This is a genomic window from Nereida sp. (genome assembly GCF_965655635.1).
Lineage (GTDB): Bacteria > Pseudomonadota > Alphaproteobacteria > Rhodobacterales > Rhodobacteraceae > Nereida.
Map to the genome: position 1 here is coordinate 1 of NZ_CBFHHE010000013.1, position 55307 is coordinate 55307.

At 54.2% G+C, this 55307-nt stretch carries 56 protein-coding genes and 1 tRNA gene (1 of these 57 running past the window's edge); 25 read left to right on the plus strand and 32 right to left on the minus strand.

The genetic code is table 11. The features are described from left to right. Together ACTF5M_RS05970 and ACTF5M_RS05975 are read left to right on the plus strand one after the other, a co-directional pair. A partial coding sequence (locus tag ACTF5M_RS05970) for a fatty acid desaturase (RefSeq protein ID WP_438960150.1) occupies positions 1-593 on the plus strand: 593 nt, incomplete at its 5' end. A gap of 99 nt (positions 594-692) precedes the next feature. Continuing rightward, positions 693-1565 (plus strand): homocysteine S-methyltransferase family protein, encoded by an 873-nt coding sequence (locus ACTF5M_RS05975; protein ID WP_438960151.1) that lies wholly within the window; start codon positions 693-695, stop codon positions 1563-1565. A gap of 48 nt (positions 1566-1613) precedes the next feature. Here the strand turns inward: ACTF5M_RS05975 and ACTF5M_RS05980 are convergent, their stop codons facing one another. The 3 genes from ACTF5M_RS05980 to ACTF5M_RS05990 all read right to left on the minus strand — a co-directional run bounded on the left by ACTF5M_RS05980 (position 1614) and on the right by ACTF5M_RS05990 (position 2640). Next, entirely contained in the window at positions 1614-1955 is a 342-nt protein-coding gene (locus ACTF5M_RS05980) for a RidA family protein (protein ID WP_341245800.1), read from the minus strand. A gap of 209 nt (positions 1956-2164) precedes the next feature. Then, positions 2165-2240, minus strand: a tRNA-Ala gene (locus ACTF5M_RS05985). A 67-nt stretch (positions 2241-2307) separates the two neighbouring features. Continuing rightward, positions 2308-2640 (minus strand): TIGR02300 family protein, encoded by a 333-nt coding sequence (locus tag ACTF5M_RS05990; protein WP_438960152.1) that lies wholly within the window; start codon positions 2638-2640, stop codon positions 2308-2310. Between the two features lie 154 nt (positions 2641-2794). Here ACTF5M_RS05990 and ACTF5M_RS05995 point away from each other — a divergent pair, with 154 nt between their 5' ends. Together ACTF5M_RS05995 and ACTF5M_RS06000 are read left to right on the plus strand one after the other, a co-directional pair. Beyond that, positions 2795-3484 (plus strand): M48 family metallopeptidase, encoded by a 690-nt coding sequence (locus ACTF5M_RS05995; RefSeq protein ID WP_438960153.1) that lies wholly within the window; start codon positions 2795-2797, stop codon positions 3482-3484. A 35-nt stretch (positions 3485-3519) separates the two neighbouring features. Next, positions 3520-4170, plus strand: coding sequence for a GntR family transcriptional regulator (locus ACTF5M_RS06000; RefSeq protein WP_048599229.1), 651 nt, complete (start codon positions 3520-3522; stop codon positions 4168-4170). A 66-nt stretch (positions 4171-4236) separates the two neighbouring features. Here the strand turns inward: ACTF5M_RS06000 and lpdA are convergent, their stop codons facing one another. The 7 genes from lpdA to mdh form a co-directional block, all read right to left on the minus strand. After that, entirely contained in the window at positions 4237-5625 is a 1389-nt protein-coding gene (gene lpdA / locus ACTF5M_RS06005; protein ID WP_438960154.1) for a dihydrolipoyl dehydrogenase, read from the minus strand. Positions 5626-5641: 16 nt separating this feature from the next. Further along, on the minus strand, positions 5642-6031 hold the full coding sequence (locus ACTF5M_RS06010; protein ID WP_048599231.1) for an MAPEG family protein: 390 nt from the start codon (positions 6029-6031) through the stop codon (positions 5642-5644). 76 nt (positions 6032-6107) lie between these two features. Then, positions 6108-7613 carry a 2-oxoglutarate dehydrogenase complex dihydrolipoyllysine-residue succinyltransferase gene (gene odhB, locus ACTF5M_RS06015; RefSeq protein WP_438960204.1) on the minus strand — a complete coding sequence of 502 codons (1506 nt, stop codon included), beginning with the start codon at positions 7611-7613 and terminating at the stop codon, positions 6108-6110. Next, positions 7610-10576, minus strand: coding sequence for a 2-oxoglutarate dehydrogenase E1 component (locus ACTF5M_RS06020; protein ID WP_438960155.1), 2967 nt, complete (start codon positions 10574-10576; stop codon positions 7610-7612). Before ACTF5M_RS06020 ends, odhB begins: the two co-directional genes overlap by 4 nt. A gap of 78 nt (positions 10577-10654) precedes the next feature. Further along, a complete protein-coding gene (gene sucD / locus ACTF5M_RS06025) occupies positions 10655-11536 on the minus strand; it encodes a succinate--CoA ligase subunit alpha (protein ID WP_048599234.1) in 882 nt (293 codons plus the stop codon). A 73-nt stretch (positions 11537-11609) separates the two neighbouring features. After that, complete coding sequence (gene sucC, locus ACTF5M_RS06030) at positions 11610-12803, minus strand: ADP-forming succinate--CoA ligase subunit beta (protein ID WP_438960156.1); 1194 nt, start codon at positions 12801-12803, stop codon at positions 11610-11612. Positions 12804-13041: 238 nt separating this feature from the next. Next, on the minus strand, positions 13042-14004 hold the full coding sequence (gene mdh / locus ACTF5M_RS06035; protein ID WP_334066393.1) for a malate dehydrogenase: 963 nt from the start codon (positions 14002-14004) through the stop codon (positions 13042-13044). Between the two features lie 166 nt (positions 14005-14170). Here mdh and ACTF5M_RS06040 point away from each other — a divergent pair, with 166 nt between their 5' ends. Next, on the plus strand, positions 14171-14923 hold the full coding sequence (locus tag ACTF5M_RS06040; RefSeq protein WP_438960157.1) for a sulfite exporter TauE/SafE family protein: 753 nt from the start codon (positions 14171-14173) through the stop codon (positions 14921-14923). Here ACTF5M_RS06040 and ACTF5M_RS06045 read toward each other — a convergent pair. Beyond that, a complete protein-coding gene (locus ACTF5M_RS06045) occupies positions 14920-15126 on the minus strand; it encodes a hypothetical protein (protein WP_438960158.1) in 207 nt (68 codons plus the stop codon). The genes ACTF5M_RS06040 and ACTF5M_RS06045 overlap by 4 nt on opposite strands. Positions 15127-15364: 238 nt before the next feature. Between ACTF5M_RS06045 and ACTF5M_RS06050 the strand changes: the two genes are divergently transcribed. The 9 genes from ACTF5M_RS06050 (at position 15365) to ACTF5M_RS06090 (ending at position 21997) form a co-directional block, all read left to right on the plus strand. Next, a complete protein-coding gene (locus ACTF5M_RS06050; protein WP_438960159.1) occupies positions 15365-16204 on the plus strand; it encodes an HpcH/HpaI aldolase/citrate lyase family protein in 840 nt (279 codons plus the stop codon). Between the two features lie 3 nt (positions 16205-16207). Continuing rightward, the gene (locus ACTF5M_RS06055; protein ID WP_438960160.1) at positions 16208-16762 is read left to right on the plus strand and encodes an NnrU family protein; all 555 of its coding nucleotides are present in this window, start codon (positions 16208-16210) and stop codon (positions 16760-16762) included. A gap of 15 nt (positions 16763-16777) precedes the next feature. Beyond that, positions 16778-16981 (plus strand): DUF1737 domain-containing protein, encoded by a 204-nt coding sequence (locus ACTF5M_RS06060; RefSeq protein WP_438960161.1) that lies wholly within the window; start codon positions 16778-16780, stop codon positions 16979-16981. 18 nt (positions 16982-16999) lie between these two features. Continuing rightward, positions 17000-18034 (plus strand): MaoC family dehydratase, encoded by a 1035-nt coding sequence (locus ACTF5M_RS06065; protein ID WP_438960162.1) that lies wholly within the window; start codon positions 17000-17002, stop codon positions 18032-18034. A gap of 207 nt (positions 18035-18241) precedes the next feature. Continuing rightward, the gene (sdhC, locus tag ACTF5M_RS06070) at positions 18242-18625 is read left to right on the plus strand and encodes a succinate dehydrogenase, cytochrome b556 subunit (protein ID WP_048599243.1); all 384 of its coding nucleotides are present in this window, start codon (positions 18242-18244) and stop codon (positions 18623-18625) included. A gap of 15 nt (positions 18626-18640) precedes the next feature. After that, complete coding sequence (gene sdhD, locus ACTF5M_RS06075) at positions 18641-19012, plus strand: succinate dehydrogenase, hydrophobic membrane anchor protein (protein ID WP_438960163.1); 372 nt, start codon at positions 18641-18643, stop codon at positions 19010-19012. Positions 19013-19027: 15 nt separating this feature from the next. Further along, positions 19028-20833 (plus strand): succinate dehydrogenase flavoprotein subunit, encoded by a 1806-nt coding sequence (gene sdhA / locus ACTF5M_RS06080; protein WP_438960164.1) that lies wholly within the window; start codon positions 19028-19030, stop codon positions 20831-20833. 43 nt (positions 20834-20876) lie between these two features. Beyond that, a complete protein-coding gene (locus ACTF5M_RS06085) occupies positions 20877-21206 on the plus strand; it encodes a hypothetical protein (RefSeq protein ID WP_438960165.1) in 330 nt (109 codons plus the stop codon). Between the two features lie 11 nt (positions 21207-21217). Further along, the gene (locus tag ACTF5M_RS06090; RefSeq protein ID WP_048599247.1) at positions 21218-21997 is read left to right on the plus strand and encodes a succinate dehydrogenase iron-sulfur subunit; all 780 of its coding nucleotides are present in this window, start codon (positions 21218-21220) and stop codon (positions 21995-21997) included. An 81-nt stretch (positions 21998-22078) separates the two neighbouring features. Here ACTF5M_RS06090 and deoD read toward each other — a convergent pair whose 3' ends face one another. Both deoD and ACTF5M_RS06100 read right to left on the minus strand, forming a co-directional pair. Beyond that, entirely contained in the window at positions 22079-22786 is a 708-nt protein-coding gene (gene deoD, locus ACTF5M_RS06095; RefSeq protein ID WP_438960166.1) for a purine-nucleoside phosphorylase, read from the minus strand. 77 nt (positions 22787-22863) lie between these two features. Beyond that, complete coding sequence (locus ACTF5M_RS06100) at positions 22864-24963, minus strand: methylmalonyl-CoA mutase family protein (RefSeq protein WP_438960167.1); 2100 nt, start codon at positions 24961-24963, stop codon at positions 22864-22866. A 26-nt stretch (positions 24964-24989) separates the two neighbouring features. Here ACTF5M_RS06100 and ACTF5M_RS06105 point away from each other — a divergent pair, with 26 nt between their 5' ends. The 6 genes from ACTF5M_RS06105 to ACTF5M_RS06130 all read left to right on the plus strand — a co-directional run bounded on the left by ACTF5M_RS06105 (position 24990) and on the right by ACTF5M_RS06130 (position 31942). Beyond that, a complete protein-coding gene (locus tag ACTF5M_RS06105) occupies positions 24990-26387 on the plus strand; it encodes a 1-acyl-sn-glycerol-3-phosphate acyltransferase (RefSeq protein WP_438960168.1) in 1398 nt (465 codons plus the stop codon). 114 nt (positions 26388-26501) lie between these two features. Further along, positions 26502-27788: a crotonyl-CoA carboxylase/reductase gene (gene ccrA / locus ACTF5M_RS06110; RefSeq protein WP_438960169.1), complete on the plus strand. Its 1287-nt coding sequence runs from the start codon at positions 26502-26504 to the stop codon at positions 27786-27788. A 350-nt stretch (positions 27789-28138) separates the two neighbouring features. Beyond that, on the plus strand, positions 28139-28705 hold the full coding sequence (locus tag ACTF5M_RS06115; protein WP_438960170.1) for an autoinducer binding domain-containing protein: 567 nt from the start codon (positions 28139-28141) through the stop codon (positions 28703-28705). A gap of 288 nt (positions 28706-28993) precedes the next feature. Continuing rightward, positions 28994-29515 (plus strand): acyl-homoserine-lactone synthase, encoded by a 522-nt coding sequence (locus tag ACTF5M_RS06120; RefSeq protein ID WP_438960171.1) that lies wholly within the window; start codon positions 28994-28996, stop codon positions 29513-29515. Between the two features lie 163 nt (positions 29516-29678). Further along, entirely contained in the window at positions 29679-31220 is a 1542-nt protein-coding gene (locus ACTF5M_RS06125; RefSeq protein WP_438960172.1) for an ATP-dependent DNA helicase, read from the plus strand. Further along, a complete protein-coding gene (locus ACTF5M_RS06130) occupies positions 31217-31942 on the plus strand; it encodes an SDR family oxidoreductase (protein WP_438960173.1) in 726 nt (241 codons plus the stop codon). The genes ACTF5M_RS06125 and ACTF5M_RS06130 overlap by 4 nt, the downstream gene beginning before the upstream one ends. Before the next feature lie 20 nt (positions 31943-31962). Here ACTF5M_RS06130 and ACTF5M_RS06135 read toward each other — a convergent pair whose 3' ends face one another. The 12 genes from ACTF5M_RS06135 to trpS all read right to left on the minus strand — a co-directional run bounded on the left by ACTF5M_RS06135 (position 31963) and on the right by trpS (position 42115). Continuing rightward, positions 31963-32718 (minus strand): TIGR02186 family protein, encoded by a 756-nt coding sequence (locus tag ACTF5M_RS06135; protein WP_438960174.1) that lies wholly within the window; start codon positions 32716-32718, stop codon positions 31963-31965. Then, positions 32719-33639: a sulfite exporter TauE/SafE family protein gene (locus ACTF5M_RS06140; RefSeq protein ID WP_438960175.1), complete on the minus strand. Its 921-nt coding sequence runs from the start codon at positions 33637-33639 to the stop codon at positions 32719-32721. Positions 33640-33708: 69 nt separating this feature from the next. Beyond that, a complete protein-coding gene (locus tag ACTF5M_RS06145) occupies positions 33709-34686 on the minus strand; it encodes an ABC transporter permease (protein WP_438960176.1) in 978 nt (325 codons plus the stop codon). Beyond that, entirely contained in the window at positions 34686-35783 is a 1098-nt protein-coding gene (locus ACTF5M_RS06150; RefSeq protein ID WP_438960177.1) for an ABC transporter permease, read from the minus strand. The genes ACTF5M_RS06145 and ACTF5M_RS06150 overlap by 1 nt, the downstream gene beginning before the upstream one ends. A 3-nt stretch (positions 35784-35786) precedes the next feature. Next, the gene (locus ACTF5M_RS06155; protein WP_438960178.1) at positions 35787-37358 is read right to left on the minus strand and encodes an ABC transporter ATP-binding protein; all 1572 of its coding nucleotides are present in this window, start codon (positions 37356-37358) and stop codon (positions 35787-35789) included. Positions 37359-37437: 79 nt separating this feature from the next. Continuing rightward, positions 37438-38433: a BMP family lipoprotein gene (locus ACTF5M_RS06160; protein ID WP_438960179.1), complete on the minus strand. Its 996-nt coding sequence runs from the start codon at positions 38431-38433 to the stop codon at positions 37438-37440. A gap of 200 nt (positions 38434-38633) precedes the next feature. Next, a complete protein-coding gene (locus ACTF5M_RS06165; protein WP_438960180.1) occupies positions 38634-39083 on the minus strand; it encodes a GNAT family N-acetyltransferase in 450 nt (149 codons plus the stop codon). 3 nt (positions 39084-39086) lie between these two features. Next, positions 39087-39671, minus strand: a complete 585-nt coding sequence (tsaB, locus tag ACTF5M_RS06170) for a tRNA (adenosine(37)-N6)-threonylcarbamoyltransferase complex dimerization subunit type 1 TsaB (protein ID WP_438960181.1) — start codon at positions 39669-39671, stop codon at positions 39087-39089. Continuing rightward, positions 39668-40228, minus strand: a complete 561-nt coding sequence (locus ACTF5M_RS06175) for a NifU family protein (RefSeq protein ID WP_048599260.1) — start codon at positions 40226-40228, stop codon at positions 39668-39670. Before ACTF5M_RS06175 ends, tsaB begins: the two co-directional genes overlap by 4 nt. A 78-nt stretch (positions 40229-40306) precedes the next feature. Continuing rightward, on the minus strand, positions 40307-40762 hold the full coding sequence (locus tag ACTF5M_RS06180) for a universal stress protein (RefSeq protein ID WP_438960182.1): 456 nt from the start codon (positions 40760-40762) through the stop codon (positions 40307-40309). Between the two features lie 77 nt (positions 40763-40839). Further along, positions 40840-41046, minus strand: coding sequence for a TIGR03643 family protein (locus ACTF5M_RS06185; RefSeq protein ID WP_438960183.1), 207 nt, complete (start codon positions 41044-41046; stop codon positions 40840-40842). A 49-nt stretch (positions 41047-41095) separates the two neighbouring features. Continuing rightward, positions 41096-42115: a tryptophan--tRNA ligase gene (trpS, locus tag ACTF5M_RS06190; RefSeq protein ID WP_438960184.1), complete on the minus strand. Its 1020-nt coding sequence runs from the start codon at positions 42113-42115 to the stop codon at positions 41096-41098. 75 nt (positions 42116-42190) lie between these two features. Between trpS and ACTF5M_RS06195 the strand changes: the two genes are divergently transcribed. Further along, on the plus strand, positions 42191-42868 hold the full coding sequence (locus tag ACTF5M_RS06195) for a rhomboid family intramembrane serine protease (protein WP_438960185.1): 678 nt from the start codon (positions 42191-42193) through the stop codon (positions 42866-42868). A gap of 1 nt (position 42869) precedes the next feature. Here the strand turns inward: ACTF5M_RS06195 and murJ are convergent, their stop codons facing one another. Genes murJ through ACTF5M_RS06210 form a run of 3 tightly spaced genes read right to left on the minus strand, consistent with a single transcriptional unit; the run spans position 42870 to position 48368 of the window. Next, positions 42870-44408 carry a murein biosynthesis integral membrane protein MurJ gene (gene murJ, locus ACTF5M_RS06200; protein WP_438960186.1) on the minus strand — a complete coding sequence of 513 codons (1539 nt, stop codon included), beginning with the start codon at positions 44406-44408 and terminating at the stop codon, positions 42870-42872. Then, on the minus strand, positions 44405-47218 hold the full coding sequence (locus tag ACTF5M_RS06205; RefSeq protein ID WP_438960187.1) for a [protein-PII] uridylyltransferase: 2814 nt from the start codon (positions 47216-47218) through the stop codon (positions 44405-44407). The genes murJ and ACTF5M_RS06205 overlap by 4 nt, the downstream gene beginning before the upstream one ends. Further along, on the minus strand, positions 47178-48368 hold the full coding sequence (locus ACTF5M_RS06210) for a penicillin-binding protein activator (RefSeq protein WP_438960188.1): 1191 nt from the start codon (positions 48366-48368) through the stop codon (positions 47178-47180). The genes ACTF5M_RS06205 and ACTF5M_RS06210 overlap by 41 nt, the downstream gene beginning before the upstream one ends. Positions 48369-48450: 82 nt before the next feature. Here ACTF5M_RS06210 and rsmI point away from each other — a divergent pair, with 82 nt between their 5' ends. The 3 genes from rsmI to gshB all read left to right on the plus strand — a co-directional run bounded on the left by rsmI (position 48451) and on the right by gshB (position 50797). Further along, on the plus strand, positions 48451-49326 hold the full coding sequence (gene rsmI, locus ACTF5M_RS06215) for a 16S rRNA (cytidine(1402)-2'-O)-methyltransferase (protein ID WP_438960189.1): 876 nt from the start codon (positions 48451-48453) through the stop codon (positions 49324-49326). A 48-nt stretch (positions 49327-49374) separates the two neighbouring features. Beyond that, a complete protein-coding gene (locus tag ACTF5M_RS06220; RefSeq protein ID WP_438960190.1) occupies positions 49375-49779 on the plus strand; it encodes a YraN family protein in 405 nt (134 codons plus the stop codon). Between the two features lie 76 nt (positions 49780-49855). Beyond that, positions 49856-50797, plus strand: coding sequence for a glutathione synthase (gene gshB, locus ACTF5M_RS06225; RefSeq protein ID WP_438960191.1), 942 nt, complete (start codon positions 49856-49858; stop codon positions 50795-50797). Positions 50798-50810: 13 nt separating this feature from the next. Here gshB and ACTF5M_RS06230 read toward each other — a convergent pair whose 3' ends face one another. The 4 genes from ACTF5M_RS06230 to cobU form a co-directional block, all read right to left on the minus strand. Beyond that, entirely contained in the window at positions 50811-52319 is a 1509-nt protein-coding gene (locus tag ACTF5M_RS06230) for a YifB family Mg chelatase-like AAA ATPase (protein WP_438960192.1), read from the minus strand. Between the two features lie 81 nt (positions 52320-52400). Next, entirely contained in the window at positions 52401-53285 is an 885-nt protein-coding gene (locus ACTF5M_RS06235; protein WP_438960193.1) for a glutathione S-transferase, read from the minus strand. 78 nt (positions 53286-53363) lie between these two features. After that, positions 53364-53909 carry a histidine phosphatase family protein gene (locus tag ACTF5M_RS06240; RefSeq protein WP_438960194.1) on the minus strand — a complete coding sequence of 182 codons (546 nt, stop codon included), beginning with the start codon at positions 53907-53909 and terminating at the stop codon, positions 53364-53366. Further along, complete coding sequence (gene cobU / locus ACTF5M_RS06245) at positions 53906-54508, minus strand: bifunctional adenosylcobinamide kinase/adenosylcobinamide-phosphate guanylyltransferase (RefSeq protein WP_438960205.1); 603 nt, start codon at positions 54506-54508, stop codon at positions 53906-53908. Before cobU ends, ACTF5M_RS06240 begins: the two co-directional genes overlap by 4 nt. Positions 54509-54532: 24 nt before the next feature. Between cobU and ACTF5M_RS06250 the strand changes: the two genes are divergently transcribed. Then, positions 54533-55307, plus strand: partial view of an RNA polymerase factor sigma-32 gene (locus tag ACTF5M_RS06250; protein WP_438960195.1) — the 5' portion only. The gene runs 104 nt beyond the window's last position; only the first 775 of its 879 coding nucleotides appear in the window; it begins with the start codon at positions 54533-54535; its stop codon lies off the right edge, out of view.

The window sequence follows — 55307 nt, forward strand, 5'->3', positions numbered from 1 at the left end:
GGTTAAAGTATCGAGCCTACCGAAATCCGATTGTGATGTTTGGTTTGGGGCCAGGTTATTTGTTTTTTCTCCAAAACCGTCTGCCTTTGGGCTTTATGTCACAAGCGCGCTTTTGGGTAAGCGCGATGCTGACAAATGTTGCTATTTTCTGTGCGCTTGGCGCGATCATATACTTCAAGGGTCTGCAGCCAATCTTGTTGATCTTTGTGCCAACCACATTGGTGGCGGCGACCATTGGTGTTTGGCTATTTTACGTGCAGCATCAATTCGAGAACACGTATTGGGAAGAAACACCCGATTGGGATTTGCACGACGCAGCTTTTCACGGAAGCTCTCACTATGTGTTGCCGCCTGTGCTGCAATGGCTCACCGCAAATATCGGGATTCATCACATTCACCATCTTTACAGCCGCATTCCATTCTATCGGTTGCCGCAAGTATTGGTCGAATGCCCTGCTTTGGGGACTGTGAACCGGCTGACCATACGCGAGAGCTTTGCCCAAGCGCGGTTGCATTTATGGGATGAGGAAAGAAAATGTTTAGTCGCATTTTCTCAAATCAGAAGGCCCACAACCAGCGCTGTGCCAAGCTAAGTCGTTCGCCCCAGACTTGCAGGGCACGCGGCGCAGGCTACTTAAGGTCAAAACGATCCACATTGTATCACCGGCTCATGGCCGCTGGAGTAAGAAAACATGATTATTCTTGATGGCGGTATGGGGCAGGAACTTGTCAAACGTGCCGCGCAGGCAACAGACCTTTGGTCGATGCAGGCGCTGTTGGATGCGCCGCAGATGGTCCGTGAGGTGCATGACGAGTATTTTGCCGCCGGTGCGTCAATTGCTACGACGAATACCTATTCAATACTGCCAGATCGTCTGCTGCCCAAAGGGTTAGGGGATCAATTGATCCCTATGACCAGAACGGCCTGCGAAATGGCTGTGGCTGCACGGGATGCGCATGGGGCGGGGCTGGTTGCAGGATCGTTGGGGCCGCAAGGGTTTTCATACCAACCGGACAAATGCCCACCTGCGGAACAGGCGGCCGAGGTTTATGCGGACCTTGCGAGATTGCACGCAAATTATGTGGACTTTCACCTGCTGGAAACGATGTCTTCTATTGATCAGGCGCGCGGCGGGTTGATGGGGGCACAGGTTACTGGATTGCCCATTTGGGTCGCGTTCTCAGTCAATGATGATGACGGACGCTTGCTACGCTCTGGGGAACCTTTGGCAGATGTGTTGCCGCTTCTCAAAGAGTATTGCCCTGAAGCGGTCTTGATCAATTGCTCATCACCCGAGGCGGTTTCAGACGGTCTGAGCAGTTTGGTCGGTCATGATTTCGAAGTTGGAGCCTACGCAAACGGGTTCACTAAAATTCATGCAGATTTTAATTCGATCAACGCAACAGTTGATTTGTTAGAAGCGCGCACGGACTTGGGTCCAGACGCGTATTTGACGTTTGCAAAAGGCTGGGCCGCAACGGGTGCAACAATCATTGGCGGTTGTTGTGAAGTCGGGCCAAAGCACATCGAGACACTGACAGAGTATTTCGCAGAAGTGCAGTAACCTTGGTATATTTATGCCAAGGCTGGCCTTACTGATCGAAGCGCGGCTCTAGGCGTAGGCCGCGTCAACGATGAACTCAACCTTTAGCTCAGGACGCGCAAGCTTGGCTTCACCGCACGCGCGTGTCGGTGCATGGCCCGCGGGGACCCAAGCGTTCCATACTTCGTTAAGACCCGCGAAATCACTCATGTCGGCCAGCCAGATCGTGACACGCAGCATATCGTTGCGCGACGAACCTGCTTTGATCAACAGCGCGTCGATTTTCTCTAGGCATGCGCGTACTTGCTCTTGGATTGTGTCGCCCTCGGCAACCTGACCGGTTAGATACGCCACACCGTTGTGCTTCACGATTTTGGACGAGCGTTCGCCTGTTTCAATTCGTTCAATCATGGTGGGGCTCCTATGGGGGCAGTGTTCATCGTTCACGGCATATAATGCGCTTTTGGGGTACAGAGGGGAAGCTGGCGGCAGCATAAGTTGGTCTGCCAGAGCGCGTTTGTTCAACACGGCGACGATTACCGACCTCATTTATGACTAGGCTGAAGCCAGACCACTTTATGGTCGCCTCAAAAGCCGTGCGCAGTATCATAAAAGGAAGATGGTGGACCCTAGCGGGATCGAACCGCTGACCTCCTGCATGCCATGCAGGCGCTCTCCCAGCTGAGCTAAGGGCCCTTTGGTGCGGCTAAGTAGCCGCGTGGTGAGGGGAGTTCAAGAGAAAAACACCCCCCACATTCGCTAATTAATTGTCGTCGTCGCCTTCGGCAGCAACATCGGCGATTTCGTCCAAAGAAACGTTGTCTTCGTCGTCATCATCGTCGAGCACATCATCGCCCAGATCGACTTCGAGATCATCCTCGTCATCGAGTACGAGCTCTTCGCCGTCTGCCTCTGTGTCTTCAGCTTTTGCGGCTGCTGGATCAGCTTTGTCGGCGACCATTGTGCGGTTTTTGTTGGCGTCAACGGTAACTTCTTCACCCGTGTATGGGCTCACGATTGGCGTACGGCCAAGATCGTAGAAGCGTTTACCGGTGGTTGGGCAAAGGCGTTTGACGCCCCATTCGTCCTTAGGCATATCGGATCCCTTGGGTAATCGAGGGTTGAAACTATCTCACAGGCACGCCCTAATGGCATCGCTTGCGATGTGTATCGCTGGCAGGTGCCATACTCAGGCGGCTCTGTCAAAGTGATTCCGTCGCAATGTGGCTAGGATAGGCAGAATTCAGGCAATGACGATACTTGTTTTGGAAGGTGATCCTGTTGTGCGGGTCCATTTACGGCGTTCTGCGCAGGCACGGCGGCTGTCACTTCGGGTCTCTCGATTGGATGGCAAAGTCAGCCTGACGGTGCCGACACGCGCGCCTGAGCGTGAAGCACTGGCTTTTCTGCGCGAAAAAGAAAGTTGGTTGCGGCACCAATTGGCGGGCCAACCGATTGAGCAAATCGTCGGAATGGGTGCGCAAGTCCCGCTTGGCGGTCAACTTTTTGAGATCGTTCAGGGGCAAGGCCGTAGAATTAGTATTCAGGGTACCCAATTGCAGGTGCCTGGACGCGATGAAACGGCGGGTGCGCGTGTGCAGGGGTATCTCAAGGCGCAGGCGCGGCTGGTCCTGCACCGCGAAGTTGAGCAATTTGCGACCGCCTTGGGTAAGCCGTTCGGCCGCATTACGTTGCGTGATACTAGATCACGTTGGGGATCATGCTCGTCCACAGGGAATTTGAATTTCAGTTGGCGCTTGGTGATGGCGCCGCCGAATGTGTTGTCATACGTCGCTGCGCATGAAGTGGCGCATCTTGCTCAGATGAACCATTCCGAGCGGTTCTGGCGGGTTTGCGAGGAACTCTTCGGTCCTTACAAGGCCGAGCGGACATGGTTGCGCACCGAGGGCACTGCATTGCACCGATACCGATTTGCATGATTGACGAAGGCTAACTTTGTGATCACAAATGGCATATGTTGATACAAACCCGCCAAGATGCGTCCCCCACTGCGGCCCATGACCGTCTCTACCGCTCGCTGAGAACGCGCATCATGCATGGTGAGTTGTTGCCCGGCCAAGCGTTGACCTTGCGCGGGGTTGGCAAAGAATACGAGATGTCCATGACGCCTGTGCGTGAGGCAATGCGCCGCTTGGTAGCAGAAGGCGCGCTGTCTTTGTCATCGTCAGGTCGGATTACGACGCCAGAGCTGAGCAATGAGCGGATTGAGGAGCTTGCAGCCATTCGTGCGCTGTTGGAGCCAGAGTTAGCCAGCCGTGCACTGCCGCGGGCGCATATGGCGCTTATTGAGCGGCTTGAGGCGATCAATGGACAGATTGATCAGGTCATCGCCCGTTCGGATGCGGTTGGGTACCTTAAGCACAACCTTGAATTTCACCGCACGCTTTACTTGCGCGCACAAGCCCCTGCGATGCTCGCACTGGCTGAGACGGTTTGGCTGCAATTGGGGCCAACAATGCGCAAGCTCTATGGCCGGTTGCGCCGCACAGAAAGCCCGCGCAATCACAGGCTTATTCTGGCGGCTCTAAAAGCCGGTGATGACCCGGGCTTGCGTATTGCGCTTCGCTCAGATGTTACAAGCGGTTTGCGGATGCTCAAGCAATAGGCCCAAGAACGAAAAAAGCGGGCCCCCTAAGACGCCCGCTTTTCCAAAATAATATCTGGCTAAGGATTAGGCGTGGATCGCGCCGTCGCCACAAGCAAGTGCCGCTTCGCGCACCGCTTCAGAGTAGGTTGGGTGTGCGTGGCAGGTACGCGCAAGGTCTTCTGCTGCCGCACCAAATTCCATGGCTACACAAATTTCGTGCAACAAATCACCGGCCATTGGCCCAATGATGTGCGCGCCCAAAATGCGATCTGTTTGTGCATCAGCCAGAATTTTCACAAAGCCGTCGGCTGCAAAGTTTGCTTTTGCACGACCGTTGCCCATGAAGCTGAACTTGCCCGCTTTGTAGCTGCGCCCTTGCTCTTTCAGGCTCTCTTCGGTTTCGCCAACTGAAGCCACTTCAGGGTGGGTGTAAATGACGCCTGGGATGACGTTGTAGTTCACGTGCGGGTGCTGACCTGCGAGCCCTTCTGCGACTGCCATGCCTTCATCTTCTGCTTTGTGCGCAAGCATCGGGCCTTCGATGGCGTCCCCAATTGCATAGATGCCTGCTACATTGGTGGCGTAGTTGGCGTTCGTTTTGATCTGGCCACGGTCACTCATTTCAACGCCGAGCGCTTCGAGCCCCAAACCATCGGTGAACGGCTTGCGGCCCGTTGCCACAAGTACTGTATCCGCGTCGATTGTTGTTTCGGTATCGTCTTTGCGGGATTTGTAAGTGACTTTCGCCTTGTTGCCTTTGACCTCAACACCTTGAACGGCGGCACCCAGTGTGAAGGAGATGCCCTGCTTGGTCAGCAGCTTTTGGAAGGTGCGCTGAACCTCGGCGTCCATGCCGGGTGTGATGACGTCAAGGAACTCAACAACTTCAACTTCTGCGCCAAGGCGGGCGTAAACAGAGCCCAACTCAAGCCCGATGACACCTGCGCCAATCACAACAAGCTTTTTCGGGATTTTGGGCAGTTCAAGCGCGCCTGTGCTGTCCACAACGATCTTTTGGTCAACTTCGATACCGGGCAGCGCCGATGGTACGGAGCCTGACGCAATGATGATGTTTTTGGCGCTGTGCACCTCGTCACCAACTTTTACCTGACCGGCTGCAGGAATGCTGCCCCAGCCTTTGAGCCAATCGATTTTGTTCTTTTTGAACAAGAACTCGATGCCTTTGGTGTTGGTTTCGATCGTGTCGCTTTTGTAGGACTGCATCTGCTTCCAATCTACGGAAGGTGCTTTGCCCTTAAGGCCCATGGCTGCAAAGTTGTGCTCTGCTTCGTGCAGCATATGTGACGCGTGCAGCAGGGCCTTTGACGGGATGCAGCCAACGTTGAGGCACGTGCCGCCAAGCGTATCGCGGCCTTCAACAACAGCGGTTTTGAGGCCCAATTGGGCACAGCGGACTGCACAGACATAGCCGCCGGGGCCGCTGCCGATTACGATGACGTCATAGTTGGCCATGGGGGTCTCCTTGGTATTAAATGAGGGCAGCGATTAGCATCGCAACAGTTGCGCCAAAACCAACCACCCAGATGTAGCTGCGCCACGGCACAAGGCCTTGAACATAGGCAGGCACATAGAGCAGGCGGGCGATCAGATAGATATGAGCGCAGGCTTCGGTGAATGGGCTGGATTGATCCGAGAGGGTCACGACCACCACAGCGATGGTGAACATGATCAACCCTTCGAAGTGGTTGTTCATGGCGCGTTGTAGACGCCCTGCGGTGCCTTGCAGTTCAACTTTCTTGTCGCGCGGTGACATGGCGGCTTTTGTGCCGACCTGCATTTGCGCGGTGATTGAATAAAGCGTGAACTGAACAACTTGCAAAAGGGCCGCGAGGGTAAGGACGTAAATCTCTGTAGTCATTTTGTCATGCCTTTAATTGCAGCAAGTGTCGAAGCGGCCCGCGTGGTCAAAAGCGATCTGCGGGCCACGTCAGGGATTACAAATCCATCAGCAAGCGGCGTGGGTCTTCCAGCGCTTCTTTGACGCGCACGAGGAACGTCACCGCCCCTTTGCCATCAACGATACGGTGATCGTAGGATAACGCCAGATACATCATCGGACGGATCACCACTTGACCGTTAATCGCCATTGGGCGGTCTTGGATCTTGTGCATGCCCAAGATGCCTGATTGTGGGGGGTTCAAGATGGGCGAGGACATCAGCGAGCCATAGACACCACCGTTCGAGATGGTGAACGTGCCACCTTGCATTTCGGCCATGCTCAGCTTGCCGTCACGGGCGCGCGCCCCTTTTTCAGCAATCGCTTTCTCGATGCCTGCAAAGCTCATGGCGTCTGCATCGCGGATAACGGGTACGACCAAACCAGTTGGCGTGCCTGCAGCAATGCCCATGTGGACGAAGTTTTTGTAGACGATGTCTGTGCCGTCAATTTCCGCGTTCACTTCGGGAACTTCGCGCAGAGCGTGGATACAAGCTTTGGTGAAGAACGACATAAAGCCAAGTTTCACACCGTGCTTTTTCAAGAACAGGTCTTTGTATTCGTTGCGCAGCGCCATCACCTCGGTCATGTCGACCTCGTTGTAGGTGGTCAGCATCGCGGCGGTGTTCTGGCTGTCTTTCAAACGCTTTGCGATGGTCTGACGAAGGCGTGTCATCTTCACGCGTTCTTCGCGGGATGCGTCGTCTGCTGAAACCGGTGCGCGTGGCGCGGATGGAGCGGCCGCAGTGGCAGCTGGTGCAGATGCGATTGCTTTCATAACATCTTCTTTCATAATGCGTCCGTCGCGGCCTGAGCCGGTCACTTGGTCGGCAGACATGCCTTTTTCGGCCATCAGTTTCTTGGCAGAGGGCGCGTCTTCAACGTCTTTGCCAGATGCGGCTAGCGCAGGAGACGCTTCGGCTTTGGCTGCGGGCGCAGTTGAAGCAGCACCTGAGGCGCCGCCGATCACGGCAAGTTTCGCTGTTGCATCCACAGTCGTGCCTTCGGTTGCGATGATTTCTGACAACACACCCGCGGCAGGGCTTGGAACTTCGACGCTGACTTTGTCTGTTTCCAGCTCACACAGCATCTCGTCTTGCGCGACAGTGTCGCCCACTTTTTTGAACCATGTCGACACAGTCGCTTCGGTCACGCTTTCACCCAATGTGGGCACCATGACGTCAACGGCCTGTGCGGCGTTACCTGCGTCGGCCTTGGGTGCAGCGTCCGCCTTTGGGGCGTCCGTATCGCCCGATGGCTTGGCATCGCCAGCACTAATTTGGGCCAACAAGGCATCGACGCCAACGGTTTCACCTTCAGGTGCCACGATCTCAGACAATGTGCCCGCAGCGGGGCTTGGGACTTCGACGGTCACTTTGTCTGTTTCCAGCTCGCACAGCATTTCGTCAACGGCCACCGTATCGCCCGGTTTTTTGAACCAGGTAGCAACAGTTGCTTCGGTGACTGATTCACCCAGTGTAGGAACACGAACTTCGGTCATTATTTCTTTCCTTTGATCGTCAGGGCTTCGTCCACAAGGGCGGCCTGTTGTGCTTTGTGCGCGCTTGCCAAACCTGTGGCTGGCGATGCGGATGTTGCGCGGCCAACATAGGCCGGACGTTTTGATTTGGCGCCAATCCGGTCAAGCACCCACTCAATGTTGGGTTCGATGAATGACCATGCGCCTTGGTTCTTGGGCTCTTCTTGACACCAAACCATGTCAGCACCTTTGAAGCGCTCCAGTTCTTTGACCAGCGACATCGCGGGGAACGGATAGAACTGTTCGATGCGCAACAGATACACATCATCAAGACCGCGCGCGTCGCGTTCTTCGAGCAGGTCAAAGTAGACCTTGCCTGAACACATCACCACGCGCTTGATCTTATCGTCAGTGGCCAGCGTCAGCTCAGAGTTGCCTTGCTGAGCATCATCCCAAAGAACGCGGTGGAAGGATGATCCGCTCGTAAAGTCCTCGCGTGTGCTGACAGCCATTTTGTGGCGCAACAGGGATTTCGGCGTCATCATCACCAGTGGTTTGCGGAAGTCGCGGTGCAGCTGACGGCGCAGTATGTGGAAATAGTTGGCGGGTGTGGTACAGTTTGCCACGATCCAGTTATCACCGCCGCACATCTGTAAGAACCGCTCAAGACGCGCCGAGGAGTGCTCGGGGCCTTGGCCTTCATAGCCGTGTGGCAACAACATAACGAGGCCAGACATCCGCAGCCACTTGCTTTCGCCAGAGCTGATAAACTGATCGAACATGATCTGGGCACCGTTGGCGAAATCGCCGAATTGTGCTTCCCAAAGTGTCAGCGCGTTAGGCTCCGCCAAAGAGTAGCCGTATTCAAAGCCAAGCACTGCGTATTCAGACAGCATCGAGTCGATCACTTCGTACTGTGATTGGCCCTCGCGAATGTTGTTTAGCGGGTAGTAGCGATCTTCGGTATCTTGGTTGATCAAGCCAGAGTGGCGGTGGCTGAATGTGCCACGTGTGCTGTCTTGGCCGGACAAACGAACAGGGAAGCCTTCGGTCAGCAAAGAGCCAAACGCAAGCGCTTCACCAGTTGCCCAATCAATGCCTTTGCCTGCACCAAGTGCCTTCTCTTTAGCATCCAGCATACGCTGAACTGTCTTATGAAGCGGATAACCCTCGGGCGCGTGTGTCAGCGCGTTTGCTACTTCATCAAAAGTCTCATCCGCGATGCCTGTAGTGCCGCGCTGATAGTCATCACCGTCGCGACGATCGAGGTGCGACCAGCGGCCATCAAGCCAATCTGCTTTGTTCGGTTTAAAGTCTTTACCGGCCTCAAACTCAGTGTTGAGCATGGACTGGAATGCAGCTTTCATATCCTCGATTTCGCCTTCGGGGATGAGGCCGTCTTTTACCAAACGATCCGTATAAAGCGTCAGAGTTGTCTTTTGCTTTTTGATCTTTTTGTACATCAGCGGGTTTGTGAACATGGGCTCGTCGCCCTCGTTGTGTCCGAACCGGCGATAGCAAATAATATCTAGGACCACGTCTTTGTGGAACTTCTGGCGGAACTCAGTTGCCACTTTCGCGGCGTGGACCACGGCCTCTGGGTCGTCGCCGTTCACATGGAAAATCGGCGCTTCAACCATCAACGCGATGTCAGTGGGGTACGGCGATGAGCGGCTAAAGTGCGGCGCAGTTGTGAAACCAATCTGGTTATTCACAACGATGTGCATTGTGCCGCCTGTGCGGTGGCCGCGCAGACCAGAAAGCCCAAATCCTTCGGCTACAACACCCTGACCGGCGAATGCTGCATCACCGTGCAGCAAGATGCCCATCACGGCTGTGCGGTCTGTGTCGTTCAGTTGGTCCTGCTTGGCGCGCACTTTGCCTAAAACAACTGGGTTCACGGCTTCAAGGTGCGAGGGGTTTGCGGTCAGTGACAAGTGTACGTCATTGCCGTCAAAGGATCGGTCTGATGATGCGCCAAGGTGATACTTAACGTCACCTGAACCGTCGACGTCCTCCGGCTTGAAGCTGCCGCCTTGGAATTCGTTGAAAATGGCGCGGTAAGGTTTGCTCATGACATTTGCCAAAACAGACAAACGGCCACGGTGGGGCATTCCAACGATGATCTCGCGTAGACCCAGTTGGCCGCCGCGCTTGATGATTTGCTCCATCGCTGGGATCAAGCTTTCACCGCCATCAAGTCCGAACCGCTTGGTGCCCATGTATTTTACATGCAGAAACTTCTCAAAGCCTTCTGCCTCAACCAACTTGTTGAGAATCGCTTTACGGCCTTCACGGGTGAACTGGATTTCTTTGCCCAGACCCTCGATGCGCTCTTTTAGCCAGCTCGATTCTTCGGGGTTTGAAATGTGCATATACTGCAGCGCAAAAGTGCCGCAGTAGGTCCGCTTCACGATATCAACGATCTGACGCATAGTTGCGATTTGCAGACCAAGAACGTTGTCGATGAAAATCGGGCGGTCCATATCGGCGTCAGTGAAGCCGTAGGATTTTGGGTCAAGCTCTGGGTGCGCGGTTGTCTCACGCATGCCGAGCGGATCAAGATCAGCAGCAAGGTGGCCGCGAATACGGTAGGCACGGATCAGCATGAGCGCGCGAATGCTGTCTAAAACTGCGCGCTGGATGGCGTCATTGCTTACTTCAAAACCCGCGTCGGCGGCTTTGTCTGTTATTTTCTTAGCGGCTGTTTTTGCTTCGGCCGGCGCTGGATACTCACCCGTGATCGCAGAGGTCAGATCATCATGCGGCATGGGGGGCCAGTCTGCACGTGCCCATGATGGTCCGCTTGCTTCAGCCTTTACATCAAGTTCCGCGTCGCCAAGTGCGCGAAAGAATTCCTGCCACGCTTCGTCCACTGCATTGGGATCGTTGGCATATTGAGCGTAAAGCTGCTCGAGATATTCCGCATTATGCCCCTGCATAAACGAGGATGCATGGAATTGATCATTCGCGGGGTGGTCGGTCATGTGTTTGGCCTCATGGCAAGGAAGGACGAGCGAAAAAAAGGAGGGGGCGCGGCAGGGAGGTGCCGCGCCCGTTAGGTGTTAGCCAATGGCTTCTTTAACAGCTTCGCCCAAAGTCGCGGGGCTGTCCGCAACGATGATACCCGCAGATTTCATTGCTTCGATTTTGCTTTCTGCATCACCTTGGCCACCAGCAACAATCGCGCCGGCGTGGCCCATGCGACGGCCGGGAGGTGCCGTGCGGCCAGCAATAAAGCCAGCAGTTGGTTTCCAGCGGCCTTTCTTGCGTTGCTCTGCGAGGAATTCGGCTGCTTCTTCCTCGGCTGTACCGCCGATTTCACCGATCATGATGATTGAGTGCGTCTCATCGTCATCAAGGAACATGTCCAGCACGTCGATGTGCTCGGTCCCTTTGATGGGGTCACCACCGATGCCAACAGCCGTAGATTGGCCAAGGCCCATATCGGTTGTTTGCTTCACGGCTTCATATGTGAGCGTGCCAGAGCGTGACACCACACCCACGCTGCCGCGGCGGTGGATATGGCCGGGCATGATGCCGATTTTGCAAGCGTCCGGAGTGATCACACCAGGGCAGTTCGGGCCAACAAGACGTGATGTTGATCCCTCAAGGGCACGTTTGACGCGCATCATATCAAGCACAGGAATGCCTTCGGTGATGCAAACGATCAGTGGCATATTGGCGTCAATTGCTTCCAAAATACTGTCTGCCGCAAAGGGGGGCGGCACATAGATCACGGATGCATTTGCTTCCGTGACGTGCATTGCTTCGTGCACAGAGTTGAAGATTGGCAGATCAAGATGCGACTGACCACCTTTGCCGGGTGTCACGCCACCAACCATTTTGGTGCCGTAAGCAATTGCCTGCTCGGAGTGGAAAGTACCTTGGCTGCCGGTCAAACCCTGACAGATGACTTTTGTGTTTTCGTTAATAAGGACGGCCATTTTGCGTCTCCTTAAATGTTGTGCGCGGGCGGTGTCGCCTCGGGCGCGAAGAGGTTGCGAATGGGCGAGGGCCTTAGCCCTTCACCGCCTTAACGATTTTCTGAGCACCATCTTTGAGGTCGTCAGCAGCAATCACATCAACGTCTGAGTTGTTGATGATCGCCTTGCCTTGCTCGACGTTGGTTCCTTCAAGACGCACAACCAGCGGCACTTTCAGGCCAACTTCTTTCACGGCTGCAACAACGCCTTCCGCGATAACATCGCAGCGCATGATGCCTCCGAAGATGTTGACCAAGATGCCTTTGACGTTCGGGTCAGATGTGATGATCTTGAACGCTTCTGTAACTTTCTCTTGGGTAGCGCCGCCACCTACGTCGAGGAAGTTTGCAGGCTCTGCGCCGTAAAGCTTGATGATGTCCATCGTTGCCATCGCAAGACCAGCGCCGTTAACCATACAACCGATTTCACCGTCGAGTGCGATGTAGTTGAGGTCAAACTTGGACGCGGCAAGTTCTTTAGGGTCTTCTTCAGTTTCATCACGAAGTGCCGCAATATCAGCGTGGCGGTAGATCGCATTGCCGTCAAAGCTGACCTTGGCATCAAGCACCTTAAGGTCACCGGTATCAGTTACGATCAGCGGGTTGATCTCGAGCATCTCCATGTCTTTTTCCATGAAGGCTGTGTAAAGCTGGCCCATCAATTTGACGCACTGCTTAACCTGCTGACCTGTAAGGCCGAGTGTGAAGGCAATACGGCGACCGTGATACGCTTGGAAACCTGTTGCAGGATCAACGCTGAACGACAGGATTTTTTCAGGGGTCGCTGCTGCAACTTCCTCAATGTCCATGCCGCCTTCGGTTGAGCACACGAATGATACGCGACTTGTTTGGCGGTCGACGAGCAGGGCAAGATACATTTCTGTTTCAATGCCCGAACCGTCTTCGATGTAGATGCGGTTTACTTGCTTACCCGCAGGACCAGTTTGGTGTGTCACCAATGTCCGGCCCAACATGCGTTTTGCTTCTTGTGCTGCTTCTTCAGCAGATTTTGCCAAACGTACACCGCCAGCTTCGCCAGCGTCGGCTTCGATAAATTTACCTTTGCCGCGTCCGCCTGCGTGAATTTGTGCTTTTACAACCCAAAGCGGGCCGTCCATTTCACCTGCGGCTGTTTTTGCGTCTTCGGCTTTGAGAACGGCACGGCCATCGCTCACTGGGGCACCGTAAGTGCGCAACAAGGCTTTGGCCTGATATTCGTGGATATTCATGGAAAATATGTCCCGTTTGGCTGCAATTAGAGCACTCTAAGCACGAAGCGAGTTTAAATAAGAGTAACTTTTTGCGCAGATCGGGAAAAAAGCGACATTTGTGATCACACCTGAAAAATGTGTGATCACAAATTTAGGGGCTGATGCGATTTCTGTGACTGGATTCACACTTCAGCGAATCTTGAATATAAAAAGGCGCCCCAAAATGGAGCGCCTTAAAGACTGTCTAATTAGTGGTTTAAGCCAGTGAGTTATCAATCTCTTTACAGGCAGACACGAGGCCTTTCACTGCGTTGATCGACTTGTCGAACATATCTTGCTCGTCTTTGTTCATCTTGATCTCGACGACGCGCTCAACACCTTCGGCGCCGATCACTGTTGGAACACCGACGTAGAACCCATCAAGGCCGTAGTTGCCGTCAACGTATGCTGCACATGGCAGAACACGTTTTTGGTCTTTCAGGTAAGCTTCGGCCATTTCAATCGCTGATGTGGCAGGTGCGTAGAAAGCAGAACCGTTTCCAAGCAAGCCAACGATCTCTGCGCCACCATCACGTGTGCGTTGAACGATCGCGTCCATCTTTTCTTGTGTCGTCCAACCCATGTCGATCAAATCGGGGAGAGGGATGCCTGCAACAGTTGAGTAGCGTACCAGCGGAACCATTGTGTCGCCGTGGCCGCCCAGAACGAACGCTGTGACGTCTTTCATAGAGACGTTGAACTCGAGGCTCAGGAAGTGACGGAAGCGCGCGCTGTCCAGAACGCCAGCCATGCCGCATACTTTGTTGTGGGGCAGACCAGAGAATTCACGAAGTGCCCAAACCATCGCATCAAGCGGGTTGGTGATGCAGATAACAAAGGCGTTTGGTGCGTGGGCTGCAATGCCTTCACCAACAGACTTCATTACTTTCAAGTTGATACCCAAAAGATCATCACGGCTCATGCCAGGCTTGCGCGGTACACCAGCTGTTACGATGCAAACATCAGCGCCTGCGATGTCGGCATAGTCAGTCGTGCCCTTCATTGTGGCGTCAAAACCTTCGGACGGACCAGCTTCAGCAATATCGAGCGCTTTGCCTTGTGGTGTACCATCAGCAATGTCGAACAGAACAACATCGCCAAGCTCTTTCAGCGCTACGAGGTGAGCGAGCGTGCCGCCAATTTGTCCAGCGCCGATAAGGGCAATTTTAGGTCTGGCCATGTGAGTATCTCCGGTCAGGTGAGTTATGGGGGTCGTGTTTCAAGGGCGGTGCCTAGACCCAAAGTATGTTGCTTGCAAGGTTTTGGATGGATGCGCCCCCTTGCTGAGCTGACCTGCGCTGACGTAAAGAACTGGCAATGCAACAATTTTCAAAGGCTTAGCCGCGATGGATCTGACTTTTTCGTTTTTCGCTCTCGCGGTACCTGCGGTGATCTTTGCGGGGATTTCAAAAGCCGGATTTGGCTCGGGTGCGGCCTTTGCGGCTGCATCGATTCTCGCGCTTGTGCTTGATCCGGCGATGGCGCTTGGAATCATGTTGCCGTTGTTGATGCTTATCGATGTCGCGGCACTTCGGGCTTATTGGGGGAAATGGGATTGGCAAAAAGCCCGTCGTCTTATTATCGGCAGCTTACCGGGTATCGCTGTGGCGATTTGGTTGTATCAGGTGGCAGACGCTGATGTGTTTCGCTTTTTGATCGGCGCGGTTTCATTATTGTTTGTCGCGTTTCAGTTGGCCAAGGCGCGCAACCTTATCCCAAGCCGTGAAAAGGCATATCCGGGGTGGGCCGGAGTTTTATCTGGCTGTGTCGCAGGCTTCACAAGCTTTGTTAGTCACGCAGGCGGGCCTCCCGTGGCTGTGTATTTGCTTGCGCAACGGCTCGATAAAATGACATATCAAGCGACCACAGTTCTCACATTCTGGGCGATCAATGCGCTCAAATCGCTTCCTTACGCCATTCTCGGCGTGTTTACGTGGCAAACCCTTTACATTGACCTGCTGCTCGCGCCGTTTGCGTTGATCGGGGCGTGGCTTGGTGTTCGGGCGCATCGCATTATCTCTGAGCGCGCGTTTTTTACGCTGACCTATGTTTTGTTGGTCATTACCGGCAGCAAGCTGATCTGGGACGCACTAACCTAAATGCTTTTGCCGGTCACGCTTAGCCGATCTGTCTTTTCAAATGCACGGCCCGAGGCAACAAGGCAGGTGGGGCCGCCCGCTTTAGTTACAGTAATGGTCCAGCTGCCCGTGGCGTTTGAGGCAAATATCTCGACCAAAGCGTTATCATCGCCAAGGCCAACAGGTTGTCTTGTCTCGCCATATTTCGTGGAAAGGTTATCCACAATTGTCGCCCGGTTTCCGCATTGGGCCAAATGTTGACTGGACGTAGCTAACGTCATTGCGGCTAGCAATAAATTCATACCAAAATTCCTCGTAAACAAACACGCGCCACATATCCCACACTAACCTTTTTATTTGGTTAACTTGGGTCAACCGCTGCATCGCAGCAATTCGCGCTTGTAATCATCGCATGAATAATGCGATGTCTGCGCAAGATAATTACTCAATCGAGGTAAGAAGATGTCTCAGCGCCCCGTCCGTTCCGTCCTTTATATTCCGGCGTCAAAAGAGCGCGCCCTTGAAAAGGCCAAAGGTTTGGCGTGCGACGCGATCATTTTCGATCTTGAGGACGCAGTCGCCATCGACGGAAAAGTGCCGGCGCGTACTTTGCTGGCCGAAACACTTCCGACAGCCGATTATGGCGCGCGCTTGCGGATTGTACGTGTGAACGGGCTTGATACCACTTGGGGCCGTGAGGATGTTTTGAGTGTTGTGAACGCAGATGCGGTTCTGCTTCCCAAAGTTAATTCCGCCGCCGATGTAGATGCCATTGCGGCATTAACGACTTTGCCGATTTGGGCGATGATGGAAACACCTTTGGGCATTCTTAATGCTGCTGAAATTGCCGCCCATCCCCGCCTTAAGGGGATGGTTATGGGCACTAACGATTTGGCAAAAGATCTCAATACGCGCCACCGGCCAGATCGTGAACCGCTGCTTACGTCGCTGCAGATGTGCTTGCTTGCAGCGCGCGCCCACGGGGTCACGATTGTCGATGGGGTTTACAATGCCTTTAAGGATGATGCGGGCCTAAAGGTAGAATGTGACCAAGGTCGTGACATGGGATTTGAGGGCAAAACCTTGATTCATCCTGCGCAGCTAGAGGTCGCTAATACGGCTTTCGCACCGTCAGAGGCCGAAATTGATTTGTCGAAGCGCCAAATTGAAGCGTTTGAACAGGCCGAGAGAGATGGGCAGGGTGTTGCTGTTGTGGACGGAAAGATCGTAGAAAACCTTCATATCGTAACGGCGCGCGCGACACTTGCAAAAGCGCACGCCATTGAGGCAATGAAGGATTAAACAATGGGTCTTCTGATCGCAGGTGTCATTTTGTGGAGTGCTGCGCACTTCTTTAAACGGTTAGCGCCTGCAGTGCGGGCAGGACTGGGCGATAAAGGACGCCTTTTGATAACTGCGGCTTTGGGCGCAAGCTTGCTATTGATCATTTTCGGCTATCGAACGGCCGACTTCATTCCTGTCTACATGCCACCGGAGTGGGCGCGCGGTGTAAACAACCTCGTCATGATTGCAGCGTTTTATGTTTTTGGGGCGTCTGCCGCAAAGCCCGCGAAAGTCTGGCTCGGTACGAAACTTCGCCATCCACAACTTACTGCAGTGGCGATCTGGGCGGTGGCGCATTTGTTGGTCAATGGTGACGCGGCATCTTTGGTGTTGTTCGGTGGACTACTGGCATGGGCCTTTGGCGCCATGGCTTTGATTAATCGCGCAGAAGGGCCGTGGGACGTGCCTGCTCAAGCACCAGTAAAAAAGGAAATTACTCTCTTCGTGATTACGGTAGTTCTTTATAGCCTTGTTGCGGCTATTCACATCTGGCTGGGTGTGAACCCGTTCGTTTAATTGAAGGTGAAAGCTATGAAACTGTATCGATTTTTATCCGAAGATGACACGTCTGACTTCTGCCACAAGGTGACGGATGCCTTGAATAAAGGATGGGAGCTTTACGGCGGCCCGACCCAAGCATGGGATACCGCAAACGGAGTAATGCGGTGTGGTCAGGCTGTGACTAAAGAAGTTGAGGGCACATACACACGCGACACAAAGCTTGGCGAACATTAAGATCAGAAAGGCACTTACATGACCTTAAACAAAACAAACGCGGGCCGCTTTTTTGAAGACTATGCGGTTGGTGATGTGATCCGTCATGCGGTGCCTCGAACGTTATCTGGGGGGGAGCGCGCACTTTACCACGCGCTCTACCCTGCGCGTCACGCAATTTATTCCTCTGATCAGTTTGCACAATCGTGCGGGCTGCGCGGTAGCCCTATCGATGACATGATCGTTTTTCATACGGTCTTTGGCAAAACCGTACCTGATGTCTCTTTGAATGCAGTCGCAAATTTGGGGTATGCGGAGGCACGTTTTTTGAAGCCTGTTTGGGCTGGTGATACGCTGCGATCTGCATCAGAGGTGATCGGCGTTAAGCAAAATTCCAACGGCAAAACTGGTGTGGTCTGGGTTCGTACACGCGGCTTGAACCAGCATGATGATGTTGTGCTGGAATACGTACGTTGGGTCATGGTGCGCAAAAATGACCTTGATGCACCCGCGCCGCAGGTAGTCATACCCGAACTGAGTAATGTGGTCCCAGCGAGCGAGTTGAACGTACCAGCTGGGCTTGATTTCAGCGTCTACGACGCGGAACTGGCTGGTGAAGCGCACCGGCTTGGTGATTATGCCGTTGGTGAGATCATTGATCACGTTGATGGGGTCACCGTTGAAGAAGCTGAGCATATGCTTGCAACGCGTCTCTGGCAAAACACCGCGAAGGTTCATTTTGACGCCACCAACCGGCCAGATGGCAAGCGGTTGATTTACGGCGGTCACGTCATCTCAATGGCGCGGGCTTTGTCATTTAACGGACTGGCAAATGCGCAAATTATAGTTGGGATTAATTCTGGTGCTCATGCGAACCCGTGTTTTGCAGGCGATACACTACGTGCGTGGTCCGAGGTTTTGGACACCGCACAAACCGCCGTGCAGGGTGTTGGTGCGATCCGGTTAAGGCTTGTGGCGACAAAGGGTGATGCAGGAATTCTGCGTGGTGACGACGGAAAATATGGACCAGACGTGCTGCTTGATCTGGATTATTGGGCGCTGATGCCGACTTAGGCGTATATGAGCGCAGGAGCCTTTAATTGTGATCACAGCTTTTTCATGTGTGATCACAATTTTCGAAAAAGATGCGAATTAGGACAATTCGAAGCAGTTTTTCTCCAACTGCGCGCGTGACTCACATTCAAAAAGAGATACAAAGGGGTTAGCCCCGCCGTGCGACCTTATTAAGGTGCGCATTGCAAGCCAACGAAGGGAACACCTATGGCCGATGTAAACCGTGGCAATCGCCCGCTTTCGCCGCATTTGGCAATTTACCGTCCTCAGTTGACGTCAATGACGTCGATCTTGACGCGTATTACTGGCAATGCACTTTTGATCTCAACTTTGCTTGTCGTTTGGTGGTTTTTGTCCGCTGCTATTTCGCCGGAGTACTTTGCGTATGCTGACGGTGTTCTGACCAGCTGGTTTGGCGACATTGTGTTGACACTTTCTGTGTTGGGCCTTTGGTATCACACCCTGGCCGGCCTGCGTCATCTTATCTGGGATATGGGATACGGCCTTGAGGTGGAGCAGGCTGAAAAGATGGGCATCGTCTGCCTTGTTGGATCAGTTGTTTTGACCCTTATTACCGTCCTCGTTGTTTAATCGGAGCGCACAGACATGGCTTATTTGACAGATAGTAAACGTGCCGCTGGACTTGGCGCTGCGAAGACAGGCACCGAGCATCATTGGTCCATGATGGTGTCCTCTGTGGCGCTGCTTTTGCTGGTCCCACTATTCGTTTTCACCGTCGGTCCCGTAATCGGGAGTAGCCACGGCGAAATGGTCGCATATTTTGCAAAACCTTTCCCTGCTATTATAACAGCACTGACATTAACCGTGAGTTTGATGCACTTTAAGAATGGCGCACAGACCCTTATCGAAGACTACGTACATGGCCCCGCGAAGAAGCTGACAATCATTGGCGTCATTTGCCTCAGCTACGCGGCCGCTGGAACCGCCCTTTTCTCAATCGCGCGCATCGCGCTGTAATATCGGAGCACACTCATGACTGCATACGATTGCGAAACACATGAATATGACGTTGTTGTCGTTGGCGCCGGTGGCGCTGGCCTGCGTGCAACGCTTGGTATGGCCGAGCAGGGCCTGCGTACGGCTTGTGTAACCAAGGTTTTCCCAACCCGCTCGCACACAGTTGCAGCGCAGGGTGGCATCGCGGCGTCCTTGTCTAACATGGGTCCTGATAACTGGCAGTGGCACATGTATGACACCGTCAAAGGATCTGACTGGCTGGGTGATACGGATGCGATGGAGTATCTGGCGCGCGAAGCACCCAAGGCCGTTTATGAGCTTGAGCACTACGGCGTGCCTTTCTCACGGACCGAAGAAGGCAAAATTTACCAACGCCCCTTTGGTGGTCACACAACCGAATTCGGTGAAGGCCCACCCGTTCAGCGTACCTGTGCTGCAGCGGACCGTACTGGTCACGCGATTTTGCACACGCTTTACGGTCAAAGCCTGAAGAACAATGCCGAGTTCTACATTGAATACTTCGCAATCGACTTGATCATGTCCGATGACGGTCAGTGTCAGGGCGTTTTGTGCTGGAAGCTTGATGACGGAACGCTGCACCTGTTCAGCGCAAAGATGGTCGTTTTGGCCACAGGCGGTTATGGCCGCGCATATTTCAGTGCAACGTCTGCCCACACCTGTACTGGTGATGGCGGTGGTATGGTTGCCCGTGCTGGTCTGCCTCTGCAGGACATGGAATTTGTTCAATTCCACCCGACCGGTATCTACGGTGCAGGTTGCCTCATCACAGAAGGTGCGCGCGGCGAGGGTGGTTATTTGACCAACTCCGAGGGCGAGCGCTTTATGGAGCGTTACGCACCAACTTACAAAGATCTTGCCAGCCGTGATGTTGTTTCGCGCTGCATGACGATGGAAATTCGTGAAGGCCGCGGTGTTGGGGCCGAAGGTGATCATATCCACCTCCACCTGAACCACCTGCCCAAAGAAACGCTTGATCTGCGCTTGCCCGGTATTTCGGAATCCGCACGGATTTTTGCAGGCGTTGACCTGACCAAAGAGCCGATCCCAGTGCTTCCAACTGTGCACTACAACATGGGCGGCATTCCAACGAACTATTGGGGTGAAGTTCTTGCCCCGACCAAAGATAACCCTGACAATGTTGCACCGGGCCTTATGGCCGTTGGTGAAGCAGGTTGTGCGAGTGTTCATGGTGCAAACCGTTTGGGCTCAAACTCACTGATCGACTTGGTTGTGTTCGGTCGTGCCGCTGCGATCCGCGCGGCGGAAGTTGTTGACCCAAAAACACCTGTCCCGACGCCGAACCAACGTTCTGTTGAAGCTGCGATCAGTCGCTTTGACGGGTTGCGTTATGCCAAAGGTCACGTGCCAACTGCTGAGCTTCGTCTTGATATGCAAAAGACAATGCAGTCAGATGCAGCCGTGTTCCGTACAGACAAAACTCTGGCGGAGGGTGTTGAGAAGATGAACGACGTCGCCGCACGTATGGGTGATGTTCAGGTGACGGACACATCAATGGTTTGGAACTCAGACCTGATGGAAACGCTTGAGCTTGGTAACCTACTGCCAAACGCAGTTGCTACCGTTGTGGCCGCTGAGGCGCGTAAGGAATCACGCGGTGCACACGCTCACGAAGATTATCCGGACCGTGATGATGAGAACTGGCGCAAGCACAGCCTCGTTTGGTTCGATGGTATGAAAGCGGGCTTAGGCTATCGCGGTGTTCACCTGAACCCATTGACCAGCCACAACGACGGCGGCATCGACCTGAAGAAAATCGCGCCAAAGGCACGCGTCTACTAATGGCGCGCAGTTTTGCGATAACTTCATTGGCAGGAGCGTTAGCATGATCCGTGCTGCGCTTTGCCTTTCTGCGGTGCTGGCCCTTGGTGCTTGTGACAAAGCCGAGCAGGCCGTTGATAAAGCGGCCCGCACAACGGCCAAAGCCGCTGTGGATGAGGTCCTCGTAACGCAGTTGCCGTTTATTCCGAAGAACCAGATCACACCCTATTCTGACTGTGTGATCGATAGTGCATCATCTGGTGAAATTCTGTCACTGACCCGCGACGCGATTGGTCAAGTCAGTCAAAGCACTCTGAACACGGTTCAAACCATTCTCACACGACCCGAAGCGATCAAGTGTATCGCCGAAGCGGGTCTGACAACTCAAGGCTAAGGAGAAATTCCATGGTTCAACTACGCCTCCCCAAAAACAGCCGCATGACCGCAGGCAAGACTTGGCCCAAGCCTGAAGGCGTGACCAACCTGCGCAAAGTCCAAGTGTACCGTTGGTCGCCTGACGACGATAAAAACCCGGCACTTGATACGTATTGGGTTGATATGGACACCTGTGGACCGATGGTTCTGGATGTTCTGATCAAGATCAAAAACGAGATTGATCCGACACTTGCATTCCGCCGGTCATGCCGCGAGGGCATCTGTGGATCGTGCGCGATGAACATCGATGGCATTAACACCCTTGCGTGTATCTACGGTGCGGATGAAGTTAAGGGTGACATCAAGATTTACCCTCTGCCGCATATGCCTGTTATCCGCGATTTGATCCCCGACCTGACGCATTTTTATGCGCAGCACGCGAGCATTATGCCGTGGCTCGAAACAAAGACGAACCGCCCAGCAAAAGAGTGGCGCCAGTCGATTGAAGATCGCAAGAAGTTGGATGGTCTTTACGAATGCGTGATGTGCGCGTCCTGCTCAACGTCGTGCCCGTCTTACTGGTGGAACGGCGACAAATACCTTGGGCCAGCAGCATTGTTGCACGCATATCGCTGGATAATTGATAGCCGCGATGAAGCTACAGGCGAGCGCTTGGATGATCTTGAGGATCCGTTCAAGCTGTATCGCTGCCACACCATTATGAACTGTGCAAAGACTTGCCCGAAGGGATTGAACCCAGCGAAGGCCATTGCGTCAATTAAGCAAATGATGGTCGAGCGCACGGTCTAGGGTGTCCGTTCAGACTGAGGCAAATAATCAAAAAGCCCCGCCAATTGGTGGGGCTTTTTCTTTGTGGCGGCTAGCCTGGCTTTAACTGGGAAACGCAGCCTCAAGAGCGATTTCCACCATTTCCCCAAAGCTGCTTTGGCGTTCATCAGCAGGAATAGCATCGCCCGTTAGCAGGTGGTCTGACACAGTCATAACAGCCAGTGCCTTACGGCCAAACCGCGCCGCCAGGTTGTAAAGCTCGGCTGCTTCCATCTCGACTGCCAGAATACCATGGCGTGTCATCATTTCAGTCAGATCAGGGCGCTCGTCGTAAAAAACATCCGACGAGTAGATATTGCCTACGTGCACGTTAGAGCCTTTGGCCTTCGCGGCTGTAACTGCCTGTGACAACAGCCCATAGTCTGCGCAGGGGGCAAAGTTAACTTCCTTGAAGACGCCTGCGGACGGGGTGGAAATGGATGAGGCGGTCATCGCGATCACAACGTCACGGATACCAACGTGATATTGCATTGATCCGGTTGAACCAATGCGGATCAGGTTTTGCACATCATATTCGTTTATCAACTCATGGGCATAGATCGATAGGGATGCCATCCCCATCCCCGAGCCGTGGATCGTTACACGATTGCCTTTCCACATGCCTGTAAAGCCAAGCATGCCGCGAATTTCGTTGATACACTTCACGTCATCCAGAAACGTCTCAGCGGCCCATTTGGCGCGCAGTGGATCACCGGGCATCAAAACAGTTTCAGCAATGTCGCCTTTTTGTGCGCCAATATGGTGGGTCATGGTCGTGCTCCGCGTTTAGGTGGTTGGCGTTAAACTGCCTTCGCACGCGCTGCTCCACAAGCCCCTCTATTGTGCGGTTATTGTGCCGCAACGTCCTGTGGCTCAACCAGCTCTACCAAATCCGTCATAATCCGGTTCAGCTCGAAGTCTTTTGGTGTGTAGACTTTGGCAACACCCATGGCGCGCAAACGGTCAGCGTCATCCTCTGGAATTATTCCGCCAACGACGACGGGGATGTGCGCAAGTCCAGCGGTACGTAGCTTATCCATCAAGTCACCCATAAGTGGAATGTGACTGCCAGACAGGATCGACAGACCAATCACATGGGCGTCATCTTCCAAAGCGGCTGACACGATCTCGTCAGGGGTGAGGCGGATCCCTTCATAGCTGATGTCCATTCCGCAATCACGGGCGCGTGCTGCGATTTGTTCGGCGCCGTTGGAGTGTCCATCAAGACCAGGTTTGCCAACAAGAAACTTTAGGCGGCGGCCCAGCTTGTCACTGACCGCGTCAACGGCCGCACGGATATTCTCAAGGCCTTCGGTCCGGTTGGAGGGGTTCTTGGATACACCAGTCGGGCCGCGGTACTGCCCAAAGGCGGTTCGAACAACATTGCCCCATTCGCCTGTGGTTGCACCGGCTTTGGCCGCTTTGATTGATGCAGGCATCACGTTGATACCCGTCGCGGCAGCTTGGCGCAGCTCATCAAGTGCTTCTTTAACGGCGCTGTCGTCACGCTCGCTGCGCCATGCATTCAGCCGCTCAATCTGGTCCCGCTCTGCGTCAGCATCCGCCACCATAATTGCCTCATCGCCGGCGGTAAGGGGCGAGGGCTCTCCGGTGGTGAATTTATTGACGCCAACCACAGTGGTCTCGCCTTGCTCAATGTCGCCGATCCGCTCTGCGTTGGCTTCGACAAGACGTGACTTCATGTATTCGATCGCTTCAACAGCCCCGCCCATGCCGTCAATCGTTGCAAGTTCTGCGCGCGCGCCCTCTTTCAGGCTTTCGACTTTCCGGTCAACTGCTGGGTTGCCGTCAAACAGATCGTCGTATTCCAGCAGGTCCGTTTCAAACGCCATGATCTGCTGCATGCGCAAAGACCATTGCTGGTCCCAAGGACGTGGCAGGCCCAATGCTTCGTTCCAAGCGGGCAGTTGAACCGCGCGGGCACGGGCTTTCTTGGATAGGGTCACCGCAAGCATTTCCACCAAGATACGGTAGACGTTGTTTTCGGGCTGTTGCTCGGTCAGGCCGAGAGAGTTCACCTGAACGCCGTACCGGAAGCGGCGGAACTTTGGATCTTCCACGCCGTAACGCTCGCGACAGATTTCATCCCACAGGTCAACAAATGCGCGCATTTTGCACATCTCGGTTACAAACCGGATGCCTGCGTTTACGAAAAAGCTGATCCGGCCAACCATGGCGGGGAAGTGTTCGGCCGGGACTTTGCCTTTCAGATCATCAAGCACAGCGGTTGCTGTAGCAAGCGCGAAGGCGAGTTCTTGCTCTGGTGTCGCACCAGCTTCTTGGAGGTGGTACGAGCAAATGTTCATTGGGTTCCATTTTGGCAGATGCTCGCGGGTATAGGCGGCAACATCTGTAATCATACGCATGGATGGTTTGGGCGGGCAGACATATGTGCCGCGTGACAGGTATTCTTTGATGATGTCATTTTGCACTGTGCCTTGCAGTGCCGAGATGTCCGCGCCTTGTTCTTCCGCAACCGCGATATAGAGCGCCAACAACCACGGTGCCGTGGCGTTGATCGTCATCGATGTGTTCATCTGATCTAGTGGTATGTCATCAAACAGGGCACGCATGTCACCAAGATGGGCCACTGGCACGCCGACTTTGCCAACTTCGCCGCGGGACAGTTCATGGTCGCTGTCATATCCTGTTTGTGTTGGCAGATCGAAAGCAACAGAAAGCCCTGTCTGTCCTTTTGCCAAGTTCCCACGGTATAGCGCATTAGATGCCTTCGCCGTTGAGTGGCCCGCATATGTCCTGAACAGCCAAGGGCGATCTTTGGTGCGGTCTTGAGTGGCGTTGGTCATGGCAGGCTCCACAGTTGGCTGTTGGCCCAAAGGGGCCGAATCTAGTTGCGCAATAAAATTACACACACATAGGGTGTATCGGACACAATATACTCCTGTCAATCCGCTGCGCCGCAGCATGTGGGCATTTACCCCGCCGCAGCAACATGCGAGTTATAGATATGTTTGAAACAGTTGCTTTGCCCGCTTGGGTTCTCGTTCTGATCGGCATTGCAGCTGCTATCTCTATCGGAGAGCGGCTCTTGTTTCCTTCTGTCCGGTGGTTTTTGCGCAAACGTGCAGAGCGTGTTGTGGCGAAAGTAAACGAGCGGCTGACCCGCCCTATCCAACCTTTCAAGCTGGCGCGGCGCGCTGATATGATCCAAAGACTGACGTATGATCGTGATGTATTGGCGGCTGTATCGGAATATGCCTCTGAGGAAGGGATGCCTGACGAGGTGGCCTTAGAAATGGCCCGCAGATACGCCCGCGAAATTGTTCCTTCATTTAGTGCGACAGCTTATTTTGGCGTGGGTATTCGGGTGGCGCGTTGGCTCGGCAATACGCTGTATCACGTACGTCTTGGCCATGTTGAGCGCGCTGAGATTGATCAGGATGCGACGGTCGTCTTCATCATGAACCACCGCTCCAACATGGATTACATGCTGGTCACTTACTTGGCGGCAGATGCTTCTGCGTTGTCTTATGCGGTCGGTGAGTGGGCGCGTGTTTGGCCTCTGTCACGTTTAATCCGTTCAATGGGTGCGTATTTTATCCGGCGCCGTTCACGTAATGCGCTCTACCGGCGCGTTCTTGCGCGGTATGTGCAAATGGCTACCGAGAATGGCGTGACACAGGCTGTGTTTCCTGAGGGCGGCCTAAGTCTTGATGGAAAAGTGGCGGCGCCCAAGCTTGGGCTGTTGAATTATATTATTGAAGGGTGGACCCCAGAAAGCCGTGATGTTGTCTTTGTGCCTGTTGCCTTGAATTACGACCGGATACTTGAGGACCGCATTCTCATTTCAGCGGGCCAACGGGGTGACCGTAAGTTTAACGCCCGCATGTCAGTAGTGGGTGGCTTCATTTTAAAGCATGTGTGGCTTCGTATTTGTCGGCGTGCCTATAAATTTGGGGTTGCGAGCGTCAGTTTTGGAAAGCCGCTGTCGTTGCGTGAATTTGCAACACATCATGCGGAGTTGCCGCGTACTTTGGGCCGTGAACTGATGACGCGGATTGAAAACGTAATGCCTGTACTGCCGATCCCGGTGTTGAGCACTGTCTTGCTGGAGGCCGCGGACGGTGCAACCGGCGCTGATCTTGAATCGGCCGTTACCAAATACTTTGCAGGCCTTGATGATGACACGGCGCACAACGTGTCCTGTGGTGATGCAGCGTCAATTGTTGCTGAAGGTTTGAAGGTTATGACGGCCCGACGCTTGATTACACAGACTGGCTCAATCGTGCGGGTGAAAGACGATCAACGCCATATTCTTGAGTATTATGCGAACTCTATCGTGCATGTGCAGCGTAAAAATATAGAAAATTCTGCGACTGCTGGGTTATAAAATTACAAATATGTATAAAAAATTGTTGCTATATTACCTGCAGGGTCATATTCAAGGAAGTGTCGACAGTGATTCTGCGCTGCGGCACCTGAAATTTGGAACGGAGACCGCGCAATGGCTTTGGATACTAACAGCAACTTGATTTCATATGATGCGGTCGAGAAAGAGCTCTACGAAGTGGGTGAAATCCCTCCGATGGGCTTTGTTCCGCCAAAAATGTACTCATGGGCTATTCGCCGCGAACGTCATGGCAACCCTAATAGCGCGATGCTTCAGGAAGTGGTCGACGTTCCCACCCTGGATAGCAACGAAGTGTTGGTTCTCGTGATGGCTGCCGGCATTAACTACAACGGTGTCTGGGCAGCCCTTGGTGTGCCAATCAGCCCTTTTGATGGCCACAACCAGCCATATCATATCGCAGGTTCTGATGCGTCGGGCATTGTTTGGGCTGTTGGTGATAAAGTGACGCGCTGGAAAGTCGGCGATGAAGTTGTGATCCATTGCAACCAAGATGATGGCGATGATGAGGAGTGTAACGGCGGTGATCCGATGTACTCGCAAAGCCAGCGAATTTGGGGGTATGAGACACCTGACGGCTCGTTCAGCCAATTTACGCGGGTGCAATCGCAACAATTGATGTCGCGGCCTAAGCATCTGACGTGGGAGGAAAGCGCTTGCTACACTCTGACGCTCGCCACTGCGTACCGGATGCTTTTTGGCCACGCGCCTCATGATCTTAAGCCTGGTCAGAACGTTCTTGTTTGGGGCGCATCTGGTGGGCTTGGGTCCTACGCGATCCAGCTAATTAAGACTGCTGGTGCCAACGCGATCGGCGTTATCTCTGACGAAAGCAAGCGCGATTTCGTGATGTCACTGGGTGCCAAGGGTGTTTTGAACCGCAATGACTTCGACTGCTGGGGCCAGATGCCAACGGTTAACACACCTGAATATGCCGAGTGGTTCCGCGCCGCGCGTAAGTTCGGGGCTGCGATCTGGCAAATTACTGGCAAAGGTAACAATGTTGATATGGTGTTCGAGCACCCTGGTGAGTCCACCTTCCCGGTTTCGACCTTCGTGTGTAAGAAAGGTGGCATGGTTGTGATTTGTGCTGGCACGACTGGCTTCAACATGACCTTTGACGTCCGTTATATGTGGATGCACCAAAAGCGTCTTCAGGGCTCGCACTTCGCGCACCTCAAGCAAGCGGCTGCGGCGAACCAATTGATGGTAGAGGAACGTCTTGATCCTTGTATGTCGGAAGTTTTTGAATGGAACGACCTGCCTGAGGCCCACATGAAAATGCTCCGGAACGAGCATAAGCCGGGCAATATGTCCGTACTGGTTCAAGCGCCAAAGATCGGTCTGCGGACCTTGATCGATACGGTTGAGGCTGGAAAGTAGTAACCCCTGAGAACGGTTTGCAGGCTCCCCCTGCGCGCCGAATCGAAGCCCAATGCCATGAAGGTGTTGGGCTTCTTTCGTTTTGAACGACTTAAATTTGGCTGCCTCACTATATCTGGGGAGCTAGGATGCGCGAATTTTATATAAAATAAATACACGTTACGGTTGTGTTTATGTGAGATTCACTATTTTAGGATGAGTGTAGATGCAGAATGAATGGATATTAGACGTCCTCGTAGATCTTCGTGTTTTCGCCCGTTCCAATGGTTTGGGGCGCTTGGCTGAGCATCTTGATGACGTCGCTTTGATTGCGGCAAGTGACATCTTGGCCGTGAGGGGAGACGCACTCAATGAGTGGGGCACTGGAGAGTATCGTGAACGACCTCGAGCAAGCGAACACGCTTGAGGATTTTCAACGAATTACTGAGAACCTACAGGATTATTACAAATTAGATCATTTTATTTACCATTGGTTTAATTCTGTTGGTGAACGCTTTGGGGCAGGCACCTACAGTACCGAGTGGGTCGATCGGTACGTCCAAAAGGACTATCTGCGGATGGACCCTGTTATCCTTGGGGCGCTACAGAGATTTCACCCGCTAAATTGGAAAGATCTTGATTGGTCCAGCAAGGGGGCCAAAGAGTTTCTGCGCGAAGCCATTGACTACGGTGTAGGCAATCAAGGGCTGTCTATTCCGGTGCGTGGCCCGTCTGGTCAGTTTGCTTTATTGTCGTGCAACGCGAACACCAATGATGAGGCATGGGCGGAATTTATTGAATTAAACCAGCAGTCTTTGATCATTATCGCCCATAAGTTTAACGAGCGTGCTCTCGATTTTGACACAGGCTTTGATAACACAATCGTCAATCTTTCGCCTCGTGAACTATCCGCGATGGTGCTGCTTGCAAGGGGATAATCACGCTCTCAAGCGGCTCATGATTTGCAGATTTCAGAGCACACGCTGCGGGTCTATGTTGAGGGTGCACGTCATAAGCTGGGTGCGCTTAACACCACTCATACGGTTGCCCGTGCGCTGACCAAAGGGCTGATCGTCGTATAGCGCAAACATTCCCTTTGTGTTGCGTTGGGCGCTTTGGCGCCGCGCGTTGGCGTAAGCAGCCTTTAACAGGCTAAACACATGATGAGGCAATATTCCTGTCTGGTTTTTGGCAGGAGCCACTTTCATCAGTGATAGGACGCCCGCATGCTTCGCTACATCTACGTAGATCAGCTCGACCAATTGCCACGCCTTGCGCAAACCATGTTCCGCGATAGGGCGGTTCAGTTCAAAGACCGTCTTGGATGGGAAGTAAGCGTCGATCGCAACGGGCATGAGCGTGACGCGTACGACGACATGTGCCCGCTCTATGTCATTTGGGAACTGCCCGATGGCACCCATAGCGGCTCGATGCGGTTCTTGCCCACAACGGGCCGGACCATGGTGCACGACCATTTTGCCCACCTTGCCGGCGGAGTGCATATCGAAAGCCCGCTTATTTGGGAATGTACACGGTTTTGTATCAGCCCGCGTGCAGATGATACACGTTCTTGCGCGGCGGCATTGGTGCGTGGAGCAGGCGAGGTGATGCGACGCTTTTCTTTGCGTCACTACATTGGTGTCTTTGATCCGCGGATGGCGCGGATCTATCGCTTATACGGTGTAAGCCCTGATATCATTGGGCAGGCAGGCTCAGGTGCAGGCGAAATTTGCGTAGGCCTTTGGTAGCTGCAAGATGAGGCCTGGGCAAAGGCATATGCACGCCTAGGCATTGAGGCAGCAACGCCAGACCAGTGGTTCAAGGCGTCTTTGCAAACTTTAAATGCAAAAACTCCAGCCCAAGCTGAGACAGCCACTGGCAGCGACTGGTGCGCCGATATAGTGTCGCGCCATGAGTATACCCAGCGTCCAGTTTTCTGACGACCAAGCCCATGCGTTTGACAGCATTTCTGAGCTGTTGAAGCGCGCGGGCGTTGATATTGAAAGCGATGTGGTGCTGCCGCCACAAGACAGTAAATCCAGTGTGATGGCCGTGATCGGCAAGGCTGGCAGCGGTAAAACATTGCTGCTGGCCGAATTGTACCGTGCCATTGAAGCCGCCGGTGTCGAGGTTGTTTCAGGCGACTACGAATCCCGCAAATCTAAAGATAAACGCACGCTGGCCATTCTTGCCCCCACCAATAAAGCTGCAAGTGTGCTGCGTAACCGCGGTGTTCCCGCAACGACGATCCACCGGATCTTGTACACGCCCATGTATGATCCTGAGTATGAAAAAATTGCTGAATGGTTGGCCGGCAACACGCTTGAGCGGCCTGACGTAGAAGACCTGACGGATTTGGCGCTTGATCGCGCGTGGGCATATTATCAGACCAACAAATCAATTCCGGGCGCGCTTGCTGCGGCGGGCTTGCGCGGTTCTGATTTTATCACAGGTTGGAAACGGCGCGAGAACCCACTTGATATTGGGTTCATCGATGAATCTTCGATGCTGGATGCCAAGCAATATGAAGACCTGCAGGAAATTTTTCCAACGCTTGTGTTGTTTGGTGATCCCGCACAGCTTGCGCCAGTTAATCAATCTGGGGGTATGGTTTTTGATGGTCTCAAAGGGCCGCGCAAGCTCGAACTGAGCCGCGTCCACCGGCAAACCAAAGACAATCCCATTCTTGATATGGCCCATGCATTGGCGGACCCATCGCTTGAGTTTCATCACTTTGAGCAGATGGTAAGAGACGCCTCCCAAAAAGATGATCGGGTCGTATGGGCCGATCGGGTGAATTGCGATTTGATGGCGCGCTCGCCGTGTCTTGTGTGGCGTAACGCGACGCGGATCAAATTGATCAATGCGTTTCGCGGTGCCTACAGCGCGCCAGGGGAAGAGCTGCTGGAAGGTGAGCCGCTTATTTGTGACGGTATTGAGTTACCTATGAAGCACCGCAAGAAGCGGCTCGATCTTGAGGCGCGAGGTCTGATTAAAGGCGCGCAGGTCATCTATATGGGCCTTGGCCGCAAGCCTGGCTTTTCACGCCTGCACGTCATGGGGGCCGAGGACCCGCAGGTGAGTGCCGCGTCAATTATGAAGTTAGAAAAGCCCGGCGAGGAAGAGCCTGTCATCCCGTTTGCCGCGCGCATGGGGGCTACTTTTCTGCACGGTGCCGCGGTGACAATTCACAAGGCGCAGGGCTCGCAATGGGATGAAGTGCAGGTGTTTGCACCAGATATTTTTGTTGCCGCGCGCATGGGCCGTTCTGAGGCGGGGCAGCCGCTATGGAAGCGCTTGGCATATGTCGCAATTACGCGGGCAGAGACACGCCTTCATTGGTGCGTACGCGCTGCTCTTGCCCGTCCCAAGGGGCCGCTGATCATTGATGATTTGCCGAGCAAGCCCTCACCGCTTACCCTTGAAGCCGAACCTTTGGAGGCAAACTCATGAAGTCGATCATTATCACTGGGGCAAGCAGCGGCATTGGCGCGGTCACAGCACGCTATTTCTTGCAGAACGGTTGGCGCGTTGGTCTTATGGCGCGTACGGCTTCTTCGTTGGAAGATATAGCCGGGGGCCATGAGAACGCCGTTTGCCTACCGTGTAACGTGACTGATGAAGCAGCGGTTGATGCCGCGTTTGAAACCTTTTCACGCAATCACCGTTTAGATGTTTTGTTCAATAACGCAGGCCAGTTTGGACCGCAAAAGAGCATTGATGAAATCCAGCTGGCCGATTGGCAGGCGACCGTTGATGTAAACCTGACAGGCATGTTTTTGTGCGCCCGTGCTGCGTTTCGAACCATGCGGCACCAATCCGATCAGGGCGGTCGGATCATCAACAACGGCTCGATCAGTGCGCATACCCCGCGTGAGGGGTCGACGTGTTACACGACAACAAAACACGGCGTTTCTGGCCTGACCAAGACGATCACACTTGATGGGCGTCCCTTTGGTATTGCTTGTGGTCAAATTGACATTGGCAATGCCCGTACAGATTTAGTGGCGAACCTTGAAGTAAAGCGTGCGGCCGACGGCTTGCCGCCGTTGCCCACAATGGCCGTTGAAGATGTGGCGAAGTCCGTCTTTCACATGGTGAGCTTACCAGAGGAAGCCAACGTTCAAACCATGATGGTGATGGCCAGCGCAATGCCCCACATCGGGCGCGGCTAACGATACTGCATGCCGTTTTCTTAGCGTTGGAACACACGGAAAATTGCTGATGCACCCCAACCGGCGCTAATTGCGATGATCAGCGACAGGATACCGTAGTAGAACGGTTGTTGGCGTGACAAGTTGTACATCCAACGCTCAAGCCCCGCTTTGCGCACATCAAGAATCGTGCTGTAGGTTGAGATAACCTTTTTGTCTTTCAACAGAAAAACGCTGACTTCGTAGGCGCCTTCGACAAGGTTAGCAGGTAACTCAACGTCTGTGCGGAACAAGGTATTGTCGATCAGCGCGGCATCCCATTCGCGCAATTGGTATTTGTTGGCGTCTTGGCGGATGCGCATCAACGCTTTGGTGAACAGCGCCACATCGTTGTCGCCGTGGCCCTCTGCGCTTGGCTTGATAACGCGGGGTAGGGTGATCTCGTAATAACGATCTGCCTCTTCACCCAAGATATCTGCGATGGGGCGCGTTGTTTCGATCGCGTAGAACGATGGCGCTGCGTCGACCTCAACGGTTGCGGCGTTCACCCATATGCCAAAGCGGCGATCTTTGCGGTAAACTGTGGTTGCTTGATCCGGACCCTTTACGGTGACGATCAGGTCAAGCTTGGCTTCTTGCGTCACCGCACTTTCGTGCTTGATTGCACCAAAAACCAAAATATCTGAGCCATCGAAAGTTGTTGTAATGGCCACCTCGCTCTCGGACAGGCCAAGTACCAAGTTCTGTGCAGCGGCTGGTGTCGCCAGCAAAAGCGTGATGAGAAAAGCACGTAGCATCTAGTGCCCTCCCAAGCCGATAGAATACAGCTCCGACGGGGTCAGCAGCAGATCCAGTGCAAGCTTGGCACAGACACCAAGCACCATCAGCGCAAGCAAAATACGCAGGTGCTCTGCCTTCATCTTGGCGCCGATCCGCGTTCCGACCTGTGCGCCGATAACGCCGCCAACCAATAGCAAAACCGCCAGCATCATATCCACGGTATAGTTTGTGGTGGCGTGCAGCATTGTGGTGAACGCGGTTACAAAGATGATCTGAAAAAGGGATGTCCCCACGACAACTTTAGTAGGCATGCCAAGCAGATAGATCATCGCAGGCACCATAATAAAGCCGCCGCCAACGCCCATGATTGCTGCCAGAATACCCACGACAACACCAACGATCACAGGCGGGATCACACTAATATAGAGGCCCGAGACGCGGAACTTCATCTTGAACGGCAGCGAGTGAATCCACGTGTGGTTCTTGCGCTTGCGCGGTGCCGTGCCCGCAGGGGCGTTGGTGCGGCGGATCGCGTTGAGGCTTTCGATAAACATCAAACCGCCGACAACGCCCAAAAAGACAACGTAACAAAGCTTTACCAGCAGATCGACTTGCCCCAAGGACTTCAGGTAGTTGAAAACAACCACACCCAGTGCTGCGCCGATCAGTCCCCCCACAAGGAGAACGGTGCCCATCCTGAAATCAACGGTTTTTCGTTTGAAGTGCGCAAGCACACCAGAGAACGACGAGGCTACAATCTGGTTTGCTTCAGTGGCCACAGCAACTGCGGGCGGGATGCCGATAAAGAACAGCAAGGGGGTCATCAGAAAGCCACCACCCACACCAAACATCCCTGACAAGATACCGACGATGCCGCCGAGACCTAACAAAAGAAATGCGTTAACGGAAACTTCCGCGATGGGCAGGTAGATTTGCATGGCTTTCCTTCAACCTATTCTGGCCTGACTTCAACCGCCAAATTGAAAAGCACTATGAGTCCAGTTGTCTTACCGCTCTTTCACATATGGCTCGCCGCCAGCCCGCGGGGGGATGGCTTTTCCAACAAATCCGGCCAAGATCACAACTGTCAAAATGTACGGCAATGCATCAAGCAATTGGATTTGCACTTTGAAGCCAAACGCCGCGGTCAAAAGATCAGGACGCAAGGCAATCGCTTGTAGATAGCCAAACAACAGACACGCGGCCAATGCATACCACGGCCGCCACTTGGCAAAGATCAGCGCGGCAAGGGCGATGTAGCCACGGCCTGCGGTCATGTCTTTGACGAAGCCTGCCTGCAGTGCGGTCGCCAAATAGGCACCCGCAAGCCCGCACAATACACCGCAAATTAAGACTGCCGCATAGCGCAGGCCAACCACGGAAACGCCCGCGGTATCGACCGCGGCGGGGTTCTCACCGACGGCGCGCAGGCGCAGGCCGAAGCGTGTGCGAAACAGGACCCACCACGTCAGCGGCACCATTGCGACTGCCACATAAACCAGCAGAGCATGCCCGCCGATCAAGCTGGCGTAAACCGGTCCCGCAACGGGCACAGGCATGAAAGTTTCGGCGAACGGAAATTCAATTGGGTTGAACCGCGCAGCGCCCTCAAGCTGGGGTGTGCGCCCGCCTTGTTTGAACCAGCTTTGTGCAATCAAAACGGTCATTCCAGCAGCGAGAAAATTGATTGCCACCCCAGAGATAAGTTGGTTGCCGCGGAATGTGATCGAGGCCAGACCGTGGATGATTGACAAGGTGACTGAGGCCAAAATGCCGGCCCCAAGCCCAAGCCAAACAGAGCCCGTGTTGAAGCTGATCGCGGCAGAAAAGAACGCGGAAATCAACATTTTGCCTTCAAGGCCGATGTCAAAAATACCTGCACGTTCGCTGAACAGTCCGGCAAGGCACGCCAATAACAAGGGCGTCGCCAACCGGATTGATGTCTCAAGAACAGGAACGGAGAAGAGGTTCAGAAAATCCCACATTATGCTGCTCCCTCTTTGCGCATCATTAAGAATATTTTCTCAAGGGGTATGCGGATCATGTTGTCGAGCGCCCCTGTGAACATGATGACCAGCGCCTGGATCACGATGATCAATTCACGGGGGATGTTCGTCCAAAGCGCCAGTTCTGCACCGCCCTGATACAAAAAGCCAAACAAGATCGCGGCAAGAAGCACCCCAAGCGGGTGGCTGCGGCCCATCAGTGCCACGGCGATGCCGATGAAACCGGCGCCTTCGACGCTGCCTAACACCAGACGCTCGGCCTCGCCCATGACGTTGTTGATCGCCATGCAGCCCGCCAACGCGCCCGAGATGATCATTGAGATGATAATAATTTTGGTAGGGCTGATGCCGGCGTATTTCGCGGCGCTTTCGCTTTCGCCGTAGGCGCGAATTTCAAAGCCCAGACGGGTCCGCCAGATCAAGAACCAAACGCCGACGCAGGCCAGCAAGCTTATGAAAAAGCTGACGTTTGCAGGTGCGCCACGGAACACTGGCTTTTCGCCCCAGCTGAACAAATCTTGGAATGTCGGAAGGTGCGTGGTGGCCGCAAATTTTGCGGTTGCCGGATCCATCGCACCTGAGGGTTTGAGCATACCCACCAAGAGGTAGTTCAAAAGCGCTGCTGCAATGAAGTTGAACATGATTGTGGTGATAACAATGTGGCTGCCCCGTTTGGCTTGCAAATACGCAGGGATCGCAGCCCAAATTGCAGCAAAAGCAGCAGCGCCGATAATGGCCACGGGCAAAGCCAGTGCCCAGTGCGGAAACGGAATATAAAGACACACCAATGCCACGCCCAAACCGCCAAGCATGGCCTGTCCCTCACCGCCAATGTTGAACATGCGCGCATGAAACGCGACTGATACGGCAAGGCCTGTGAAGATAAAGTTGGTCGCGTAGTAAAGCGTGTAGCCCCAGCCATAGGTAGAACCAATAGCGCCTTCGACCATTAGCTTTGCAGCCGCAATAGGGTCTTCACCGATGGCAAGGATCACTAGCGCCGACAGCACTGCCGCAAGAATAAGCGAAATAAGAGGGACCAGAACCGCGTCGGCCCACTTTGGGATCACATCCATGCTCTAGCCCTCCTGTACTGCGTTTTGAGGCTGCGCGGCGGCGGCCTCGCGGGTCATGCCAGCCATCATCAGGCCCAGCTCTTTTTCATCTGTCTCATCGGGTAAACGTTCGCCCATGATTTGGCCGTCAAACATCACAGCAATCCGGTCAGATAGTGCGAGGATTTCTTCCAACTCAACCGAGACCAGCAGGATTGCTTTGCCTTTATCGCGCAGGGCGACAATCTGTTGGTGGATGAATTCAATAGCGCCAATATCGACGCCGCGGGTGGGCTGACCGATCAGCAACAAATCCGGGTTCCGCTCAATCTCGCGGGCCAAAACGATCTTTTGTTGGTTGCCCCCCGAAAAGGATTTTGCCGCCAGCTTTGGGTTGGGTGGGCGCACGTCAAAGCGGTCCATCTTTTCTTCGGTGTCTTGGCGCAGTGCGGCGTTGTCCATCATTAGGCGGCTGCGGTTGTAGCGGTTATCGTGATGATAGCCGAAGCCAGTGTTTTCCCACGCCGCGAAATTCATAATAAGGCCTTCGCGCTGCCTGTCTTCGGGAACGTGCGCAATGCCCCGTGCGCGCCGTGACTGTCCATCTGAATGGCGCCCAGTAAGATCAATTTCAGCGCCGTTCAGTTTGACCAAGCCTTCGCCGGATTGGATGCCGCCCAAGACTTCAAGCAACTCTGACTGCCCGTTGCCGGCCACGCCAGCAATGCCCAAAACCTCGCCAGCGCGCACAGTCAAATCAATGCCCTTGAGACGGTGAACGCCTTTGTCGTCGCTGACGTTTAGCCCCTTCACTTCAAGGACAGCCTCGCGCGGTTTTGCGGGTACTTTATCAACGCGCAGCAATACTTTGCGGCCAACCATCAACTCGGCCAGTTGTTGCGGGCTTGTCTCGGATGTCTTGACCGTGGCGGTCATTTCACCGCGCCGCATCACGCTTACGGTATCGGTGACATCCATAATTTCACGCAGCTTGTGTGTGATGAGGATAATCGTTTTCCCCTCAGCCTTGAGGCGCTGCAGAATGCGAAAAAGCTGATCTGCTTCTGCGGGGGTTAGAACGCCCGTTGGCTCATCAAGGATCAAAATGTCCGCTTGCCGGTAAAGCGCCTTAAGGATTTCAACGCGCTGCTGCATTCCCACGCCGATTTCTTCAATCAAGGCATCAGGATCCACGTTCAAGCCGTATTCACTTGCAAGGTTGATCAGTTCTTTGCGCGCCTTGCGCAGTGACGGGCCAAGGCTCCAGCCATCTTCCGCGCCTAGTACGACGTTCTCAAGAACTGTAAAATTTTCGACCAGTTTAAAGTGCTGGAACACCATACCAATGCCCGCGGCAATCGCGGCTTGGCTGTCAGGGATTTCTGTTCTTCTACCGCTGATGAAAACCTCGCCTGTGTCGGCTTTGTAAAAGCCGTAAAGGATGCTCATCAGGGTTGATTTGCCTGCGCCATTTTCACCGATAATGCCATGGATTGTGCCGGGCATTACGCGAATTGAAATGTCTTTGTTGGCTTGAACCGGTCCAAAGGCTTTCGAGATGCCCTTAAGTTCGATGGCGGGAGCAATATCAGTCATCAGAAATAAACGCCTGCGTTGTCTGAATAGGAAAGGGCCGCGCAGATTGTCCTCCGCGCGGCCCGATGGGTGTTACGTCTTAGAAGTCCAGCGCAGGGCAGGATTCGTCTGACATGTAGTCATGTACTTTGATGTCGCCGCTGATGATTTTGTCAGCCGCTGCATATGTTTCAGACAGCATCGCGTATGTTACGAGGGCTTCGTTGTTCTCATCAAGCGCAACGCCAACACCGCGGTTTGACAGGTCCATGACATTGAAGCCTGTTTCCATGTCTGTGCCGTCAAGCATGGCTTTGTAGACAGCATTATCCACGCGCTTGAGCATTGATGTAAGAACTTTTCCTGGGTGCAGGTAGTTTTGGTTGCTGTCCACGCCGATAGACAAGATGCCTTCGTCAGCCGCTGTCTGTAGAACACCAAGACCGGTGCCGCCTGCCGCTGCATAAACAACGTCAGAACCTTGGCTGATTTGCGCTTTGGTCAGTTCGGAACCTTTCACCGGATCATTCCAGGCAGCGCCGGTTGTGCCGGTCATGTTGGAGATCACTGTGATGTCAGCGTTTGCTGCTTTTGCGCCTTGTGCATAGCCACACGCAAAGCGGCGGATCAGTGGAATGTCCATGCCACCAATGAATGAAACTGTGCCAGTTTCAGATGCGTTCGCCGCCATGATGCCCGCAAGGTATGAACCTTCGTGCTCGTTGAATACAACAGAGCGAACGTTTGGCTGGTCTACAACCATGTCGATGATCGCGAACTTTGTATCAGGATAATCAGGTGCAACTTCGCTCAGCGCTGAGCCGAACGCAAAACCTGCCATGACGATTGGGTTAGCACCGGATTCCGCAAAGCGGCGCAGAGCTTGCTCACGCTGTGCGTCTGACTGCAATTCGATCTCTTTGAATGTGCCACCAGTTTCTTCGGCCCAACGTGATGCACCATTGAACGCAGCTTCGTTGAATGATTTGTCGAACTTGCCGCCCAAATCGAAGATGATCGCAGGATCAGCAACAGCAGCAGTTGCGGTCAGAGCAAGACCAGTTGCGGCGCTCATCAGTTTCGTCATGATTGTCATGAGTATCTCCCCAAGGATTTCTAAATCGAGACGAGGCACGCCAAATCGCAGATTTGATTGTCGCCCTCGCAGAGCGCAGGTCATGCCGAATTGGTAGCCTACACCCTTGTGGGCGACAGTAAGCGGCAGGGCGCGCGGGGGGTCAAGTGCGATTCATATTTCCGTAACGTGTAGGCGCAGTAAGCGCATAAAAATGTGCGTTAAATTGGCAATTTGCGCTGCATTACGATAGCATCGAGCGCTTCACCACCAGATGTTGGGGTGTAATAGGCTTTGCGGCGACCAACTTGATGATAGCCGAGGCTTTCATACAGCGCCAACGCACCTAGATTCGGTGCAGCCACTTCAAGAAATATCTGCACTGCGCTGCGTGTTTGTAAGTGGGAATGAAGGCTGTCCATCACGGCTTTGGCGCGACCTTGTCGTTGGTGATCCGGATGGGTCGCGATGGTCAATAGTTCCGCCTCATCTGCGATGATCCGAGAAAGGGCAAAGCACTGCGCGCCGCCGACCACAAAACAACTTGGGCTTTGAAGCAGTTCAGAAAACTCACGCACTGACCAAGGGCGGGTTAGCTCAAAAGCCGCGGCGTGCGTTTGGGCCATGGCCTGTGGCGTAAGTTGGCTTTGGGGGGGTGCCGTCTTCGTCATTGCCTATGCCAAAATGCGCGGGGGCGTGTCTCGTGAGGGGGCGGCGTCCGCTGGGCGCATATAAAATGGCTTCGGCGGAGCGTCTTGGGGCGATTTTTCGGCGGCAAGCTTTGCGATGGCCACAGCAATTTGATGTGTTGCAGTTTGCGCTGTAACGATTGCGATACCGTCAGGGTTCGCGCTTGCGGCATCGGTGAAAAATGGTTCTGTTGAATTTGTGTCAAAGCGCTGGGCGTAGACGTTACCGCGCTTTGCATCCACAAGCGACACAACTGGCTGCGGGGCATCAAGTGCGTAGGCTTCAAGCGTTGTCACACCAATTGCCGGAACTCCAAGGGACAGCGCCAAACCGCGCGCTGCAGAAACGGAAATGCGAATGCCCGTAAAGTTCCCGGGCCCTGTGCCCACGCCAATACGGGTGATGTCGGCATAGCTCGCGCCGGCCTTTGTAAGCGCGTCCTCAATCTTGGGGAAAAGCTGCTCGGCTTGGCCTTTTGCCATTTCGTCAAACGAGGCGGCACAAACAGTATCGCCGTCCAAAACACAGACGGCGATATGTGGGCCAGAGGTGTCAAACGCGAGGATCACGCGGCGACGGGGCGCACTTCGATCACCTCGGGGATGTAGTGGCGCAACAAGTTCTCAATGCCCATTTTGAGCGTTAGCGTGGACGATGGGCATCCCGCGCAGGCACCTTGCATGTGCAAATATACGATGCCGCGGTCAAAGCCGTGAAACGTAATATCACCACCGTCCTGAGCAACTGCCGGACGAACGCGCGTGTCGAGAAGTTCTTTAATCTGGCCGACAATCTCGCCGTCTTCGCCGGTGTGTTCCGCGTGACCAGACGAGGTGTTTTCGCCTTCCATAACGGGTTGGCCTGACTGGAAATGCTCCATGATCGCGCCAAGAAGGGCTGGCTTCAGGTGATCCCATTCGGCGTCATCCGCTTTGGTTACTGTTACAAAGTCCAGACCAAAGAACACCGCCGTTACGCCTTGCACTGCGAAAAGACGCGTGGCCAGCGGCGATGAGGCCGCAGCTTCTGGGGTCGTGAAATCTGCCGTACCCATGTCCAGCACTTCTTGTCCTGGAAGGAACTTCAATGTGGCGGGGTTTGGCGTGGACTCGGTTTGAATGAACATCGGAAAGGTCTCCTTTGCATCAAATATGCGATCGCTACGCCATTTAGTCAATAGTTTAGAATGGTTCTAAAACGTAATTTAGGTGATCGCTTCCAGCTTTTCTTTACTGATGTCGCCGGGAACAATTGTCATTGGCACGGGAAGCGCACCTGCGTTTTTGGTCATTTGCGTGACGATCGGGCCGGGGCCCTTTTTGTCTGTAGCCGCGCCCAATACCAAAATGCCGACTTCTGGATCATCCATAATCTGCTGTACGATCTCCTCGGACGGGCGGCCTTCACGGATCACCAATTCTGGCTCAATCGAAAGTTTGTCGCGCATCCATTTGGCATAGACCTCAAAATGCACTTCGATCCGCTCGCGGGCTTCGGCGCGCATAATGTCTGCAACACCGATCCAGTGGTTGAACTCTTCTGGTGGAATGACCGAGAGGATTTCTACGCCGCCACCAGTTTTGGACGCACGCATGGCCGCAAACCGCATCGCGTTGAGGCATTCGCGGCTGTCGTCCAAGACAACTAGGAACTTACGCATAATCTTTCCCCTCCCTCGGGATGCTAACCGATGCGATCATGACCGCAGTGCACGGCGCTGGCAATCGAAAGATGTGACTATTTGTAATGCGCGCGCCTATCACCAAAGGTGCGCACCCTTTTTCGCCACGTGCGGTAGCTTGACGTTTTGAGGTTTGAGCGCATCAAGGCTTTGACCTCTTTGTCCTTCAGACCGTATTCGCGTTCAATATCGGCGAATGCAGTGTGATCGGAGAGGGCCATTTCAATGATGGCGCTGATGTCGGCTTCAGAAATGTCTGTCATGCAGCCAGACATAACGCGCCTGTTCCATGTGCCAAGGGTATGGCGTGCGTTAGCGGACCATCCCTACAATTTCGAGTGTTTTTGCAAGAATTGGCGCTGCGATCTCGCGGCCCCGTTCCGCACCACGAGCCAGAATGCGGTCGATCTCGGCTTGGTCTTCCATCAAGCGTGACATTTCAGTCCCGATGGGGGCAAGTTTTTCAACAGCCAGATCAGCCAGCACAGGCTTGAACGTGCCAAATTGAGAGCCAGCATGCTGGTCCAGCACTTGCTGTGGGGTGATTTCGGCAAAAGCGGCGTAGATGTTCACAAGATTGCGCGCATCTAGGCGCTCGTCCAACCCATCAAGCGCTTCGGGAAGCGGTTCGGGATCTGTTTTGGCTTTGCGGATCTTTTTGGCAATCGCGTCGGCGGTGTCTGTCATATTGATCCGGCTCAGATCAGACGGATCAGACTTTGACATTTTCTTGGTGCCATCGCGCAATGACATCACACGGGTGGCCGCGCCTTCAATCACCGGTTCGGTGATTGGGAAAAAGTCGACGCCGTAGTCGTGGTTAAACTTGGCGGCAATGTCGCGTGTCAGTTCAAGGTGTTGTTTTTGATCTTCGCCCACGGGCACATGTGTGGCGTGATAAACCAAAATATCTGCGGCCATCAGGGCAGGGTAGGCAAACAACCCAAGCGAGGCTTGTTCTGCGTTTTTGCCCGCTTTGTCTTTCCACTGGGTCATGCGCCCCATCCAGCCCATGCGCGCCACGCAGTTGAAAATCCACCCCAGTTGCGCGTGCTCGGGGACTTGGGATTGGTTGAACAAAACAGATTTCTCGGGATCGATGCCACTGGCGATGAAGCCTGCGCAAAGTTCGCGTGTGTTATGAGCAAGATCTTTAGGGTCTTGGGCCACAGTGATCGCGTGCAGATCGACCATGCAGTAAATCGTTTCGTGGGTGCCGGCGTTTTGCATGTCCACAAAGCGTTTCATCGCGCCAAGGTAGTTGCCAAGGGTCAACCCACCAGATGGCTGGATGCCGGAAAAGACGCGTGGGGTGAACTGTGACGTGCTCATGACTGACATTCCATCTGGTGCAAAACTGTCGCAGCGATTACCTATGAGACAGCAATCCGTCAAGGAGCCGACAAGATGAACCAACAACCCGTTGTCCACCCTCTGCACCCCGTTGTGCTTTTGCTTAGTGCGGGATTTGTGATCCCCGAGTTGATGTTTGCGCTTGGGGGGACTGGTTTTGTAGGTGGCCCCGAGGCGTCAGGTTGGCGGCTGGCTGCGATCCAAGACTACGGCTTTTACGGTCAGATCATAGATGATGGTATTGAGCGGGGAATTTGGACGCTGGACCGATTGAAGCGGTTTCTGACCTACCCCTTCGTGCACCTTTCCATGACGCAGGCCCTTTTTGCGGGGGTGTTCGTGTTGGCGCTTGGCAAATCTGTGTCCGATGCGTTTGGCGGTGTTGCGGCGTTTTTGGTGTTCTTCGTCTCGTCCATCGTGGGTGCTTTGGCTTTTGGGTTGGCATTTGACGATCCGTCGCCGCTGGTGGGGGGCTATCCCGGTGCGTACGGTCTTATTGGCGCGTTCACGTATTTGTTGGCCGCACAGCTCGCGGCGCGCGGCGAACCGCAAGTGCGCGCGTTCATGTTGATAGGTTTCTTGCTGGGCATTCAGTTGCTTTTTGCTTTGTTGTTCGGATCTAATAGCACCTGGATCGCCGACGCAGTCGGCTTTGCGGCAGGCTTTTTGCTCAGTGGAATTGTTCGTCCCGGTGGCTGGGCTGGAATTGTGGCGCGCATTCGCCGCAACTGATTTATCTGCGCAGCGCCTGTCGGAAATCCTGCATTTTGAAGGCGCCTAAAATCTGCCCTGCAACGCCGTACACGACCATTCCTGTGGCACAAAGCGCAAGCAGCCCAAGTCCGCGCCACGGGCTGTTATAAAGGAGCGGTGTTAGCATGCTTGCAACGCCCCATAGGCTGGCTCCCATGATGCCTGAGGCCGCCATGATCCGCGGCAGGCGTGTTTTGAAGCGGGCGTCAAAATGGGCCGCATCGCCCATGGGTTTGGTCTTAATCCATAGCAGTGCCGCCATGCCCCATCCCGCCAGAGACGTGCCCCACGCGGCGGCTGTAAACCCGATAAGCGGCGAAAGCCCCACCGCCACCACGGCATTGATGACCAGTGAAACCAGCGCAAAATAGAACGGTCGCTTTGTGTCGTGGCGGGCAAAGAAAAGCGGCTGCAGCGTTTTTTGAAGCACAAACGCAGGAAGCCCAAGTCCGTAGATTGCCACAGCCCACGCGGTTGCTTGGGCATCAGTGAAAGCAAAGGCGCCGCGTTGAAAGAGCACACTGATCAGCGGCAGTGGAATGACGATAAGTGCGACTGATGCGGGAACTGTCAGCGCAAGGCTTAGTTCTGTTGCGCGGTTGAACGCATCACGGCCACCAATGGTATCATTGGCCTCAAGTTTGCGGCTGAGGTCCGGCAAAAGCACTACACCGATGGCAATGGCAACAACGCCGAGGGGCAGCTGATAAAGGCGGTCTGCGTAATTTAGCCACGCGATTGCGCCGTCAAATTGGCTGGCAATCTGCCGCCCGATCAAAAGGTTGATCTGCACTACACCGCCAGCAAGCATCGCGGGCCCCATGACCAGCATTAGCCGCTTTAGTTCAGGCGTCATGCGCGGTCTTGCGGGTGTTATCTTAAAGCCAGCTCGTGCAGCGGCGCTCCAGACCAAAGCGAATTGTGCGATGCCCGCAATGGGCACGGCCCACCCCAATGTAAGCCCCATGTCCCAGCCCATCTGATAGGCCAACATCAGCGCTGCGATGAAAACAACGTTCAGCAACGCAGGTGCTGCGGCTGCCGCTACAAAACGGCCTGTTGCGTTAAGCACCCCTGACAAAAGGGCGGCCAACGAAATGAAGATGATGTAGGCAAAAGCAATACGCCCAAAGCTTACCGCAAGATCAAAGCGGGCGTCGCCTGCAAACCCCGCGGCCATGGCGTAAACAAGCGCGGGCATTGCAAACAGGGCCACCACGGTCAGTCCGGTCAATACCGCGGCCAGCCCCGTGAACGCATCACGGGCGAAAGGCAGGGCGCCGTCATTCGCTTCGAGTTTTTTGGAAAACATGGGCACGAATGCCATGTTAAACGCCCCTTCGGCAAAGAAACGGCGGAACATGTTAGGCAGTGAAAATGCTATTAAGAATGCTTCGGCCACAGGGCCCGCACCCAGAAAAGCTGCGATGGTGATGTCGCGCACAAACCCCAAAATGCGGCTGAGCAACGTCCACCCCCCCACGGTGAGCATGCCTGAGATGAGACGGATGCGTTTCATGCCTCGGCTGCACGCTCCACGCCGCTCTCAATGGCGTCGCGCAAATTCCGTTCAAGACTTTTTTGTTTGCTCTCAGAGTAGAACTTAAGGCCGAACATATCTTTGACGTAGAAGGCATCCACGACCTGTTCGCCGTAGGTGGCGATGATCGCGCTGCCGATGTTGATGTTGGCGGCTGCCAGCGCGCGGGTCAGATCATGAAGTAGGCCCGGACGGTCACGGGTGTCGACCTCGATAATTGTATAAATGTCCGAGCCATCGTTGTCGAAAGTGATTGTTGTCGGCACGCGGAATGCTTTTTCGCGTTTCTTGATTTTGTCTTTTGGCGCGAGCGCGTCGCGGGTGATGACCTCGCCACGCAGGGTTTTGCCTATCATCTGTTCAAGGCGGGGCAGGCGGCTGGCCTCAAAGGGGGCCTCATCGGCGTCTTGCACCCAAAAAGCGGCTGTCGCGTAGCCGTCTTTGGTGGTGAACGTCCGCGCGTCCACAATGTTTGCGCCCACCAAGGCCAATGCGCCTGAAATGCGGCTGAAAATGCCTGGGTGATCGGCCATGACACAAACCGCGCGGGTGGCGTCGCGGTCCTCATCCATGGTCAGTTTGACGCGAATATCCGTGTCACCAATGCCGCGCAACAGATGCGCCACATCAACGTGAGCTGTCACATGCAAGCCTTGCCAATACGGAGGGTAGTGCCGGTTTGTCTCAACCCGAAGATCCTTTGTGCCCCAATCTGGAAGTGCCGCGCGCAACGCCTTTTTCGCCTCTGCACCGCGGGTTTCACGGTTCAGCGCCTCCATGCCGCCCTCAAGGGCGCGGCGGGTCTGGCGGTAAAGCGCGCGCAACAGCGAGGCTTTCCAGTTGTTCCATGTGTCTGGGCCCACGCCCCGAATGTCACACACAGTGACAAGCAACAACAAATCCAGCCGCCCAACAGATTTCACCGTTTTGGCAAAGTCGCGCACTGTACGCGGATCAGCAATATCGCGTTTTTGTGCCGTGTCTGACATCAGCAAGTGGTAGCGCACCAGCCACTCGACGGTTTCACATTCTGATTTGCTCAGCCCCAAACGTGGGCAGACTTTTCGCGCGATTTGTGCACCAAGGATTGAGTGGTCCTCGGGGCGTCCTTTGCCGATGTCGTGCAGCAATAGTGCTACGTAAAGTACCTTACGGTTGATGCCGCTTTGAATGATGTCAGACGCCACGGGTAGGTCTTCAACCAGCTCACCTTTTTCAATGCGGTGTAGATGGCTGATCGTTTGGATGGTGTGCTCATCAACCGTGTAGCTGTGATACATATTGAATTGCATCATCGCGACGATCGGCTCAAACTCTGGAATGAACGCGGAAAGCACCCCAAGCTCGTTCATGCGCCGCAGCGAGCGTTCGGGATTGTCGTGTTTGAGAAGCAAGTCAAGAAAGATGCGCTTGGCCTCAGGGGTACTGCGCAAGTTATTATCGACCAGTGGAATGTTGGCTGCCAAAATCCGCATCGCGTTGGGATGGATCAAAGTGCCCGTGCGCAGTGCTTCTTCAAAGATACGCAGCATATTCACGGGCGTCTCAACGAATACCTCTGGGTCAGGCACCGTGATGCGGTTTTGATCAATTGCAAAAGGCGCGCGCACCCGTGGTTTGCGTTTAAAGATACGCATCAACATGGGTTCAGATTTGAGGTGGTCGTTCTCAAGAGCCGTTAAGAATATGCGGGTTAGCTCACCAACAGAAGTGGCGTGACGGAAGTAGGCCTGCATGAAATGTTCAACGCCGCGACGCCCCGAATGGTCGGTGTAGCCCATGGCATCAGCCACCTCGACTTGCATATCAAACGTCAGCTGATCCACGGGGCGTGAAGCTACCAAATGCAGATGGCACCGCGTTGCCCATAAAAAGTCTTCTGCACGAAGGAAAGTCTCGAACTCGTCATCGGTGAAAACGCCAAGCTCAACAAGGTTGCCGGGGTCATCAACGCCGTGCAGGTATTTGTTCATCCAAAAGAGCGATTGTAGATCGCGCAGACCGCCTTTGCCCTCTTTTACATTTGGCTCAACCATGTAGCGCTGTCCGCCTTGCTTGCGGTGCCGCTCGGCGCGTTCCTCAAGTTTGGCTTCAATGAACTCGGACGCCGTGGACTGAAACAGGTCAGTCCAAAGTTGGTCGCGTAATTCATCGCCCAACGTCTGATCACCGCAGATATAGCGTTGCTCAACAAGCGAGGTACGGATGGTGAAATCTTCGCGGCCAAGTCTGATGCAGTCCGCAATGGTCCGGCTGGCTTGGCCAACTTTCAGACGCAAATCCCATAGCATGTAGAGCATGGATTCAATCGTGCTCTCGGCCCAAGCCGTGATTTTTGTGGGGGTTAGAAACAGCAAATCCACATCTGAATGTGGTGCCATTTCTGCGCGGCCATAGCCACCCAGGGCAATAACGGCAAGGCGCTCACCTTTGGTGGGATTGGTATTGCGGTGCAGATACGTCTCGGCAACCCAATGCACTGTGCGTACAAGTCCGTCCGTCAAAAATGCATAGGCCGATGTTGCGGGGCGCGCGTGGGTTGGTTCCGCCAGAAAGGCCTCTTTGATAACTGCGCGGCCCTTGGCATTTGCGTCTTTGAGATAGTCTACTGTTGCGGCACGAATGGCTTTTGCATCCGCACAGTCGTCAAGGATGCGGGTCAGATCGTCTTGGGCTGCTGCTTGATCGAAAACGACAAAGGCCGGTGCCACAAGGGGCTCCGGACCTTCGTGTTCAAAATCGTCGGCGTCAGAAACCAGCGCCGCTGAAGTTTTTGGGAGCTGGGTCAAGGATTGCCACCTGATTGTTTTCAATTTTCGCGACAGCAAGGCCGCGCTCGTTTGTGCCGTCGGGCAGAAGGCGGAAGATGCCCTGGGTGCCGACAAATCCCGATTGGCGGGTAAGACTTGGTGAAGTCAGCGCGTCAGAGCGCCCTTGGGTCAAAAGTGCGCCGATTGCAGCAATGCCGTCATAGGACAGACCTGCGATGGGGTGCGGGCGTTCGGAATATTCCGCTTGATAGCGGGCGGCAAAGTTGCGCTCAAGCGCCTGGTCGGGCAGTGTGAACACACCACCCTGCAGGCCTGGCAGGGCAAGGGATTGCGGCTGTGAACTCCAACGTGTCAGTCCCATCAGCTGAATATCCATCCCAAGGCCACGCTCGGGCAGGGCTGTCATCAAGAACGGCAAGTCGGACTCAGGACCCGCCGTCACAAACAACGTATCGGCGCCGGTTTCCTTGACTGTCGCGCTGATGCGGCGGGCGGCGTTGTTGATGCCGTCTTGGCTGAACGGATAGCTTTCAACGCCCGTAATCGTGGCGCCATTGCGATTTGACGCACTGATGATGGCGTCTCGGCCAACTTGCCCAGCGAGTTCGTCTGCGTGGGCGATCAAGATATTGGTTTTGCCAATTTGACGGCCATAATTTACCAGACGGTTCGCTGTATTCTCAAATGTTGGCCCCAAAATAAATAGGTTACCACCGGCGATTGATGCGTTGTTAGAGAAGGCCAAGACATTTGTGTTTGTGCCAGCGATGGCCACTGCCGCCGCGTTTGCAGCCTCTGCATAGAGTGGCCCAAGGATAATTTTGGCACCATCATTTACGGCAGCGATCGCGGCGTTTGAGGCCTGCTGCGGGGTACCTGCCGTATCGTAAATGCGTAGGTCAATCTTGGCATTGGTCTGATCTGCGATGGCAAGACGCGCGGCGTTTTCAAGGTTGCGTGCCAAAAGTGCATCGCTTTCGCGACCTGACCCGTTTGGCACCAATAGCGCGATCTGGACCGTTTTGTTTGGGTTCACGCTTTGCCCTGACAGGCCGCCCACAGAAGTTGCGTTGCAAGCGGCAAGGGCAAGCAGCGCGGCTGCCCCCACAAAGCGCAGTGCTGCGCGGCGCGGGTTGAAAGTGATACGATTGCGTGTACGCGTAACCATGGTAAACCAAAACTCCCTCGTGGTGGGCCAACCTTCGGACCCTTGCTGCGTATCATAGATATATCACTAGGCGGGTCTAGGCATGAATCATTCCCAAGTTCACCGTGTTGAGCGTTTGGCGGCGGGCCTTTATTTTGTGGCTACTCCAATTGGTACGGCGCGTGATATTACTTTGCGGGCGCTTGATATACTGGCCTCTGCTGATGTGATTGCAGCGGAAGACACGCGAAACACACGTAAATTGATGGATATTCACGGGATCGCGCTCGGGGATCGCCAGCTTGTGTCTTATCATGATCATAACGGGGAAAAGGTACGCCCGAAATTGATTGCTGCGATTGAGGCGGGCAAATCTGTGGCCTATGCGTCTGATGCGGGAACGCCTTTGGTGGCTGATCCGGGTTATGGATTGATGCGTGGTGCGATTGAGGCGGATGTTTTGGTTACCTCTGCGCCTGGACCGTCTGCGGTGCTTGCGGCGCTTACGGTTGCAGGTTTGCCGAATGATCGTTTCACATTTGCTGGTTTTGTACCGAATGCGAAGGGGGCGCGGCGCGCGTTCCTGTCGGGCATTGCGAAAAGTGATGGGACAATGATCGTTTTCGAAAGCCCCAAACGCATTAAGGCAATGTTAGATGATTTGAGCGATATCGTAGAACCAGAACGCCAGGTAGCTGTTGCAAGAGAGTTAACCAAAAGGTTCGAAGAGGTTTTGCGCGGGACTGTATCTGAGGTACAAGAGCTGGCAGAAGGGCGTACGTTCAAGGGTGAAATGGTGGTTATGCTAGACAAAGCGCCCGCCGGCTCGGCAACAGATGAAGATGTTGAGGCGGCTTTGAGGGATGCTTTGGCCGAACATTCGGTAAAAGACGCCGCAGCAATCGTTGCGGATATGTATGGCAGACCTAAGCGTGAGATTTACCAACAAGCGTTAGTTTTGCATAAGGCTGCGAACTGAGTGAAGCGAGTTTCTGTTATAGCGGTGTTAGAGAGTAAGGATTTTTAAATGTCAGAACTGGTTATTGAACGTCCTACGGCTGTTACTGCCAAGCAGCGCAGGGGCCAAACATCTTACCACGCAGGTCTTGCCGCAGAAGAGACCGCCGCACGACATTATCGGCGCGCTGGCAAAACGATATTGCAGCAAAGATATCGTGGCCGTGCAGGTGAAATCGATTTGGTTGTGCGCGACGCGGATGAGTTGGTTTTTGTCGAAGTTAAGAAAAGCAAAACACACGCACAAGCAGCGCAGCGCCTCTCGCGCCGTCAAATGGACCGTATTTGTAGAGCCGCGCTGGAATATGTGGGCTCTGAGCCGACGGGTCTGTTGACCCCAATGCGCCTTGCCGTGGCATTGGTGGATCAATACGGCGCAATCGATGTGATCGAAAATGCTTTTGGCGGGTATTGATCGGCTCCGTCCTTGTGCCCATTGCCTTACCAGCATCTGTGCCCCATGTATGGCGCAGTGAGTAAAGGAACGCCCCATGAGCTTGAAAATTGCTTTTCAGATGGACCCAATTGGCCCAATCGACATTGATGCTGACAGCACGTTTCGCATCGCCGAAGAGGCGCAATTGCGCGGGCACAAACTATTTTATTACACGCCCGATATGCTTGCGTACCAAGAGGGCCGGATCACTGCCACCGGCTGGCCACTCACCGTAAAACGCGAAAAGGGAAACCACTTCAGCTTAGGCGAAAAAACCGAAGTTGATCTTGCAGATATGGATGTGGTTTGGCTGCGCCAAGATCCGCCTTTTGACATGGGGTATATCACAACGACCCACCTGCTAGACCGCATTCATCCGGAGACGCTTGTGGTTAACGATCCTTTTTGGGTGAGAAACTATCCCGAAAAGCTGTTGGTTTTGGATTTCCCCGACCTCACGCCTCCAACCACTGTCGCTCGTGATTTGGAGACGATTAAGTCGTTCAAAGCGAAACATGGTACCGTTATCCTCAAGCCTCTTTACGGGAATGGTGGCGCCGGTGTGTTCAAGCTGACCGAAGCAGACAACAACATTACTTCTTTGCACGAGCTTTTTAGCGGCATTAATCGCGAGCCGCTCATCGTGCAGAAATTTTTACCTGACGTTTCCAATGGCGATAAACGCGTGATCCTTGTGGACGGTGAGCCCGTAGGTGCGATTAACCGCGTACCTGCTAAAGGCGAAACCCGCAGCAACATGCACGTAGGCGGCCGACCTGAAAAAGTAGCGCTGACGGCGCGGGATATTGAGATTTGTGAGCGTATTGGGCCGCTTTTGCGCGAAAAGGGACAGGTTTTTGTCGGTATCGATGTGATTGGTGACTATTTGACCGAAATCAACGTGACGTCTCCGACGGGCATTCAGGAATTGGAACTGTTTGACGGAACCAACGTTGCAGAGAAAATTTGGCAAGCAGTTGAAGCCAAGCGTGCCTGACTAGCCTTCCGCTTTACGGCGCGAAGCCTGCCATCCGAAAGCCAAGTGCCTCGGCGATGTGATGTTGGCCAATCTTTTCACAGCCGTCAAGATCCGCAATTGTTCGCGCCACGCGCAGGACGCGGTGGTACCTACGGGCGCTAAGCCCAAACCGATCTGCGGCGCGCAACAACAACGCGCGTCCGTCGGGACAAGGTGTAGATATTTCCTCCAATGTGGCGCCGTCTACATCAGCATTTACGCGAAATTCGGATCCCGCAAAGCGAGCAGTTTGAATGTCGCGCGCGACTTTTACACGTGCTGCAACGACAGCCGAGCTTTCACCGGCGGACGGCGTATCAAGATCTTGCAACCGGACAGGTGGTAAATCAACGCGTAAGTCAAATCTGTCCAACAGGGGGGCCGATAGTTTGCCCAAATAATCGTCCCCGCATCTTGGCGCTTTGGCGCATGCGCGCGCGGCATCTGAAAGATAGCCACATCGACAGGGGTTTGCAGCAGCGAGCAATATGAATTTGCAGGGATAGCGCACATGGGCGTTTGCGCGTGCGACCATCACCTCGCCTGTTTCCAGGGGCTGTCGTAGTGTTTCCAGTACAGATCGTGAAAACTCTGGTAACTCATCCAAGAACAAAACGCCGTTGTGGGCCAAAGAGATTTGGCCAGGTTTTGCGCCGCGTCCGCCTCCAACGATTGCCGGTTTTGAAGCCGTATGATGCGGGTCACAAAAGGGTCCTTGCCGCGAAATTCCGCCCTCGCGCAAAAGACCCGCAAGCGACTGGATCATTGATGTCTCAAGGGCTTCTGTGGGCGAAAGTAGCGGCAGAATGGATGGCATGCGCGCGGCCAGCATAGATTTTCCAGACCCCGGTGTGCCGACCAGTAATAAATTGTGGCGTCCTGCTGCCGCGATTTCGAGTGCGCGTTTTGCGTGTTCCTGTCCTTTGACTTCGGCCAAGTCTTTTGGGTGCGCTGGGCTGGAGACTTCGCCGGGGTGGGCGGGTTCAATAATGCTTTGCCCGGTCAGGTGCCGCAGTGTTTCGTTTAACGAAGATGGGGCGATGACTTTTGCGCCTCCAACCCAAGCCGCTTCTGCTCCGTATGGTGCAGGGCAGATGAATGTGCGTTCGTGCTCAGCGGCTGTCATCGCTGCGGGTAAGGCCCCCGATACAGCAATCAAGCTACCGTCGAGGGATAATTCGCCAATGGAAACAATAGCTTCAGCTGTATCGTCGGTAATAATTCCAATGGCGGTTAGTAGGGCGATGGCGATGGGCAGGTCTAAATGAGAGCCCTCTTTGGGCAGGTCAGCGGGTGACAAGTTGATGGTGATCTTGCGCGATGGCAGCGCAATGGCCAGTTCGGCAAGTGCGGAGCGGACGCGTTCTTTGGCTTCGGAAACGGCTTTATCTGGCAGTCCAACAACGGAGAATGACGGCATGCCGGCCGTCACAGCGCATTGCACTTCAACGAGCTGCCCTTCGACACCTTCAAATGCAACCGTGTAGGTGCGCGCAACCATTTCTTTACCGTTATACTTGTTAACCAATGCGCACCACGTACCGGCAGCGCGCTTATGTTTTAGGTATGTGCGGTTAATGGTTTACGATTGGTAAATTTCCATGAACTCCGGCCACGCTTCGGGATCGTACATGGTTTTGTCGCGGCACATTGCATTGCAAAATCCGTATGTATGGCCACCAAGCCGCATAAAGTGTTCAACAGGCGTGCCAGAATAGGGGCAATGCGTATTCACAGTTTGCGAACCGTCTTGTGTCGCTATTCCGATCTGTGCGGGCACGAAAGGCCAAGGCGCCCGTTCAAAGTCCTTCTCACAGTCTTGAATCACTGCACCTTTTGCAAGACCCGCCGCCCGTAACCGGCGCAGGGCAGGGTCGCTCAAATGTGCACTGACATACGCCTGTGATGTTGGCCCAAGCTCAAAACCATAAGTGGTGAGCCGGGTCGCCATGGGCGCATAGATCGCATCTGCGATATTATAATCACCACACAGCCACGGGGTCTGGCTGCCCGTGGTTTGACGCGCGTGTGTCCAGATCAGCTCAAGCCGGTCCAGCTCGGCTTGGACATCCTCAGGGGCGGTTAACCCTTTGTAACTATGCCGTAGGTTCACGGGCCAGCTGCTTCGCAATGCCCCAAAGCTAGAGTGCATCTCGTTTGCCAAATAGCGCGCAATCGCGCGGGTTTTGGGATCCTCGGGCCACATATTGCGGTCCGGATGACGGCTGGCCAGCTCTTCTGCCATGGCCATCGAGTCCCCAAGCTGCGTTCCGCAGGGAAGAGTCAAAGTCGGCAAAGTGCGCGCAGGTGCCAGATGGGGTATACGTGGTCTCACGTCTGCTTCATGGTCGGGGTAGACAGTGGTGATGTCGACCAACTCCATCAATTCCGCGTGTTCGATCATCATTACGGCCGCGATGGACCAACTAAAATACAGGCGGTTGCCGATGGTGAGCTGATATTTCATCCCATCAGTCTACGGGGTTTATGTGGTCACGCCAGCGACAATTGTTCCGCCCATAGACCGAATTTCAGCTGAGATAACTTAGGGGCAGAAATTTATAACGGGTGCAGCTTCATCGTCGATGTGGGTCACAGATAGATTGTCGATCCTGTGCCCGAACGCCTCGTAGGCCGATATTCCAAGGGCCCGCTGAACTTGGGTTAAGATCACCCCAAAATGGCATACCACAATCAAATCGCCGTGCGGGCGAAGCGCGTCAATTGAGGCCGTGACACGGCGGTAAACCGCGTTCCAGCTTTCACCGTTTGGTGGCGCGATGCTGCCGGGGTTTTCCCAATACTGACGGATGTGATCTTGGTCTTCTATCTCGTCAAAGCGCTTCATATCCCAATCGCCAAAGTCAATCTCGCGTAGCCCTTGGTCATGTGGAAGACGTGTGCGGTTGGCTTGAATAGCGTCCGCCGTTGCACTTGCGCGCACTAGGTCCGATGAAATGACAGGAACGTCTGGCAAATAGTCGGACAACCGCTTGAGGGCTGCGGTATCGCTCAGATCAGCGGGAATATCCGCGTGGCCAACCATGGTTTTTGCGTGGGTCGGACCGTGCCGCACCATATAAAGGGTCATAGGGCGCCTTTCAGAATTTGCGGCAAACCTGCGATGACGTTCACCACTGTGTCTGCGCGCGCTGCGACTGCTTGGTTAAGTTTCCCTTGCGCATTGCGAAACCGGCGGGACAGCGCATTTTCTGGGACAATGCCTTGACCAACTTCATTACTGACGAACACAATATGTGCAGCACAGTCAGTCAGCGCCGTTTCAACTTGGCCCCAGGGTACGCGCCAACTGTCGCGACTATCGTCGTCCATCATGATGTTGTTGAGCCACATGGTCAGGCAATCAACCAATACAACACTGCCCGTAGGTGCTGCCAGCAGCGCCTTTGCAATATCGCGCGGCTCTTCGATGGTTTGCCAATCACCACCGCGCTGAATTTTATGTGCTTCCATTTTTGCACGCATTTCATCATCCCAGATCAGGGATGTCGCCAGATAAATGCGCGTTAACCCACTGTTAACACATAGGCTTTCTGCAAATATGGATTTTCCTGAAGCTGCGCCGCCTAGGACAAAAGTTATTTTTGACAAGTTTTTCTGCACGATTAGTGATCCAACCCTGAATGCCCCGCGTAACCAGTACAATAGCAGCGGATCAAGCCGCCGCACAGACTGCAAAACAGGGGTTAAGACATGGCATTTGATGGCTACGCGGATCAATCCTTTTCTCGCCGGGCGATGAAAGCAGAACTACTCGACGCCGAGACGGAATTGTGTCTGGCATATGCGTGGCGCGATCAGCGCTGTGAAAAGTCGCTTCACCGTTTGATCACTGCTTATATGCGGTTGGCCATTTCGATGGCGTCAAAATTTAAGCGCTACGGCGCACCGATGAATGACCTGATCCAAGAGGCGTCTCTTGGTTTGATGAAGGCGGCTGATAAATTCGATCCTGATCGCGGCGTGCGTTTTTCAACTTATGCTGTTTGGTGGATCAAAGCGTCCATTCAAGACCATGTGATGCGGAACTGGTCCATGGTGCGGACAGGTTCGACGAGCAGCCAAAAGTCGCTTTTTTTCAACATGCGCCGCGTACAAGCTCGTCTTGAGCGTGAAGCGGCTGCGGTCGGCGAAAAGCTTGAAGGGCACACTCTGCGCGGCATGATCGCGACCGAAGTTGGCGTGCCGCTTCACGATGTAGAGATGATGCAGGGACGCCTGTCCGGTTCTGATTTCTCGTTGAACGCGACACAATCTACTGAAGATGAGGGTCGCGAGTGGATTGATGCCCTTGAAGACGACAGCCCCCAGGCGGCTGAGCGGGTGGAATATGAGCACGATATGAGTTGCATGCGCACGTGGCTGATGGAGGCCATGAGCGCGCTGAATGAGCGCGAGCAGTTCATCGTGCGTGAACGCAAGTTACGTGATGATCCGCGCACGCTGGAAAGCCTCGGCACCGAGCTGA

What these genes read in the sequence shown, in the direction of transcription:
- ACTF5M_RS06000 (WP_048599229.1), top strand. Translation starts at nt 3,520, where the DNA reads ATGTTGATACAAACCCGCCAAGATGCGTCCCCCACTGCGGCCCATGAC.
- ACTF5M_RS06240 (WP_438960194.1), bottom strand. Translation starts at nt 53,909, where the DNA reads ATGACCCTTTATATGGTGCGGCACGGTCCGACCCACGCAAAAACCATG.
- rsmI (WP_438960189.1), top strand. Translation starts at nt 48,451, where the DNA reads ATGAATCATTCCCAAGTTCACCGTGTTGAGCGTTTGGCGGCGGGCCTT.
- ccrA (WP_438960169.1), top strand. Translation starts at nt 26,502, where the DNA reads ATGGCTTTGGATACTAACAGCAACTTGATTTCATATGATGCGGTCGAG.
- sdhD (WP_438960163.1), top strand. Translation starts at nt 18,641, where the DNA reads ATGGCTTATTTGACAGATAGTAAACGTGCCGCTGGACTTGGCGCTGCG.
- ACTF5M_RS06120 (WP_438960171.1), top strand. Translation starts at nt 28,994, where the DNA reads ATGCTTCGCTACATCTACGTAGATCAGCTCGACCAATTGCCACGCCTT.
- ACTF5M_RS06155 (WP_438960178.1), bottom strand. Translation starts at nt 37,358, where the DNA reads ATGACTGATATTGCTCCCGCCATCGAACTTAAGGGCATCTCGAAAGCC.
- ACTF5M_RS06185 (WP_438960183.1), bottom strand. Translation starts at nt 41,046, where the DNA reads ATGACAGACATTTCTGAAGCCGACATCAGCGCCATCATTGAAATGGCC.
- mdh (WP_334066393.1), bottom strand. Translation starts at nt 14,004, where the DNA reads ATGGCCAGACCTAAAATTGCCCTTATCGGCGCTGGACAAATTGGCGGC.
- ACTF5M_RS06100 (WP_438960167.1), bottom strand. Translation starts at nt 24,963, where the DNA reads ATGCTGCGGCGCAGCGGATTGACAGGAGTATATTGTGTCCGATACACC.
- sucC (WP_438960156.1), bottom strand. Translation starts at nt 12,803, where the DNA reads ATGAATATCCACGAATATCAGGCCAAAGCCTTGTTGCGCACTTACGGT.
- murJ (WP_438960186.1), bottom strand. Translation starts at nt 44,408, where the DNA reads ATGAAACGCATCCGTCTCATCTCAGGCATGCTCACCGTGGGGGGGTGG.
- sdhC (WP_048599243.1), top strand. Translation starts at nt 18,242, where the DNA reads ATGGCCGATGTAAACCGTGGCAATCGCCCGCTTTCGCCGCATTTGGCA.
- ACTF5M_RS06060 (WP_438960161.1), top strand. Translation starts at nt 16,778, where the DNA reads ATGAAACTGTATCGATTTTTATCCGAAGATGACACGTCTGACTTCTGC.
- ACTF5M_RS05995 (WP_438960153.1), top strand. Translation starts at nt 2,795, where the DNA reads ATGACGATACTTGTTTTGGAAGGTGATCCTGTTGTGCGGGTCCATTTA.
- ACTF5M_RS06050 (WP_438960159.1), top strand. Translation starts at nt 15,365, where the DNA reads ATGTCTCAGCGCCCCGTCCGTTCCGTCCTTTATATTCCGGCGTCAAAA.
- sdhA (WP_438960164.1), top strand. Translation starts at nt 19,028, where the DNA reads ATGACTGCATACGATTGCGAAACACATGAATATGACGTTGTTGTCGTT.
- deoD (WP_438960166.1), bottom strand. Translation starts at nt 22,786, where the DNA reads ATGACCCACCATATTGGCGCACAAAAAGGCGACATTGCTGAAACTGTT.
- lpdA (WP_438960154.1), bottom strand. Translation starts at nt 5,625, where the DNA reads ATGGCCAACTATGACGTCATCGTAATCGGCAGCGGCCCCGGCGGCTAT.
- ACTF5M_RS06140 (WP_438960175.1), bottom strand. Translation starts at nt 33,639, where the DNA reads ATGCAAATCTACCTGCCCATCGCGGAAGTTTCCGTTAACGCATTTCTT.
- ACTF5M_RS06040 (WP_438960157.1), top strand. Translation starts at nt 14,171, where the DNA reads ATGGATCTGACTTTTTCGTTTTTCGCTCTCGCGGTACCTGCGGTGATC.
- ACTF5M_RS06180 (WP_438960182.1), bottom strand. Translation starts at nt 40,762, where the DNA reads ATGCGTAAGTTCCTAGTTGTCTTGGACGACAGCCGCGAATGCCTCAAC.
- gshB (WP_438960191.1), top strand. Translation starts at nt 49,856, where the DNA reads ATGAGCTTGAAAATTGCTTTTCAGATGGACCCAATTGGCCCAATCGAC.
- ACTF5M_RS06115 (WP_438960170.1), top strand. Translation starts at nt 28,139, where the DNA reads ATGAGTGGGGCACTGGAGAGTATCGTGAACGACCTCGAGCAAGCGAAC.
- ACTF5M_RS06160 (WP_438960179.1), bottom strand. Translation starts at nt 38,433, where the DNA reads ATGACAATCATGACGAAACTGATGAGCGCCGCAACTGGTCTTGCTCTG.
- ACTF5M_RS05990 (WP_438960152.1), bottom strand. Translation starts at nt 2,640, where the DNA reads ATGCCTAAGGACGAATGGGGCGTCAAACGCCTTTGCCCAACCACCGGT.
- ACTF5M_RS06065 (WP_438960162.1), top strand. Translation starts at nt 17,000, where the DNA reads ATGACCTTAAACAAAACAAACGCGGGCCGCTTTTTTGAAGACTATGCG.
- ACTF5M_RS06010 (WP_048599231.1), bottom strand. Translation starts at nt 6,031, where the DNA reads ATGACTACAGAGATTTACGTCCTTACCCTCGCGGCCCTTTTGCAAGTT.
- ACTF5M_RS06020 (WP_438960155.1), bottom strand. Translation starts at nt 10,576, where the DNA reads ATGACCGACCACCCCGCGAATGATCAATTCCATGCATCCTCGTTTATG.
- ACTF5M_RS06090 (WP_048599247.1), top strand. Translation starts at nt 21,218, where the DNA reads ATGGTTCAACTACGCCTCCCCAAAAACAGCCGCATGACCGCAGGCAAG.
- sucD (WP_048599234.1), bottom strand. Translation starts at nt 11,536, where the DNA reads ATGGCCGTCCTTATTAACGAAAACACAAAAGTCATCTGTCAGGGTTTG.
- ACTF5M_RS06175 (WP_048599260.1), bottom strand. Translation starts at nt 40,228, where the DNA reads ATGTTCATTCAAACCGAGTCCACGCCAAACCCCGCCACATTGAAGTTC.
- ACTF5M_RS06055 (WP_438960160.1), top strand. Translation starts at nt 16,208, where the DNA reads ATGGGTCTTCTGATCGCAGGTGTCATTTTGTGGAGTGCTGCGCACTTC.
- ACTF5M_RS06165 (WP_438960180.1), bottom strand. Translation starts at nt 39,083, where the DNA reads ATGACGAAGACGGCACCCCCCCAAAGCCAACTTACGCCACAGGCCATG.
- ACTF5M_RS06105 (WP_438960168.1), top strand. Translation starts at nt 24,990, where the DNA reads ATGCGAGTTATAGATATGTTTGAAACAGTTGCTTTGCCCGCTTGGGTT.
- ACTF5M_RS06125 (WP_438960172.1), top strand. Translation starts at nt 29,679, where the DNA reads ATGAGTATACCCAGCGTCCAGTTTTCTGACGACCAAGCCCATGCGTTT.
- ACTF5M_RS06210 (WP_438960188.1), bottom strand. Translation starts at nt 48,368, where the DNA reads ATGGTTACGCGTACACGCAATCGTATCACTTTCAACCCGCGCCGCGCA.
- ACTF5M_RS05980 (WP_341245800.1), bottom strand. Translation starts at nt 1,955, where the DNA reads ATGATTGAACGAATTGAAACAGGCGAACGCTCGTCCAAAATCGTGAAG.
- ACTF5M_RS06235 (WP_438960193.1), bottom strand. Translation starts at nt 53,285, where the DNA reads ATGAAATATCAGCTCACCATCGGCAACCGCCTGTATTTTAGTTGGTCC.
- ACTF5M_RS06230 (WP_438960192.1), bottom strand. Translation starts at nt 52,319, where the DNA reads ATGGTTGCGCGCACCTACACGGTTGCATTTGAAGGTGTCGAAGGGCAG.
- ACTF5M_RS06130 (WP_438960173.1), top strand. Translation starts at nt 31,217, where the DNA reads ATGAAGTCGATCATTATCACTGGGGCAAGCAGCGGCATTGGCGCGGTC.
- ACTF5M_RS06135 (WP_438960174.1), bottom strand. Translation starts at nt 32,718, where the DNA reads ATGCTACGTGCTTTTCTCATCACGCTTTTGCTGGCGACACCAGCCGCT.
- ACTF5M_RS06195 (WP_438960185.1), top strand. Translation starts at nt 42,191, where the DNA reads ATGAACCAACAACCCGTTGTCCACCCTCTGCACCCCGTTGTGCTTTTG.
- ACTF5M_RS06150 (WP_438960177.1), bottom strand. Translation starts at nt 35,783, where the DNA reads ATGGATGTGATCCCAAAGTGGGCCGACGCGGTTCTGGTCCCTCTTATT.
- trpS (WP_438960184.1), bottom strand. Translation starts at nt 42,115, where the DNA reads ATGAGCACGTCACAGTTCACCCCACGCGTCTTTTCCGGCATCCAGCCA.
- ACTF5M_RS06145 (WP_438960176.1), bottom strand. Translation starts at nt 34,686, where the DNA reads ATGTGGGATTTTCTGAACCTCTTCTCCGTTCCTGTTCTTGAGACATCA.
- ACTF5M_RS05975 (WP_438960151.1), top strand. Translation starts at nt 693, where the DNA reads ATGATTATTCTTGATGGCGGTATGGGGCAGGAACTTGTCAAACGTGCC.
- ACTF5M_RS06220 (WP_438960190.1), top strand. Translation starts at nt 49,375, where the DNA reads ATGTCAGAACTGGTTATTGAACGTCCTACGGCTGTTACTGCCAAGCAG.
- ACTF5M_RS06085 (WP_438960165.1), top strand. Translation starts at nt 20,877, where the DNA reads ATGATCCGTGCTGCGCTTTGCCTTTCTGCGGTGCTGGCCCTTGGTGCT.